Source organism: Bradyrhizobium sp. LTSP849 (assembly GCF_000938255.1).
GTDB lineage: Bacteria > Pseudomonadota > Alphaproteobacteria > Rhizobiales > Xanthobacteraceae > Bradyrhizobium.
The window spans coordinates 394792-450805 of record NZ_JYMR01000004.1 but is presented as its reverse complement, the minus strand read 5'-3'; the positions used below and the strand labels follow the sequence as shown (position 1 = coordinate 450805).

General features: G+C 64.3%; 53 protein-coding genes and 1 other RNA gene (1 of these 54 cut by a window edge). 21 read left to right on the top strand and 33 right to left on the bottom strand.

Features of this window, described 5'->3' with window-relative positions:
• Positions 1-56: 56 nt before the first annotated feature.
• The 3 genes from UB31_RS04475 to UB31_RS04465 form a co-directional block, all read right to left on the bottom strand.
• Complete coding sequence (locus UB31_RS04475; RefSeq protein ID WP_045009959.1) at positions 57-581, bottom strand: HPr kinase/phosphorylase; 525 nt, start codon at positions 579-581, stop codon at positions 57-59.
• On the bottom strand, positions 578-2368 hold the full coding sequence (locus tag UB31_RS04470) for a sensor histidine kinase (protein ID WP_045009958.1): 1791 nt from the start codon (positions 2366-2368) through the stop codon (positions 578-580). The genes UB31_RS04475 and UB31_RS04470 overlap by 4 nt, the downstream gene beginning before the upstream one ends.
• Before the next feature lie 116 nt (positions 2369-2484).
• Positions 2485-3186 (bottom strand): response regulator transcription factor, encoded by a 702-nt coding sequence (locus UB31_RS04465; RefSeq protein ID WP_045001704.1) that lies wholly within the window; start codon positions 3184-3186, stop codon positions 2485-2487.
• Between the two features lie 238 nt (positions 3187-3424).
• On the opposite strand from UB31_RS04465, the gene UB31_RS04460 reads away from it, so the two are divergent.
• From UB31_RS04460 to UB31_RS04450, 3 genes are all read left to right on the top strand, one after another.
• A complete protein-coding gene (locus UB31_RS04460) occupies positions 3425-4162 on the top strand; it encodes a HugZ family pyridoxamine 5'-phosphate oxidase (protein ID WP_045009957.1) in 738 nt (245 codons plus the stop codon).
• Positions 4163-4240: 78 nt separating this feature from the next.
• Positions 4241-6835, top strand: coding sequence for a CHAT domain-containing protein (locus tag UB31_RS04455; RefSeq protein ID WP_045009956.1), 2595 nt, complete (start codon positions 4241-4243; stop codon positions 6833-6835).
• Between the two features lie 284 nt (positions 6836-7119).
• Positions 7120-8736, top strand: a complete 1617-nt coding sequence (locus UB31_RS04450; RefSeq protein ID WP_045009955.1) for a phosphoenolpyruvate carboxykinase — start codon at positions 7120-7122, stop codon at positions 8734-8736.
• 229 nt (positions 8737-8965) lie between these two features.
• On the opposite strand, the gene UB31_RS04445 is transcribed toward UB31_RS04450, so the two are convergent.
• Together UB31_RS04445 and UB31_RS04440 are read right to left on the bottom strand one after the other, a co-directional pair.
• Positions 8966-9781, bottom strand: coding sequence for an acyl-CoA thioesterase (locus tag UB31_RS04445; protein ID WP_045009954.1), 816 nt, complete (start codon positions 9779-9781; stop codon positions 8966-8968).
• A 94-nt stretch (positions 9782-9875) separates the two neighbouring features.
• Positions 9876-12401 (bottom strand): glycogen/starch/alpha-glucan phosphorylase, encoded by a 2526-nt coding sequence (locus UB31_RS04440; protein WP_045009953.1) that lies wholly within the window; start codon positions 12399-12401, stop codon positions 9876-9878.
• Between the two features lie 205 nt (positions 12402-12606).
• Between UB31_RS04440 and UB31_RS04435 the strand changes: the two genes are divergently transcribed.
• Positions 12607-12849, top strand: coding sequence for a hypothetical protein (locus UB31_RS04435; protein ID WP_045009952.1), 243 nt, complete (start codon positions 12607-12609; stop codon positions 12847-12849).
• Positions 12850-12912: 63 nt separating this feature from the next.
• Here UB31_RS04435 and UB31_RS04430 read toward each other — a convergent pair whose 3' ends face one another.
• Positions 12913-13203 carry a GIY-YIG nuclease family protein gene (locus tag UB31_RS04430; RefSeq protein WP_045009951.1) on the bottom strand — a complete coding sequence of 97 codons (291 nt, stop codon included), beginning with the start codon at positions 13201-13203 and terminating at the stop codon, positions 12913-12915.
• A 195-nt stretch (positions 13204-13398) separates the two neighbouring features.
• On the opposite strand from UB31_RS04430, the gene UB31_RS04425 reads away from it, so the two are divergent.
• Positions 13399-13830 (top strand): hypothetical protein, encoded by a 432-nt coding sequence (locus UB31_RS04425; RefSeq protein WP_045009950.1) that lies wholly within the window; start codon positions 13399-13401, stop codon positions 13828-13830.
• 26 nt (positions 13831-13856) lie between these two features.
• Here UB31_RS04425 and UB31_RS04420 read toward each other — a convergent pair whose 3' ends face one another.
• The gene (locus UB31_RS04420; protein WP_045009949.1) at positions 13857-14627 is read right to left on the bottom strand and encodes a DUF2865 domain-containing protein; all 771 of its coding nucleotides are present in this window, start codon (positions 14625-14627) and stop codon (positions 13857-13859) included.
• Between the two features lie 150 nt (positions 14628-14777).
• Complete coding sequence (pyrE, locus tag UB31_RS04415; protein ID WP_045009948.1) at positions 14778-15341, bottom strand: orotate phosphoribosyltransferase; 564 nt, start codon at positions 15339-15341, stop codon at positions 14778-14780.
• A gap of 186 nt (positions 15342-15527) precedes the next feature.
• Here pyrE and UB31_RS04410 point away from each other — a divergent pair, with 186 nt between their 5' ends.
• On the top strand, positions 15528-16154 hold the full coding sequence (locus UB31_RS04410; protein ID WP_045010001.1) for a glutathione S-transferase family protein: 627 nt from the start codon (positions 15528-15530) through the stop codon (positions 16152-16154).
• Positions 16155-16196: 42 nt separating this feature from the next.
• On the opposite strand, the gene UB31_RS04405 is transcribed toward UB31_RS04410, so the two are convergent.
• From UB31_RS04405 to UB31_RS04395, 3 genes are all read right to left on the bottom strand, one after another.
• A complete protein-coding gene (locus tag UB31_RS04405) occupies positions 16197-16832 on the bottom strand; it encodes a LysE family translocator (protein ID WP_045009947.1) in 636 nt (211 codons plus the stop codon).
• Between the two features lie 241 nt (positions 16833-17073).
• Positions 17074-20118, bottom strand: a complete 3045-nt coding sequence (gene polA, locus UB31_RS04400; protein ID WP_045009946.1) for a DNA polymerase I — start codon at positions 20116-20118, stop codon at positions 17074-17076.
• A gap of 100 nt (positions 20119-20218) precedes the next feature.
• The gene (locus UB31_RS04395; protein WP_045009945.1) at positions 20219-21061 is read right to left on the bottom strand and encodes a LysR family transcriptional regulator; all 843 of its coding nucleotides are present in this window, start codon (positions 21059-21061) and stop codon (positions 20219-20221) included.
• 93 nt (positions 21062-21154) lie between these two features.
• Here UB31_RS04395 and UB31_RS04390 point away from each other — a divergent pair, with 93 nt between their 5' ends.
• Positions 21155-22126: a quinone oxidoreductase family protein gene (locus tag UB31_RS04390; protein ID WP_045009944.1), complete on the top strand. Its 972-nt coding sequence runs from the start codon at positions 21155-21157 to the stop codon at positions 22124-22126.
• Between the two features lie 5 nt (positions 22127-22131).
• Here UB31_RS04390 and UB31_RS04385 read toward each other — a convergent pair whose 3' ends face one another.
• Positions 22132-23199, bottom strand: coding sequence for an acyltransferase family protein (locus tag UB31_RS04385; protein ID WP_045009943.1), 1068 nt, complete (start codon positions 23197-23199; stop codon positions 22132-22134).
• A gap of 192 nt (positions 23200-23391) precedes the next feature.
• On the opposite strand from UB31_RS04385, the gene UB31_RS04380 reads away from it, so the two are divergent.
• From UB31_RS04380 to UB31_RS04355, 6 genes are all read left to right on the top strand, one after another.
• Positions 23392-24708, top strand: coding sequence for a UDP-glucose dehydrogenase family protein (locus UB31_RS04380; RefSeq protein WP_045009942.1), 1317 nt, complete (start codon positions 23392-23394; stop codon positions 24706-24708).
• A 141-nt stretch (positions 24709-24849) separates the two neighbouring features.
• Positions 24850-27324, top strand: a complete 2475-nt coding sequence (gene hrpB, locus UB31_RS04375) for an ATP-dependent helicase HrpB (RefSeq protein WP_045009941.1) — start codon at positions 24850-24852, stop codon at positions 27322-27324.
• Positions 27325-27451: 127 nt separating this feature from the next.
• The gene (locus tag UB31_RS04370; protein WP_082078401.1) at positions 27452-27964 is read left to right on the top strand and encodes a TIGR02281 family clan AA aspartic protease; all 513 of its coding nucleotides are present in this window, start codon (positions 27452-27454) and stop codon (positions 27962-27964) included.
• 59 nt (positions 27965-28023) lie between these two features.
• Complete coding sequence (locus UB31_RS04365; RefSeq protein ID WP_045009939.1) at positions 28024-28320, top strand: nucleotidyltransferase family protein; 297 nt, start codon at positions 28024-28026, stop codon at positions 28318-28320.
• Complete coding sequence (locus UB31_RS04360; protein WP_045009938.1) at positions 28310-28657, top strand: HepT-like ribonuclease domain-containing protein; 348 nt, start codon at positions 28310-28312, stop codon at positions 28655-28657. The genes UB31_RS04365 and UB31_RS04360 overlap by 11 nt, the downstream gene beginning before the upstream one ends.
• Before the next feature lie 156 nt (positions 28658-28813).
• Positions 28814-30313, top strand: coding sequence for a phosphomannomutase/phosphoglucomutase (locus UB31_RS04355; RefSeq protein WP_045001676.1), 1500 nt, complete (start codon positions 28814-28816; stop codon positions 30311-30313).
• A 73-nt stretch (positions 30314-30386) separates the two neighbouring features.
• On the opposite strand, the gene UB31_RS04350 is transcribed toward UB31_RS04355, so the two are convergent.
• From UB31_RS04350 to UB31_RS04310, 9 genes are all read right to left on the bottom strand, one after another.
• Positions 30387-30896, bottom strand: a complete 510-nt coding sequence (locus UB31_RS04350; RefSeq protein WP_045001675.1) for an Lrp/AsnC family transcriptional regulator — start codon at positions 30894-30896, stop codon at positions 30387-30389.
• Positions 30897-30963: 67 nt separating this feature from the next.
• Positions 30964-31917, bottom strand: a complete 954-nt coding sequence (locus UB31_RS04345) for a PfkB family carbohydrate kinase (RefSeq protein ID WP_045009937.1) — start codon at positions 31915-31917, stop codon at positions 30964-30966.
• Positions 31918-31923: 6 nt separating this feature from the next.
• Positions 31924-32862 (bottom strand): NAD(+) diphosphatase, encoded by a 939-nt coding sequence (nudC, locus tag UB31_RS04340; protein WP_045001674.1) that lies wholly within the window; start codon positions 32860-32862, stop codon positions 31924-31926.
• Between the two features lie 11 nt (positions 32863-32873).
• Positions 32874-33293 (bottom strand): HIT domain-containing protein, encoded by a 420-nt coding sequence (locus UB31_RS04335; protein ID WP_045010000.1) that lies wholly within the window; start codon positions 33291-33293, stop codon positions 32874-32876.
• Between the two features lie 150 nt (positions 33294-33443).
• Positions 33444-34571: a muconate cycloisomerase family protein gene (locus UB31_RS04330; RefSeq protein ID WP_045009936.1), complete on the bottom strand. Its 1128-nt coding sequence runs from the start codon at positions 34569-34571 to the stop codon at positions 33444-33446.
• Complete coding sequence (locus tag UB31_RS04325) at positions 34568-35323, bottom strand: SDR family NAD(P)-dependent oxidoreductase (RefSeq protein WP_045009935.1); 756 nt, start codon at positions 35321-35323, stop codon at positions 34568-34570. The genes UB31_RS04330 and UB31_RS04325 overlap by 4 nt, the downstream gene beginning before the upstream one ends.
• On the bottom strand, positions 35323-36117 hold the full coding sequence (locus UB31_RS04320) for an amino acid ABC transporter ATP-binding protein (RefSeq protein WP_045009934.1): 795 nt from the start codon (positions 36115-36117) through the stop codon (positions 35323-35325). The genes UB31_RS04325 and UB31_RS04320 overlap by 1 nt, the downstream gene beginning before the upstream one ends.
• The gene (locus tag UB31_RS04315) at positions 36114-36776 is read right to left on the bottom strand and encodes an amino acid ABC transporter permease (protein WP_045009933.1); all 663 of its coding nucleotides are present in this window, start codon (positions 36774-36776) and stop codon (positions 36114-36116) included. The genes UB31_RS04320 and UB31_RS04315 overlap by 4 nt, the downstream gene beginning before the upstream one ends.
• Before the next feature lie 234 nt (positions 36777-37010).
• On the bottom strand, positions 37011-37865 hold the full coding sequence (locus UB31_RS04310) for a transporter substrate-binding domain-containing protein (protein WP_045009932.1): 855 nt from the start codon (positions 37863-37865) through the stop codon (positions 37011-37013).
• A gap of 171 nt (positions 37866-38036) precedes the next feature.
• Here UB31_RS04310 and ffs point away from each other — a divergent pair.
• From ffs to UB31_RS04290, 5 genes are all read left to right on the top strand, one after another.
• Positions 38037-38133: signal recognition particle sRNA small type (ffs, locus tag UB31_RS40045), an RNA gene on the top strand.
• A 94-nt stretch (positions 38134-38227) separates the two neighbouring features.
• Entirely contained in the window at positions 38228-40069 is a 1842-nt protein-coding gene (locus UB31_RS04305; RefSeq protein ID WP_045009931.1) for a DNA polymerase III subunit gamma/tau, read from the top strand.
• A gap of 27 nt (positions 40070-40096) precedes the next feature.
• Complete coding sequence (locus UB31_RS04300) at positions 40097-40417, top strand: YbaB/EbfC family nucleoid-associated protein (RefSeq protein WP_045001816.1); 321 nt, start codon at positions 40097-40099, stop codon at positions 40415-40417.
• 1 nt (position 40418) lies between these two features.
• Entirely contained in the window at positions 40419-41021 is a 603-nt protein-coding gene (gene recR / locus UB31_RS04295; RefSeq protein WP_045009930.1) for a recombination mediator RecR, read from the top strand.
• A gap of 26 nt (positions 41022-41047) precedes the next feature.
• Positions 41048-41485 (top strand): hypothetical protein, encoded by a 438-nt coding sequence (locus UB31_RS04290; RefSeq protein ID WP_045001818.1) that lies wholly within the window; start codon positions 41048-41050, stop codon positions 41483-41485.
• 138 nt (positions 41486-41623) lie between these two features.
• On the opposite strand, the gene UB31_RS04285 is transcribed toward UB31_RS04290, so the two are convergent.
• The 3 genes from UB31_RS04285 to UB31_RS04275 form a co-directional block, all read right to left on the bottom strand.
• Positions 41624-42988, bottom strand: coding sequence for an AmpG family muropeptide MFS transporter (locus UB31_RS04285; protein WP_045009929.1), 1365 nt, complete (start codon positions 42986-42988; stop codon positions 41624-41626).
• A gap of 113 nt (positions 42989-43101) precedes the next feature.
• On the bottom strand, positions 43102-43404 hold the full coding sequence (locus UB31_RS04280; RefSeq protein WP_045001821.1) for a GIY-YIG nuclease family protein: 303 nt from the start codon (positions 43402-43404) through the stop codon (positions 43102-43104).
• 88 nt (positions 43405-43492) lie between these two features.
• Positions 43493-44692, bottom strand: coding sequence for a DNA recombination protein RmuC (locus UB31_RS04275; RefSeq protein ID WP_045009928.1), 1200 nt, complete (start codon positions 44690-44692; stop codon positions 43493-43495).
• Between the two features lie 172 nt (positions 44693-44864).
• Here UB31_RS04275 and def point away from each other — a divergent pair, with 172 nt between their 5' ends.
• From def to truA, 3 genes are read left to right on the top strand one after another with little or no spacing between them, the layout of a single operon-like run.
• A complete protein-coding gene (gene def / locus UB31_RS04270; RefSeq protein WP_045009927.1) occupies positions 44865-45389 on the top strand; it encodes a peptide deformylase in 525 nt (174 codons plus the stop codon).
• Positions 45390-45398: 9 nt separating this feature from the next.
• Positions 45399-46322, top strand: coding sequence for a methionyl-tRNA formyltransferase (fmt, locus tag UB31_RS04265; RefSeq protein ID WP_045009926.1), 924 nt, complete (start codon positions 45399-45401; stop codon positions 46320-46322).
• Positions 46322-47059: a tRNA pseudouridine(38-40) synthase TruA gene (gene truA / locus UB31_RS04260; protein WP_045009925.1), complete on the top strand. Its 738-nt coding sequence runs from the start codon at positions 46322-46324 to the stop codon at positions 47057-47059. The genes fmt and truA overlap by 1 nt, the downstream gene beginning before the upstream one ends.
• Positions 47060-47203: 144 nt before the next feature.
• Here the strand turns inward: truA and dapE are convergent, their stop codons facing one another.
• The 9 genes from dapE to yidC form a co-directional block, all read right to left on the bottom strand.
• A complete protein-coding gene (gene dapE, locus UB31_RS04255; RefSeq protein ID WP_045009924.1) occupies positions 47204-48370 on the bottom strand; it encodes a succinyl-diaminopimelate desuccinylase in 1167 nt (388 codons plus the stop codon).
• Positions 48367-49035, bottom strand: coding sequence for a DUF805 domain-containing protein (locus tag UB31_RS04250; protein ID WP_045009923.1), 669 nt, complete (start codon positions 49033-49035; stop codon positions 48367-48369). The genes dapE and UB31_RS04250 overlap by 4 nt, the downstream gene beginning before the upstream one ends.
• Positions 49036-49280: 245 nt before the next feature.
• Positions 49281-50126, bottom strand: coding sequence for a 2,3,4,5-tetrahydropyridine-2,6-dicarboxylate N-succinyltransferase (gene dapD / locus UB31_RS04245; RefSeq protein ID WP_045001959.1), 846 nt, complete (start codon positions 50124-50126; stop codon positions 49281-49283).
• Positions 50127-50329: 203 nt separating this feature from the next.
• Positions 50330-51022, bottom strand: coding sequence for a pyrimidine 5'-nucleotidase (locus tag UB31_RS04240; RefSeq protein WP_045009922.1), 693 nt, complete (start codon positions 51020-51022; stop codon positions 50330-50332).
• A gap of 202 nt (positions 51023-51224) precedes the next feature.
• Positions 51225-52211, bottom strand: a complete 987-nt coding sequence (locus tag UB31_RS04235) for a DUF1036 domain-containing protein (RefSeq protein ID WP_045009999.1) — start codon at positions 52209-52211, stop codon at positions 51225-51227.
• A gap of 92 nt (positions 52212-52303) precedes the next feature.
• Entirely contained in the window at positions 52304-53191 is an 888-nt protein-coding gene (gene argB / locus UB31_RS04230) for an acetylglutamate kinase (RefSeq protein ID WP_045001955.1), read from the bottom strand.
• 177 nt (positions 53192-53368) lie between these two features.
• Positions 53369-53734, bottom strand: a complete 366-nt coding sequence (locus UB31_RS04225; RefSeq protein WP_045009921.1) for a DUF423 domain-containing protein — start codon at positions 53732-53734, stop codon at positions 53369-53371.
• Positions 53734-54387: a ribosome biogenesis GTP-binding protein YihA/YsxC gene (yihA, locus tag UB31_RS04220; RefSeq protein ID WP_045009920.1), complete on the bottom strand. Its 654-nt coding sequence runs from the start codon at positions 54385-54387 to the stop codon at positions 53734-53736. Before yihA ends, UB31_RS04225 begins: the two co-directional genes overlap by 1 nt.
• Positions 54388-54483: 96 nt before the next feature.
• A protein-coding gene (yidC, locus tag UB31_RS04215; RefSeq protein ID WP_045009919.1) for a membrane protein insertase YidC crosses the window boundary here: on the bottom strand, positions 54484-56014 show its 3' portion. The gene runs 317 nt beyond the window's last position; the window shows 1531 of its 1848 coding nt (coding positions 318-1848); its start codon lies off the right edge, out of view; it ends in the stop codon at positions 54484-54486.

Below are 56014 nucleotides of genomic sequence, written 5' to 3'. Positions count from 1 at the left end.
GGGATGTTGCGTATCTCCCTGAATCTAGACGGATGGATGAGGGGAGCTGCGCCGGTCTATTCGGTCGCGATAGTGGGGTTCATATGGTTACCATTTCCCTTCAAACAATCGCCTGAAGGGTTAACGGAAGATGAACTCTTGGTAGTGGTCAAGGCCGCGACAACCAGTGGGAGGGGCGAATAACCGCGCCCGATCGGGATTCGCGGTATTTCGACACCTAAAATGCATATTTTCAGCGATTCCGCCGCAGGCAGGCGCTCGGCGTCCGCGGCGTCCAGATCGACCACGAGGCCGACGGTCGCACGCTCCACGAAGTCGCAGCGGCGAATTCCCAGGCCCCGGATCTCGATCAGGCCGGCCAATGGCTGGGCGGGACCAACCTCAATTTCATCGCCGACTGTCGCCAGATGGACACGGTCATCGCCGACCAGAACGGCCCTTTCGACCACGCCGGCGCGTCCCGCCATGATTAAATCGAAGGCAAGCCGCGACTTGCCGGAGCCCGAGGGCCCGCGGATCAGCACCGCCAGATTCCCGACCTTGACCGCGGAGGCGTGAATGCTGGGGCCGCCGTCGCTCATAGCGCCGGCAGCCTCACCACGAAGCGCGCGCCGGCAACCGTCGCCGCGCCGTCGGCGTCCGCAGGGCCTGCGCGGTTCTCCGCCCAGATGCGTCCGCCATGGGCGTCGACGATCTGCTTGGAGATCGAGAGCCCGAGCCCGGAGTTCTGGCCAAAACCCTGATGCGGACGGTCGGTGTAGAAGCGCTCGAAGATGCGCTCCAGCGCATCATCGCGGATGCCGGGGCCGTCATCGTCGACCACGATCTCGATCTCACCGCGCACACGCCGGCAGGTGAGACGCACCTTGCTGCCGGGCTCGGAGAAGGATTGCGCGTTGGCGAGCAGATTCGAGACCACTTGCCCGAGCCGTGAATCGTGACCGGTCACGGAAAGCGTGTCGGTCGGACTGCGGCCCTCGAAGCGCGCCTCGACCGCGACGTCGTGGCCGAGTTTTGTTTCATTAGCGACCCCAACCAGCGTGCCCAGGAGGCGCCTGAGATCCACCGGACTGGCATCCTGCCGCTGGAGTTCGGCATCGAGCCGGCTCGCGTCCGAAATGTCCGAGATCAGCCGGTCGAGCCGCTTCACGTCGTGCTCGATCACCTCGAGCAGGCGGGCACGGCTGTTCTCGTTGCGCGCCAGTGGCAGCGTCTCGACCGCGGAGCGCAGCGAGGTCAGCGGGTTCTTCAGCTCATGAGCGACGTCGGCGGCGAACATCTCGATCGCCTCGATCCGCTTGTAGAGCGCATTGGTCATGTCGCGCAGCGCGCCGGAGAGATGGCCGATCTCGTCACGGCGGCGGGTGAAGTCGGGGATCTCGACGCGGCTCTTGATGCGCCGGCGGACGCTCTCGGCGCTGTCGGCGAGCCGGCGCACCGGGCCCGCGATCGTGCTCGCGAGCAGCAGCGACAGCATGATCATGACGGTGGCGGCGACACCGCCGACCTTGAGGATCGCCAGGCGTTCGGCGGTGACCATCTGGTCGATGTCGTCGCCTTGGGTGGACAGCATCAGCGCGCCGTGGATGGCGCGCGAGCGCAGCACGGGGACGGCGACCGAGACGATCACCTCGCCGCGCGCATTGACTCGCACCATCGAGCGCTTCTGGCCCTCGAGTGCATCGGCGACTTCCACATAGCCGTTGCCGTTCTCGCGCCCGAGCTCACGATACAGCGGCAGGTCGCCGCGGTTGATCCAGAGGCGTACCGCCACCGTCCCGCGTTCGACCAGGCCGGGCTTTTCCGACGGCGGCGGCAGCGGCAAGGTCCGCACGTTGTCGAGGTCACGGCTGTCGAGCAACACCGAGCCGTTGGGATCGAAAATCCGCGCGCGGGTCTTGGTTGGTGAGATCAGCGTGCGCAACACCGGCGCCACGCGCTCAGGATTGATCGGAAAATCCAGCGAATCGTCCGGTCCGCCATAGCTCTCGCCCAGTTTCAGGTCGAGCAGCCGCTCAGGGTCGACGGTAATCGCATTGGTCTGAACCGTCGCCGACGCTCCGATAGCGCCCGCGATGATTTCGGCCTGCACCAGGAGGCTCTGTGCCCGCGCGTCGATCAGGCCGGCGCGGAACTGCGACAGATAAAGGATGCTCGCGACCAGCGCGACCAGGCCCGCGAGGTTGAGCGAGACGATGCGGCGGGTCAGGCTCGAGAACGACAGTGCGAAGAAGAACTGCCCGGCGCGCTTGATCCAGTTCAGCGGCCGCCAGCCCTGCGCGATCGGCTTGTCGTCATGATCCGAGGCGCCGTGGGAAGCGCTGTCCTCGGCGTTCGAACTCGACTCAGGCTGCGTTCGGTCCAGCAATGCTCACGCCCGCGTTAGGACAGCTCGTGCGATGGGTCCCCGCATCCTAGAGCCATCCCGGCCCTGATGGAATCAGAACCGGCGTTGCTCTCGTCTTTTGTGAAGGCGCGTGCGCCTCAGGCTTCCTTGAAGCGGTAGCCGACGCCGTAGAGCGTCTCGATCATCTCGAAATCGTTGTCCGTCACCTTGAACTTCTTGCGCAGCCGCTTGATGTGGCTGTCGATGGTGCGGTCGTCGACATAGACCTGATCGTCATAGGCGGCGTCCATCAGCGCGTTGCGGCTCTTGACCACGCCGGGGCGCGTTGCGAGCGCCTGGAGGATCAGGAATTCGGTGACGGTCAGTGTCACCGGCTCGTTCTTCCAGGTGCAGGTATGGCGTTCCGGGTCCATGCGCAGCAGGCCGCGGTCGAGCGCCTTGGCGTCGTTCTCCTTCGGCACGACGGTCGGATCCTTCGGCGCCGAGCGGCGCAGCACCGCCTTGACGCGCTCCACCAGCAGGCGCTGTGAGAACGGTTTGCGGATGAAATCGTCGGCGCCCATCTTGAGGCCGAACAGCTCGTCGATCTCTTCGTCCTTGGAGGTGAGGAAGATTACCGGCAAGTCGGATTTCTGCCGCAGCCGCCGCAGCGTCTCCATGCCGTCCATGCGCGGCATCTTGATGTCGAGGATGGCAAGATCAGGCTGGGTGGTGCGGAAACCGTCCAGCGCAGAAGCGCCGTCGGTGTAGGTCATGATGCGGTAGCCTTCCGCTTCCAGCGCGATCGAGACGGATGTGAGAATGTTGCGGTCGTCGTCGACCAAAGCGATTGTGGGCATGAGCCTGCTTTCTGCTTTCCGTTTGGATCGTGGCTTAAACGGCGAGCAATCCAGTGGTGCGCCGCATAGATGGGTCCCGAACTTGGAGTTCGAACTTTGTCACCGAGCAATGCAAGCTGGGCTGAAGTGTGACCAAGTTCCACGAAACACGGCAGATTCGCCGCATATCGACCCATAACCAGACCCTCGTTTACCCGAAAAAAGGCCCCTCTTGCAACCACCTGAACCGAGAAAGCCAATGCAACCGACCCCCGATTTCGACCCCGGAAGGCTCGCCAAATCGCTATTGCGGCGGTCCCGGCAGGGGGCGCTGGCCACGCTGATGGCCGGCAGCGGCGATCCCTATTGTTCCCTGGTCAATCTGGCGAGCCACCCCGACGGCTCGCCCATCCTGCTGATCTCGCGCCTGGCCCTGCACACCAGGAATATCCTGGCAGATAGCCGGGTCTCCCTGATGCTGGATGAGCGTGCCGCGGGTGATCCGCTGGAGGGCGCCCGGATCATGCTGTCCGGCCGGGCCGAACAGGCGGACGTCGAAAAAGATCTCCTCCAGCGACGGTATCTCAATGCTCATCCGTCGGCGGAAACCTTTGTTTTATTTAAGGATTTTTCGTTCTTTCGGATCATCCCTGCGGGAACCCATCTGGTCGCAGGCTTCGGCCGGATCGTGGATCTCGAGCCGGGGCAATTCCTCACGGACCTTGCGGGAGCCGAGGACCTGCTGGCGGCCGAGGAAGGCGCAGTCGAGCACATGAATGCCGACCACCGCGACGCCATGGGCCTCTATGCGACCAAGCTGCTCGGTGCGGCCGAGGGGGACTGGCGCTGCACCGGCTGCGACCCTGAGGGCCTCGATATGCAGGACGACGACCAGACCGCGCTGCGGCTGGACTTCCCGGAGCGGGTGACGACTGGCACGGCGCTGCGCAAGATGCTGGTCAGGCTTGTCGGCGAAGCGCGTGCCAAGGTGGACTAGCTGCGACAATTTTGAACGCTGGCGCCCATCGCCGCGACCCAAGACCGTGATGGTCTACGGTTGGCGGCGAGAGGTTTCATGACGCGTTGTCGTTTGGCATGGATCGCGGGTTTGGCGCTCGCGATCACCTTATCGTTTGCCACGCTCGGCCTGGCCCAGAAGGCCGATCTTTCCGCACAAAGCGCGCGGATCAATGCGCTCAGAAGCGCCGGCAAATATCCGGAAGCGCTACCGCTGGCGCAGGCCATGGTGGCGTCACTGGAAAAGACCAGCAACAGCCGCGACCTTGCGGCAGCGCTCAACAACCTCGCGCAGATCTATGCCGATCAGGGCCATGACGATCAGGCCGAGCCGATCTACAAGCGCGCCATTGCGCTGATGGAAAAGGGCACCGGCCTCGACAGCGTCGAGATCGCGCCTGTGCTGAACAATCTCGCCGCGCTCGATCAGCGGCAGAGCCGCTTCGCGGAAGCCGAGCCGTTGTTCAAGCGCGCACTCGCCATTCGCGAAAAGGCGCTGTCGCGCGAGCATCCCGATGTCGGCCAGTCCCTCAACAATCTCGCCACGCTCTATGTGAAGCAGGAGCATTTTGCCGACGCTGAGCCGCTGTTCCAGCGCGCGCTCGCGATCTACCAGAAGGTCGGCGGTCCCGAACATCCGGCGGTCGCGACGCTCCTGAACAATATCGGCCAGCTTGATCGCGACCTCAATCGCGACGCCGATGCAGAGGCACCGATCAAGCGCTCGCTCGCGATCCGCGAAAAGGTGCTGGGGCCGGATCATCCCGACGTCGCGCGCTCGCTGAACAATCTCGCCGGGCTCTACGAGCACCAGCAGCGCTATGCCGAGGCCGAGCCGCTCTATCGCCGTGCGCTTGTCATCCGCGAGCGGGCGCTTGGCCCGGATCATCCTGACGTGGCGACTTCGACCAGCAATCTTGCCTATTTCCTCTATGTGGCCGGGCGAAATGCCGAGGCGCTGCCGTTTGCCGAAACGACGCTTGCGACCAATCGCGCGCAATTGCGTGTCGTTTTGCCGATCCTGTTTTCCGCGCGCCAGCAATCCCTGCTGCCGGCCGACAAGGCGGTAGACGAGGCACTCGCGGCGATCCAGCGCGGCACGCAATCCTCCGCCGCATCCGCCGTGAACAAGCTCGCGGTACGGCTCGCGGCCGGCAGCGACCGGCTCGCCGAGCTCGTGCGCAAGGACCAGGATCTCGCGGCAGAGGCCGAGGCGCTCGACAAGGCGATCATCACCGCGGTGTCGAAGCGAGCGGCGCAACGCGACGTCGCGGCCGAGCAGCGCAGCCGCGCGCGCATCGCCGCAATCACAAGCGAGTGCGCCGGGTTGCAGAAGACGCTCGCCGTTGAGTTCCCCGACTACGCCTCGCTCTCCAATCCGTTGCCGCTGACGGTGAAGGACATCCAGCCGCTGCTCTCTGCTGATGAAGCGATGACGATCTATTCCGTCGTCGACAAGCGGAGTTATGTCATCGCGATCACGCGCGACGGCGTCGACTGGAAGGAGATTCCGCTTGGCGCAGATGCGCTGGCGCAGAAGGTCACCGCGTTCCGCAAGGGCCTCGATGTCGGCAAGGCGCGCGACGCCTCGGGCAAATCAGGCCTGTTCGACCTCGCGCTCGCCAACGAGCTCTATGTCGCACTGCTCGGCCCGGTCGAAGCGCTGACAAAGCAGAAGCGCAGCCTGCTCGTGGTGCCGTCGGGCGCCTTGACCGCTTTACCGTTTCATCTGCTCGTTACGGAGACGCCGCAGGCTGCGATCCCGGACAAGCTCGAAGGCTATCGCAGCGCCGCCTGGCTGTTGCGCCGCCAGGCCGTGTCGGTGCTGCCGTCGGTGGTCAGCCTGAAATCGCTTCGCGCCTTCGCGCGTGGGGATCAGGGCATCAAGCCGATGACGGGCTTTGGCGATCCCGTGTTCAATCCCGCCGAGGCCGGACCTGCCGACCGGCGCGCAGCAGGCGGGAAAGTCGCCGCGCGCAGCATCGCGACATCAGCCTATACCGATTTCTGGCGCGGCGCCGGCGTCGATCGCGCCCGGCTTGCGCAGGCGCTGCCGCAATTGCCCGACACCGCGGACGAGCTGAACGCGGTGGCCAAGGATGTCGGCGCGGCCGAGGCGGACATCCATCTTGGCCGCGATGCCAGCGAGACGACGCTCAAGCATGCAGCGCTTGCTCAATACAGCATCATCTACTTTGCCACCCACGGCCTCGTCGCCGGCGATATCAAGGGCGTGGGCGAGCCGTCGCTTGCGCTGTCCATTCCCGACCAGCCCTCCGAGCTTGACGACGGTCTGCTGACCGCGAGCGAAGTTGCCCAGCTCAAGCTCAACGCGGATTGGGTGGTGCTGTCAGCCTGCAACACGATCGCCGGCGACAAGCCTGGCGCCGAGGCCCTGTCTGGATTGGCGCGCGCGTTTTTCTATGCCGGCGCCCGCGCGCTGCTGGTCTCGCACTGGGCCGTAGATTCCGAAGCTGCCACCCGCTTGACCACATCGACCTTCGATCTGCTCAAAAACGAACCAAAAATCGGCCGAGCCGAAGCGCTGAGGCGCGCCATGTTAACCTATCTCGATGACACCTCGTCACCGCGCAATGCTTATCCGGCGATGTGGGGACCTTTCGCACTCATTGGCGAAGGTGCGGTACGATAGACTAACCTCTGGAATTGTGCGTCGCAACAACAACGGAGAACTCCGAATTGAGCGTTTGGTTGCGCGACCATCCATAATTTTTTGATGCGCCTGCTCAGAGCAGACATGCGCGACTTTTGGCGCAGTCCTTGAATAAACCAAATCCCAAGGGATCAGCTTGGCAACGTCAGCGTTCACCGATATTAGGTCGTCCAACCGAGGCCGGACGGCCTGTTATTAACGGTGGCCGCGATGGCACCAAAGCTTGGTCGCGCAGAGTGTCGCGGGTTCTAGGAGGATTTTTCGTGCAAGAGACGGGCGTGCGCAACGGTGCCTTCGGCGCCGACAAATTCGGCTTAAGGAATCTCAAGCAGGTTCACTGGAACCTTGGCGCGCCGCAACTCTATCAATACTCGCTCGCCGCGGGCGAGGCGGTGCTGTCCGCCGACGGCGCACTCTGCGCCGACACCGGTGAGTTCACCGGCCGCAGCCCCAAGGACAAGTTCACGGTGCGTGACGCCACCACCGACAAGAAGATGTGGTGGGCCGGCAACCAGTCGATCACCGCGGAGCAGTTCGAGACGCTCTACCAGGACTTCCTCAAGCACGCCGAAGGCAAGTCGCTGTTCGCGCAGGACCTCTATGGCGGCGCCGATCCGGCCTACCGGATCAAGACCCGCGTCTTCACCGAGCTCGCCTGGCACTCGCTGTTCATTCGCACGCTCTTGATCCGCCCCGAGGCGGTTGAGCTGCCGAGCTTCACGCCGGAGCTCACCATCATCGACATGCCGAGCTTTCGCGCCGATCCGAAGCGCCATGGCTGCAAGTCTGAGAACGTCGTCGCGATCGACTTCGCCCGCAAGATCGTCCTGATCGCCGGGTCTTACTATGCCGGTGAGATGAAGAAGTCGGTCTTCACCACGCTGAACTATTATCTGCCCGAACGCGGCGTGATGCCGATGCACTGCTCGGCCAATGTCGGCGCCAAGGGCGATGCCGCGATCTTCTTCGGCCTGTCCGGCACCGGCAAGACCACGCTGTCGGCCGATCCCAACCGCACGCTGATCGGTGACGACGAGCACGGCTGGGGCCCGAACGGCATCTTCAATTTCGAGGGCGGCTGCTACGCCAAGTGCATCAAGCTCTCGCAGGAAGCCGAGCCCGAGATCTACGCCGCCTCGACGCGCTTCGGCGCGGTGCTCGAGAACTGCGTGCTCGACGAAGACACCCGCGTGGTGGATTTCGACGACGGCTCCAAGACCGAGAACACCCGTTCGGCCTATCCGCTCGACTTCATCCCGAACGCCTCGCGCACCGGCCGCGCGCCGCAGCCGAAGAACGTGGTGATGCTCGCTGCCGACGCCTTCGGCGTGCTGCCGCCGATCGCAAAGCTCTCGCCGGCGCAGGCGATGTATCACTTCCTCTCCGGCTACACCGCCAAGGTCGCCGGCACCGAGCGTGGTCTCGGCAACGAGCCGCAGCCGGAATTCTCCACCTGCTTCGGCTCGCCGTTCCTGCCGCTCGACCCCAGCGTCTACGGCAACATGCTGCGTGACCTGATCGCGGAGCACAATGTCGATTGCTGGCTGGTCAACACCGGCTGGACCGGCGGCAAGTACGGCACGGGCTCGCGCATGCCGATCAAGGTGACGCGCGCGCTGCTCACCGCGGCGCTCGACGGTAGCTTGCGCAACGTCGAATTCCGCACCGACAAGTACTTTGGCTTCGCGGTCCCGACCGCCCTGCCGGGCGTGCCGAGCGAGATCCTCAACCCGGTCAACACCTGGAAGGACAAGGACGAGTTCGACAAGACCGCGCGTGCGCTGGTCGGCATGTTCCAGAAGAACTTTGCCAAGTTCGAAGCCCAGGTCGACGCCGAGGTGCGCGCGGCTGCGCCGGACGTGAAGCTCGCGGCGGAGTAATCTCTTTCAGTGTGAATACAAAAGGGCGGCCGAAAGGCCGCCTTTTTTTGTGACCACTAGGGCGAACCACACAGTGTCGTCCCGGCGAAGGCCGGGACCCATACCGCATGATCTATCGAGGGAGTGCAGCGCAAGTACCGGCGAAGAAACGATAACTACGAATCTTCGCCAAACTACTTCCTGTGGTTATGGGTCCCGGCCTTCGCCGGGAAGACGTTGGGGTGAGCCCTCACGCCTTGAAATACGCGATCTGCGTGCTGGTCGCGAGCAGCCTTCCATTCGGCGACCACAGCTCGGCGTTCTGGTCGGCGTAGCTCTTGTGCATGATCTTCGAATCGGCCGTCGCGAGCACGCGGGTGATGTCCTCGGCCGCGAGCTCTTCGCTATCGGTGTGAAAATACGTCGTCAGCGACACCGTGCCGAACGGCACCAGCTCGCGTCGCGCGTGGAAGATGCGGCCGAAGAAGGCGTCCGACATCGACATCAGCGACAGCATGTCGAGCTTGCGCGGCGTGCGGTCGCCGATCCAGATCTTCGAATAGGTGCTGGCGAGCTCGGCCTGCGGCGAGCCGATCCGCATCTCGCCCTCGACGAAACGGAATTCATACTGGTTGGCCCAGGACGCCGAGATCTTCGGGAATGGCAGCGTTGCCTCGAACGCGGTGGCGTCCGGATATGTCGCCACCCTGTGCTCCCAGGACGGCCGGCGCTCGGCGAACACGGCGGTGGCGAGCGTCGCGACCTCGCCGCCGCCCTGCGACAGTTCGACGCTCCAGTGCTGGCTGGAACGGTTGGCCTTCACCAGCCGTATGTCGAGATCGAAGGGTCCTTTGGCGATCGGCGCGCAGTAATTGACGGTGAGGGCGAGTGGTTCGCCGGCGCGTTGCGGATGCTCGATCAGCGCGCGCAAAATGGTCGCGGCGGTAGCGCCGCCGAACGGACCGACAAAGGCCCAGTAGTCGTCGCTGGTGTGCCCCTGCCAACTGCTGTCACCGGCGGTGATGCGGGTGGCGTCGTCGAACGGGTGCGGGAGTTTCGCGTGCATTGTTTGATCCGGCTTTCAATGACGGACGTCATATCACGTCCGACGCCGGCTTGTGCAATTACCTCAGAGGTAGCCGATTTCACGCAGCGGAAAATCAACTGGCCGCGTCGCGCAAATCCTCTGCCTCCTGGAACGGCGGCGTCACCGGATTGACCGGCACGTTCCAGATCTCCTCGGCGTATTCGCGGATGGTACGATCCGAGGAGAACCACGCCATGCGCGCGACGTTGAGGATCGATGCGCGCGTCCAGGCCGGCGCCACCTGCCAGCGCGCGTCGACGCCGCGCTGTGCCTCGTAATAGGAATCGAAATCGGCGCTGACCATGTAATGGTCGAGATAGCGCAAGGCGTGTGCGATGGATTCGAACCGACCGGGCTCACCGGGCGAGAACTCGCCGGCGCCGATCGCATTGATGGCACGCTGTAGCTTTGGCGATTTGCGGATCACGTCGGAGGCATCCAGCCCCTGCTTGCGGCGGATCATCACGTCGCCGGCCTCCATGCCGAAGATCGCGATGTTTTCCAGGCCGACATGGTCGCGGATCTCGATGTTGGCGCCGTCGAGCGTACCGATCGTGAGGGCGCCGTTCAGCGATAGCTTCATGTTGCCGGTGCCGGACGCTTCCATGCCGGCGGTCGAGATCTGCTCGGACAGGTCGGCCGCGGGAATGATCACTTCCGCAAGGCTGACATTGTAGTCGGGCAGGAAGACGACCTTGAGCTTGCCGCCGATTGCGGGGTCGTTGTTGACGACTTCCGCAACGTCGTTGATCAGCTTGATGATCAGCTTGGCGTAGCGATAGCTCGCCGCCGCCTTGCCGGCGAAGATCTTGACCCGCGGCACCCAGTTTGCGTTGGGATCGTCCTTCATCGACTGGTACAGCGCGACCGTCTCGATGACGTTGAGCAGCTGCCGCTTGTATTCGTGGATCCGCTTGATCTGCACGTCGAACAGCGCGTTCGGATCGACCTTGATGCCGATCCGCTCGCCAATCAGGCGCGCCAGCGCCGTCTTGTTGTGAAGCTTGACCGCACGGAATTTCTGTTGGAACGCGACGTCGCTGGCGCGCGCTTCCATCAGGCTGAGCTGGGTCGGATCGTCCAGCACGGCGTCGCCGCAAGCCTCGCGCAACAGGTCTGTCAGCCTCGGGTTCGCCAGCATCAGCCAGCGGCGGAAGGTGATGCCGTTGGTCTTGTTGGTGATGCGGCCGGGATAGAGATGGTTGAGATCGTGGAACACGGTCTCGCGCATCAGGTCCGAATGCATCGCCGAGACGCCGTTGATGCGGTGCGAGCCGACGAAGGCGAGCTGGCCCATGCGGACGCGCCGGCCGCTCCTCTCGTCGATCAGCGAGACCGAGGCGCGGAAATCGATGTCGCCGGGCGCGCGCGCTTCGGCCAGCGCCAGATGCTGCACGTTGATGCGGTAGATGATCTCGAGATGCCGCGGCAGCAGGCGCTCGAACAGCTCGACCGGCCAGGTCTCCAGCGCCTCGGGCAACAGCGTGTGGTTGGTGTACGACAGCGTTGCGACCGTGATCTTCCAGGCCTCGTCCCAGCGGAAATTGTGCAGGTCGATCAGAATCCGCATCAGCTCGGTGACGGCAAGGCTCGGATGAGTGTCGTTGAGCTGCACCGCGACCTTGGACGACAGGCTGCGGAGCTGACCGTCGGACGAGAGATGCCGCTTGATGAGATCCTGGAGCGAGGCCGAGACGAAGAAATATTCCTGGCGCAGGCGCAGCTCGCGACCCGCCGGGCTCTCGTCGTTCGGATAGAGGAATTTGCAGATCGCTTCCGCGCGCGACTGCTCGGAGCTGGCGCTGACATAATCGCCCTTGTTGAAGGCGTCGAGCTTCAATGGATCGGGCGAGCGCGCCGACCACAGTCGTAGCGCATTGACGTGCTGGCCGCGCCAGCCGACGATCGGCGTGTCATAGGCGAGCGCCTGCACGGTCTCGCCCGGATGCCAGATCGCGCGGTCGCGGCCCTTGTCGTCGACATGCTCGACGCCGCCGCCGAAATTGATGTCGTAGATCACTTCCGGCCGCTGCAATTCCCAGGGGTTGCCGAAGCCGAGCCACTCGTCCGGATATTCCTGCTGCCAGCCCTGATTGATGATCTGGCGGAACAGGCCGTAATCGTAGCGGATGCCGTAGCCGATCGCGGGGATCGACAATGTCGCCATGCTCTCCATGAAACACGCGGCAAGCCGTCCGAGGCCGCCATTGCCGAGTGCGGCATCCGGCTCGCATTTGCGCAGCTCGGGCAGGGAGACGCCGAGATCGCCGAGCGCGACCTCGAAGATCTTCAAAAGTCCCATATTGTTCAGCGCGTCGGTGAAGAGGCGGCCGATCAGGAATTCGAGCGAGAGATAATAGACGCGCTTGCGCCCCGCGTCGTAGCTGCGCTTCTCCGCGCTGAGCCAGCGATGCACGATGCGGTCGCGCAGCGTGAGCGCCGCAGCCTGATACCAGTCGTGCTTGGTCGCCATGCCCGCGTCCTTGCCGATGGCAAGGCGCAGCTTCGCCAGGATCGCACCCTTGATCTCAGACAGCGCGAGTTCGTCGATGGGCTGACCGGGGGCGGGGAAATTTGGCTGGAACGATTGATCTTGCAAGGCCGTCACTTCCTGGTCGCGAGAACACCACTAACCCTACGCAACTTGCTTCCGGACCGAAACCTCGCTGGCGCGGCCGTGAACTGCGCTGGCGTAAAATTATGCAAGGAACGGGCCGGTTTGGGAACCCGGGCGAGCACGGAGAAGCGTGGATTTGGTGCTAGATTGGGCGCCAATTCAGCCATCAGTATGGAGGAGACGCCCCATGAGACCTCTGATGCGACTGCTGATCGAAATCGCCACTGCGGCGCTTGTTGTCATCTGCATCGCCACCTCGAGCGCCGCCTTTGCCGCCGGCAAGGGCCGCAGCGCCGACGGCCTCAGCTGCGCGGTCTCGCTCCCGCAAAGCGCCACACCAGCGGCACGCTGCGCCGCCATCAAGCACCAATGCGGCGGAAAGTTTTATGCGAGCGCGTGCGGGGATAAGTTGATGTCGGCTGCGAATTGAGCACGACTGGTGCAACGAAGACGGCGTCGTCCTGGCGAAAGCCAGGACCCATTACCCCGACTGTCAGATGAGGCCCGATTGGTCATTCCAATCCGGATTTTCCTGCTCGATCAGCTTGATCTTCCAATCGCGTTTCCAGAACTTGAGCTGCTTCTCGCGCGTGATCGCTTCTTGCGGAGTGGCGAAGACCTCAACATGCACGAGGCGGAAAATCTTGTACTTCTGCACGAACTTCGAGCCTCGCCCCGAACGATGCAACTCTAGCCGCATGCGGATGTCGTTGGTCACGCCGATGTAGATCGTCCCGTGATGACGGCTTGCAAGGATGTAGACGTAATAGCTGCTCGCGTTCATGGCTGTGGCTCAAGCTCGCAAAAGCAACGCTGACCGGGGTAATGGGTCCTGGCTTTCGCCAGGACGACGATTTCAAACAATCGCGCTCGTTATCGGAACAAATTAAGAACACTTTAGCAAGTCTTTGATATATCATTGTGATTCGGCGCGTTGCCGACACAATATCTAGGGTCTGTCCGACGTTGCGAGGACTACATGTCCACCATTGCCTTCGATCAATTTGCTCTCACCCGGATCGCGGATTTCGCGCGCTCGCTGTCGCGGCTGCATCTGGCGGCGCGGCGCTATGCCGTCGATGACGATCAGTTCGACCGCGAGTTCAACGCGGTGTGCCAGTCGATCTGGGGCTACACCATCGACGACGTCAGCGACGATCTGTTCGCGGCTGAGGATCATTTGTTTCTCGACACGCTGGATGAAGCGCATGCGCGCATCTTCGCGGCCGAGCAGGGCTACGACCTCGTCGGCGAGGCGGGCATGCTGACCGACTGGTGGGGCTTTTGCTGGATGATCTTGGCCGAGAAGCGCGGTCTGCTCACGGCAGACAACCGCGCCGCCGCACGTGCGGCGATCGAGGAGAAATATCTGGCGGCGCCGAATGTGATCGGAGTGATTATCGGACGGTGATGCTCTCGCTCCTCACCATGAGAAGCTCAATCCAACCCCGCCCGCTTCGCCGACTTCGCCGGCGCCTTCGGCACCGTCACATCAGGCAGCGTCCCGCGCACGATCTCCGCGGCCGGAGCGTCGGCCGCCACTGTCTCCGCCCGCACTGGCGCCACCTTCATCTCGCCGAGCCGGGCGCGGACCTGTGCGGTGAGGCCGGGATAGGAGGCGACCGGGGTGAACTCCGCGGTCTGGTCGTTGCCGAGGCGGACGCCGGTATAGGCGACCAGGCCGTCGGTGGTGGCGATGACGTCGCCAGCCTTCAGCGAAGGGTCCAGTGCGAGGTCGACCGGGGCAAGGCCAACCGGCTCGCGGCCGTTGCAGGTGCAGTCCGCGCGTAGCGCCTTGCGGTAGGCGAATGCGTTCTCGCTGTCGGCATAGCGTTCGCCGGTCTGCGCAAAGGCGCCGTCGATGCTGGAGCCGAAAAAGACCTTTGTGGCGGTGGCAGGACAGAAAGCCTGACACATCTGCGCCGGCGAAGCGACGCCGCGCATCAGCGGAAAATATTTTCCGTCGCAGCTGCGCACGCAGAACGCGGGACCCGAGCTGCCAGCGGCCGCCGAGCGCGTCGGCGGGACATATTGCGGGGTCGCGGGATTCTGCTGGCCGGTAAAGGGATCAGCGTATGAGTTCGCCTGTGGCACCTCGCGCTGCGGCCGCTGCTGTGCGCCACCGAAAAGGAAGTCGAACAGGCCCCCAGCCGAAACCGGGGCGGGAGCCGCAAGCAGCGGGCTTGCGAAAATGGCGGCCACAAGCATCGCGCGACGCCGCCGGCGCGCATGGGACACAATCGTACGCAACGCTTACTCCACCCGACGCTACTGAACCGGCCGGGACCCGCGAGGTCTCAGCACATGATTCACCATAACGGGGGATGGTAAATGAGCGGTTGAGGGGAGCTTGGCGCTTTACGCCTTCAAGAACTCTGATGCCTTGTAGAGCGAGCGGAAGGGCAGGCCGGCCGCACCGAATGTATCGGTGGCGCCTTCCTCGCGGTCGACCATGGTGAGCACCAGCACCACCTCGGCGCCGGTTTCGCGCACGGCTTCCACCGCTTTCATCGCCGAGCCGCCGGTGGTGGTGACGTCCTCGACGATCACGACGCGCTTGCCTTGAAGCGTTTCGCCCCTGGGCAGGCCCTCGATCGCGAGCTTTGCGCCGTGCTCCTTCGGCTTCTTGCGCACGAAGAACGCTGCGATCGGATGGCCCTTGATCCAGGAGATCTGCGCCAGCGCGCCCGCAAGCGGCACTGCGCCCATCTCGAGCCCGCCGATGAAATCGAGCTGATCGTCCTTCAGCGTCTCGTAGGTGAGCTCGGCGAGCAGCGTCGCGCCCTCCGGGTCCAGCATAGTCGGCTTGAGGTTGAAATAGAAATCGCTCTTGCGGCCCGACGCGAGCGTCACCTCGCCGCGGCCAAAGGAGCGCCGGCGGATGATTTCGAACAGGCGGGCGCGGGAGGCTGATTTCGACACGGCGGTCCCTCGGGAGCGTTCTTAGCGGAAGCGGAATTTATCCGCCACGGCGGTGACATTCCAGAGGGGGCGGGTCCCGTCAACAGGGATCGGCCATTCCGGTGCGCCGGTTGTGGGGGTGCAACCTTCTGGAGTAGTTGGATGCCAGATATCTCGGGCAAGAAACTGGGCAAGGAAACAAGGCAAATGACCATCGAACTGCACACCTGGAACACGCCGAACGGCCGCAAAATCTCGGTCGCGCTGGAGGAAATGGGGCTGCCTTACAAGGTGATCCCGGTGAACATCAGCAAAGGCGAGCAGATGGCGCCTGGGTTCCTGAAGCTCTCTCCGAACAACAAGATCCCAGCGATCGTCGACCCCGAGGGGCCCGACGGCAAGCCTGTCAGCGTGTTCGAGTCCGGTGCGATCCTGCTCTATCTCGGCGAAAAGACCGGTAAATTCCTGCCCAAGCCGCTGGCCGGCCGCATTCCGGTCTACGAATGGCTGATGTGGCAGATGGGCGGCTTCGGGCCGATGCCGGGCCAGGTGCATCATTTCATTGCACTCGAGAACGAGCAGGACCGCGCCTACGGCCTCAAGCGCTACATGGCGGAGACGCGCCGGCTCTACGGGGTGCTGGACCGTCGCCTGGACGGCCAAGATTTCGTCGCCGGCGATCTTTCGGTCGCCGATTTCGCCATTCTGGGCTGGGCCTGGCGCCATCCGCGCCACAAGGTGGATCTGGCCGATTTCCCCAACGTCAAGCGCTGGTACGAGGCCCTGATGGCGCGCCCCGCGGTGAAGCGCGGGATGGAGGCGAAGCTGGATTGATCTGTCATCGCCCGCAAAGCCGGGGCATGACAGCTTCCTTAGTCACACCTTCCGCGCCTCGACCGCCATCCTGACCGCGAGCCCGGCCAGCACCGTGCCCATCAGCCAGCGTTGCACCAGCATCCAGCTCGGCCGGCTCGCCATGAACAGCGCGATCGATCCGGCCGCGAGCGCGATCACCGCATTCACGCTGACGCTGATCGCGACCTGGATCGCGCCCAGCACGAGCGACTGCGTCAGCACGCTGCCGGCGGTGAGATCGAGAAACTGCGGCAGCAGCGCGAGATAGAGCATCGCGATCTTCGGGTTGAGCAGATTGGTGACGAAGCCCATCGCGAACAATTTTCGCGGGCTGTCGATTGCGAGCTGCTTCACCTCGAACGGCGAACGGCCGCCCGGCTTCATCGCCTGCCAGGCGAGCCAGAGCAAATAGCCGGCGCCGGCGAAGCGCAGCGCGTCATAGGCAAAGGGAATGGCGAGCAAGAGCGCGGTGATGCCGAACGCGGCGCACAGCATGTAGACCACGAAGCCGAGCGCCACGCCGCCAAGCGAGACGATGCCGGCCGCCGGCCCCTGCGTGATCGAGCGCGAGATCAGATAGATCATGTTCGGTCCGGGCGTGAGCACGAGACCGAGGCAGACGAGGGCGAAGCCGAGCAGGGCGGATGTATGGGGCATGGGTGAACCGGTGCGGGGGATCGTACGGTTCTAATATGCACGGCTCGGTGAGGCCATCGCGCAATTGCTCGGAGGACAATTGGATTCGCCGCGTTTTACTCCAACGTCGTCCCGCCGAAGGCCGGGACCCATACCGCGAGGTCTATCGATCGCAAATGGTCGGAGTACCGAACGACGAATCTTCGCCAAACTGCTCCCTGTGGTTATGGGTCCCGGCCTTCGCCGGGACGACACCGTCCGGTCAATGCGCCTCGTCCCAATTCGTTGCCGCGCGCGCGTCCACATGCAGCGGGACCGAGAGCAGCACGGCCGGGAACGGCGCGTCCTGCATGACGTGCTGCACGACGGGAAGCGTCGCTGCGACCTCCGCGTCGGGCACCTCGAAGATCAGTTCGTCATGCACCTGGAGCAGCATCTGCGCCGAGAGTTTTTTTGCGGCGAGCGCATCCTCCACCCGCGTCATGGCGCGGCGGATGATGTCGGCGGCGGTGCCCTGGAGCCGGGCGTTGATCGCGGCGCGTTCGTTGAAGGCGCGCACCGAGGCGTTCGATGCCTTGATGTCAGGATAGTGGCATTTACGACCGAACAGCGTGGTGACGTAGCCGTGGCTCCGGCAGAAATCCCGCGTCTCGTCCATATAGGCGCGGATGCCGGGGAAGCGCTCAAAATACTTTTTGATGTAGGCTGACGCTTCTTCGCGCGCGATGCCGAGCTGGTTGGCGAGGCCAAACGCCGAGATGCCGTAGATGATGCCGAAATTGATCGCTTTCGCACGGCGGCGGATTTCGCTCGGCATGCCCTTGATCGGCACGCCGAACATCTCGGAGGCCGTCATCGCGTGAATGTCGAGGCCGTCTTTGAACGCCTGCTTCAGCACGGGGATGTCGGCGATCTCGGCGAGCAGACGCAGTTCGATCTGCGAATAGTCGGCGGAGACGAGCTTGTGCCCGGGCGTCGCGATGAAGGCGCGACGAATCTTGCGGCCGTCCTCGGTGCGCACCGGAATGTTCTGCAAATTCGGCTCGTTCGAGGAGAGCCGGCCCGTGGTGGTCGCGGCCAGCGCGTAGGTTGTGTGCACGCGATGGGTCTGCGGATTGACGTAGGTCGGCAGCGCGTCGGTATAAGTCGATTTCAGCTTGGAAACCTGGCGCCACTCCAGAATCTTCTTCGGGAGATCGTGGCCTTGCTCGGCGAGATCATCCAGCACCTGCGCGGTGGTCGACCAGGCGCCGGTTTTTGTCTTCGTGCCGCCGCTCAGCCCCATCTTGCCGAACAGGATGTCGCCGATTTGCTTGGGGCTGCCGACATTGACCGGTTCGCCCGCGATCTCCTGGATCTCGGCCTCGACGCGCGCGGCGGTCTGGGCGAAGTCGCCGGAGAGACGCGACAGTACCTGGCGGTCGATCGAGATGCCGCGCCGCTCCATCCGTGCGAGCACCGCGACCAGCGGCCGCTCCAGCGTCTCGTAGACTGCGGTCATGTGCTCGGCAACGAGACGCGGCTTCAGCACGCGCCATATGCGCAACGTCACGTCGGCATCCTCGGCTGACGTTTCGGTCGCTTTGTTGATGGGGACCTGATCGAAACTAAGCTTGTTCTTGCCGCTGCCAAGCACGTCGCTATCAGTCAGGACGGCGTGACCGAACCAGCGCTCCGCCAGCGATTCCATGCCATGTGAGCCGCGGCCCGCATCGAGCACATAGGAGATCAGCTGCGCATCGTCGGTATTGCGTAGCGTGATACCGTGCTGTGCCAGCATGACGGACGTGAATTTGACGTCGAAGCCGATCTTCAGGATACCGGCCGATTCCAGCACCGGCCGCAGCGCCTCGATCGCATCCGCGTGCTTGACCTGATCCGGCGCCAGCCCCGCATCGAACAGGCCGGTGCCGCCGCCGGACTGCTTGTGCGCCAGCGGCACATAACAGGCATCGTTCGGCGCCAGCGCCAGCGCGATGCCGCAGAGATCGGCCTGCATCGGATCGATGGAATTGGCGCGGACCTCGATCGCGACATGACCGGCATCGTGGATGCGCGCGATGAAGGCGTTGAGCTCGGCGAGCGTCTTGATCGCCTGGTATTTGCTGCGGTCCACTGGAAGCTTTCTCAAGGCCTCTTCCCGCACGGCAGCTAACGAGATCGGCGCGCCCTTGAGGCTCGCCGACTTGTCACCCTTGTCGCCGCCCTTGGCAATTGCGGCAGGGCTGGCGAAGAGATCGCCGGACGTCTCGGACAATTTTGTCTTGACCGCGCCGTCGGCGGCCCCGCCGCGTGCCTCGCTGCTGTTGCTCGCATCGGCATCGACATTCGCAGGATCGATCTGCGAATAGTCGGCGACGCGCCGCGTCAGCGTGGAAAATTCCATCGCCTTCAGGAAAGCGACCAGCTTACGTGCGTCGGGCTCGTGCACCGCGAGATCGTCGAGCGGCACCTCCAGCTCGACCTTGTCGTCGAGCAGCACGAGTTTTCGCGAGATCCGCGCCTTCTCCGCGTTCTCGATCAGCGCCTCGCGACGCTTGGGCTGCTTGATCTCTGTGGCGCGGAACAGGAGCTGCTCGAGGTCGCCATATTCGACGATCAGTTGCGCCGCGGTCTTGATGCCGATACCGGGGACGCCCGGTACGTTGTCGGTGGAATCGCCGGCCAGCGCCTGCACCTCAACGACCTTCTCCGGCGGCACGCCGAACTTCTCGATCACCTCGGGAATGCCGATGCGGCGATCCTTCATGGTGTCGTACATCGTGATCTTGTCGTTGACGAGCTGCATCAGATCCTTGTCGGAGGACACGATGGTCGTGTGCGCGCCGCGATCGCTAGCCTGCCGCGCATAGGTCGCGATGAGGTCGTCGGCCTCGAAGCCGCCCTGTTCCAGGCAGGGCAGGTCAAAGGCGCGCACGGCCTCGCGGATCAGCGCGAATTGCGGGATCAGATCGTCGGGCGCCGGCGGCCGGTGCGCCTTGTATTCGGGATAGATCTTGTTGCGGAACGTCACTTCCGACTTGTCGAACACGATCGCCAGATGCGTCGGCCGGTTGTCGGCGGGCATGTCGCGCAGCAGCTTCCACAGCATGTTGCAGAAGCCGAGCACGGCATTGACCTGAAGGCCGTCGGACTTGCGGTTCAGCGGCGGCAGCGCGTGATAGGCGCGGAAGATGTAGCCGGAACCGTCGACCAGGAAGACGTGGTCACCCTTGCCGGCGGCCTTCGCCGCGATCGGTTTGGCAGCAGCTGTCGCAGCGGGTTTGGTGTCGGCTTGGGCGGAGGTCTTCGGGGAGGTTTTGGGCATGACCGCAATGTATGAATTTTTGCGGGGTTTGACAGCCTCGACAGGCCGCAATTTTGGCGACTCGCACAGGCAAATCGCGGTGACGGCAGAGCCTCCGAGATCAGGCCAGGCAGCCTTCGATGAAGCTTGCCACCGCGCGCACGGCCGGCGTGCGGCGCAGGTCGCGATGGAGAACCAGCCAGACCTCGCGCCCGACCGGGCGCCCGCCGATGTCATGGCGCTGCAGCCGCGGATCGGCCTCGCCAAGAAATCTTGGCAAGGCGGCGAGGCCAATTCCGGTCCTGGCCGCTGCTGCCTGGTTCTCAAGGTCGTTGGTGCGAAGCACGATCTCGCGCGTGCCGGCGAAGCGCATCAGCCACCGCTGTTGAGGAACCTCATCCATGCTGGCGTCGTAGGCGACGAAGGCGAAAGCATGCGGTTGTGTCGTCTTCAGATAGTCGGGCGAGCCGTAGAGGGCGAACTCGAAATAGCCGATCTTGCGGGCGATCAGCCCCGGCTCCGTCGGACGAGACAGGCGAAGCGCCAGATCCGCCTCGCGGCGATTGAGCGAGGCTGTGCGCTTCTCGCCGATCAGCTTGATCCGGATGCCAGGATGCTGTTGCCGCAGCCGGATCAGCTTCGGCGCGATCAAGAGGTTGGCCAACGAAGGCGGCGCGCTGATCGTGATCTCGCCGGCGATCTCGGATTTTGAGGCCAGCGCGGCGCGCTCCACCGCAAACGCCGTCTCCGCCATCGGAGCTCCGATCTTGGCGATGCGCTTGCCGTCTTCGGTGAGCTCATAGCTGCGCGGCCTGCGGTCCACGAGCTTGAGTGACATGAATGCTTCCAGGGCGGCGACGCGGCGGGCCACGGTGACGTGGTCGACGTTGAGGATCTTTGCAGCGGCTGACAGGCTGCCTTCACGTGCGAGCGCCAGGAAATGCTGCAGGTCGGTCCAGTCCATGTGCGAATTCTCACAACGAAGTCTCAGTTATGAGCAGTTTCGCAGATATTCGGATCATTCCATAGTCCCCCATCATCGACGGGAGAACTCGACATGGCTGTGATCGTGAGGTTGAAGGCGCCCGGTGGCGTAGAACAACTCGAACTGGCGAGCGCCGATCTGCCGCCGCCAGGCTGCGGCGAAATCCGGCTGCAGCAGACCGCGATCGGCGTCAATTCGATCGACATCTATCAGCGCATCGGTCTCTACGCGCTTCCGCCCGAGCGCATTCCCGGCGTTGAGGCGGTGGGCATCGTCGCGGCGCTGGGTTCTGAGGTCGCCGGTCTCGCGGTCGGGGACCGCGTCGCTTACGCTGGCGCACCGGTCGGTGCCTATGCGTCTGAGCGCAATCTGCCGTCCTGGCGCTGCGTGAAGCTTCCCGCCAGCGTGCCGGATGAGGCGGTCGCCGCGGCGTTCGTCAAGAGCATTACAGCCGACATGCTGCTCAGTCGCGTTTTCCCTGTCGGCCGCGGGACGACGATTCTCGTCCATAGTGCCGCGGGAGGGCTCGGGCAGCTCCTGACGCGCTGGGCCAGTGCACTCGGGGCGGTCGTGATCGGGACCGTCGGTTCGCCGGAGAAAGCCGAGATCGCCCGCGCAGCCGGTGCGCGTCATGTGATTGTCGGGCGGGACGCCGATTTTGCCGCGGCCGTCGCCGATCTCACTACTGGACGCGGCGTCGATGTCGCCTATGACGGCGTCGGGGGGATGACGTTGCAAAAGACGCTAGGCTGCGTGCGGCCATTTGGCGTCGTGGCGAGTATTGGCCAGTCGGCCGGGCCGATCCCGCCCGTCGATGTCCACGATCTCGGGCCGCGGCGCAGCCTGATGTTGGCGCGGCCGAGCGTCATGGCTCACATGAACGATGCCGATGCGTACTGCCGTTCTGCCGAGCGGGTGCTTGCCGCGATGGTCGATGGCGTGCTCCATGTGACCGGCAAAGCCTACAGCCTTCGGGATGCGGCGCTGGCGCAGGCCGACCTGGAAGCCGGACGTACCACGGGAGCCTTGTATCTGCGACCTTGAGCGGCCTACTCCGCCGCCTGCAATACCGGCGCGGCGTTCTTCGGTGCGATCCAGAATGCATCGGGCCGCTCGAACAGGAAGTCGGCATTGAGCCGGAGCGCGGCCTGCCAGATCGCCAGCGAGCCGATCACGCCGACGATGGTCACGATCAGCGACACTGTGCCGATGTCGGGAATGATGCCGGTGTGCAGCAGCAGCGTGCGCGTTGCCGCCATCGGCAGGAAGAAGCCGAGATAGATCACGATAGAATGCGCGCCGCAGAAGCGTAAAAAGTTCAGCCAGCGGATGCGCGCGAGCAGCGTGCCCATCGTGATGATGGCACAGGCGCCGGCGAAGCCGAGCACGAGTGACACGATCTTCCATTCGCTGGCGCCGAGCGCGACCACACTCGCATTGATTAGGGCCCAGGCCGCGAGCGCTGCAAGCGCCCATGCGGAATGGTTGCGCGCGCGATCCGACAGCGCGAACACGTAGGGCGCAAACAAATAGCCCGAATAGAAATAGACGAAGCGCGCGCAGAACTCGTCGATTGCGGTCCAGCCGGTCGCCACATGCGCCGTCTCCAGCGCTGCCGCGACGATCCAGATCGCGAGCGGGGAAATTCGCCGTGTCAGCTTTGTGACAATGAAAAAGATCGGCAGCAGGTAAATGAACCAGAGCGTGCCGAACGGCTCGATGAAGGATTCGAGATACAGCAGCCCTGCGTCGCGCCAGCCGGTCTCGGCCGCGAAAGCAGGCGCCTTGAAGCCGAACTGGATTGTCACCCAGACGACATAAAAATAAGCGAAATGCACCACCTTGCGGTCGAGATAGGTCCGCCAGTCCCGATCGATCACCAGTGGCAGGAACAGCCCCGAAATCAGGAAGAAGTCCGGCATCCGAAACGGCTTTGCGAACGCCACCAGGACATGCATGAAACCGGTCTCGCCGGCGGCGAGCTCGACCCCCAGCACCGAATGCATCATCACGACCATGACGATGCAGATGCCCTTGGCATAGTCGACCCAATCGACACGCGCGGCGGCCGCGGCGTGATGCCCTCTGCTCGCGGCGATTGTGCCGGATGGTGTCATGGTGTCCCTGTTCGAAGCGAGTTCCGCCCGGCTCTGTCCGGGTGTGGGGCAGTGTGGGCCCTTGCGGTTTACGATTTCTTTACCGGTACAATTTGCGTGCCGGTTTTTGCCTGCAGACTGTTCTCTTTCCTCGGGAAAATGCTAAACCGCCCCGAATTGGGGTTTCGTTAACCAACGCAGGCAGGGTTATTCATGCGCATCGCTATGATCGGCACGGGTTATGTGGGACTGGTGTCCGGAGCCTGTTTTGCGGATTTCGGTCACGACGTCACCTGCGTCGACAAGGACGAGAAGAAGATCGCAGCGCTTCATCGCGGCGAGATCCCGATCTACGAGCCCGGGCTCGACGAGCTGGTCGCGACCAACGTCAAGGCCAAGCGGCTCGATTTCACCACCGACCTGTCCAAGCCGGTCGCGGACGCCGACGCCGTGTTCATCGCGGTCGGCACGCCGTCGCGCCGTGGCGATGGCCACGCCGATCTCTCCTATGTCTACGCCGCTGCGCGCGAGATCGCGCAGTCGCTCTCGGGCTTCACCGTCGTGGTGACGAAATCGACCGTCCCGGTCGGCACCGGCGACGAGGTCGAGCGCATCATTCGCGAGGCTAACCCCAAGGCCGACGTCGTCGTCGCCTCCAACCCCGAGTTCCTGCGCGAAGGCGCCGCGATCCGCGACTTCAAGTTCCCCGACCGCGTCGTGGTCGGCACCTCCGACGAGCGTGGCCGCAAGGTGATGGGCGACGTCTACCGCCCGCTGTCGCTCAACCAGGCGCCGCTGATGTTCACGGAACGCCGCACCGCCGAGATGATCAAATACGCTGCGAACGCGTTCCTCGCGACCAAGATCACCTTCATCAACGAGATCGCGGATCTCTCCGAAAAGGTCGGCGCCAACGTGCAGGAGGTCGCGCGCGGCATTGGCCTCGACAACCGCATCGGCACGAAGTTTTTGCACGCCGGCCCAGGCTTCGGCGGCTCCTGCTTCCCGAAAGACACCAAGGCGCTGATCAAGATCGCGCAGGACTATGACGTGAGCTTGCGCATCGTCGAGTCCGTGCTGGCGGTCAACGAGAACCGCAAGCGCGCGATGGCGCGGAAGGTAAGCCAGGCGCTTGGCGGCTCGCTGCGCGGCAAGACCATCGCTGTGCTCGGCCTCACCTTCAAGCCCGATACGGATGATATGCGCGACGCGCCGTCGATCCCGCTCGTCACCGGCCTCCTCGACATGGGCGCGAAGGTCAAGGCCTACGATCCCGTCGGCATGGAGCAGGCCAAGGGCGAGTTGCCCAGCATCATTTATTGCGAAGATGCGTATTCCTGCGCTGAAGGCGCCGATGCGGTCGTCATCGTCACCGAATGGACGCAGTTCCGCGGGCTCGATCTCGACCGGCTGAAGGCGACCATGGCGCAACCCGTCGTCGTCGATCTCCGCAACATCTTCCGCCCGGAAGACATGCGTGCGGCCGGCTTCACCTATGAGAGCATCGGACGGCCTCCGGTTCAGGGCTGATCGCGGCATACGATTGTCATACCCCGCGAAGGCGGGGTATCCAGTAACCCCGATCTTCGTGATGATTGGGACCTGAGTTTACTGGATCACCCGCCCCGGCGCGCAATCGCGCGTAAGGCGGGTGATGACGGAAGCGAGATTTTGCCCCGCAGCTTCGATACGCCCCTCCCGATCGACGCCGTGCTCGACGAGCTGTCGCGCACGCTGGAGGCGCACAATGCCGCCGTGCTGGTGGCGCCGCCCGGCGCCGGCAAGACCACGCGGGTGCCGCTGGCGCTGCTGGATGCGCCCTGGGCCAGGGCTAAGAAAATCATCGTGCTGGAGCCGCGGCGCATTGCTGCCCGGGCGAGCGCCGATCGCATGGCCAAATCGCTTGGCGAGCGCGCCGGCGAAACCGTCGGCTACCGTGTCCGTTTCGGCTCGAAGATATCGCGCGCGACCCGCATCGAGGTGGTGACCGAAGGCATCTTCACCCGTCAGATCCTCGACGATCCCGAACTCTCGGGCATTGCCGCAATCCTGTTCGACGAATTCCATGAACGCTCGCTCGACGCCGATCTCGGTCTCGCGCTTGCGCGCGATGCGCAGGTGGGCCTGCGCGAGGATCTGCGCATCCTCGTGATGTCGGCAACGCTCGACGGTGCCCGTGTCGGAAAGCTCCTGGGCGATGCGCCCGTCGTCGAGAGCGAGGGCCGCGCCTTTCCGGTCGAGACGCGCTATCTCGGCCGCAAGGCGGATGCGCAGATTGAACGGCAGATGGCCGATGCGATCGCCTCGGCCCTGCGCGCCGATGCCGGCTCGGTGCTGGCATTTTTGCCGGGCGCCGCCGAAATCCGCCGCACCCAGACTTTCCTCGGCGAGCGTGTGCAGGACGCCAGCATCGAGATCGTGCCGCTGTTCGGTGCGCTCGATGCCGCCGTGCAGGATCGCGCGATCTCGCCTGCGCCCAGGGGTATGCGCAAGGTGGTGTTGGCGACCTCGATCGCGGAGACCTCGCTCACCATCGAAGGCGTCCGCATCGTCGTCGATTCTGGTCTTGCCCGCGTGCCGCGCTATGAGCCGGATATCGGGCTGACGCGGCTCGAGACCGTGCGCGTCTCGCGCGCCGCGGCGGATCAGCGCCGCGGCCGCGCCGGCCGCACCGAGCCGGGCGTCTGCTACCGTCTTTGGGACGAGCCGCAGACGGCGTCGCTTGCGCCCTACACCCAGCCCGAAATCCTCAGCGCTGATCTCTCTTCGCTGGTGCTCGATCTTGCGCAATGGGGCGTCGCTGACCCCGCAGCGCTGTCGTTCCTCGATCCACCGCCCGGGCCGGCCTGGAAGGAAGCCAAGAGCCTGCTCACCGAGCTCAACGCGCTCGATGGTGATGGCCGCATCACCACTGAGGGCAAGAGCCTGCGCGCGCTGGCGCTGCCGCCGCGGCTCGCGCGCATGATCGTGGATTCGCATCGTGCGGGCGCGGGCGAGGCCGCTGCCGAAATCGCCGCCATCCTCACCGAGCGCGGGCTCGGCGGCGACAGCGCCGATCTCGAGTACCGGCGCGACCAGTTTCGCCGCGACCGTTCGCCGCGCGCGTCGAGTGCGCGCGATCTGGCGCGGCGCTGGGCGTCGCAGGTGGCAGCTTCCGAGAAAGCGGGGCAGCAGGAGGATCTCTCGACCGGCCTGATGCTCGCCTATGCCTTCCCGGACCGCGTCGCGCGCAACCGCGGCAATGGCAGTTTTGTGCTCGCCAACGGCCGCGGCGCGGCCGTCGAGCAATCGTCGTCGCTTGCCCGTACGCCCTACATCGCGATCGGCGAGATGACAGGGACAGCGGCGAGCGGGCGCATCCTGCTCGCCGCGCCGATCGCGCAGGACGATATCGAGCTTCATTTCGCCGAGCATATCGAGGCCGTTGACGAGATCTCCTTCGATCGTGGTGCGATGGCGCTGCGCGCGCGACGAAAACGCACGCTGCATGCGATCACATTATCCGAGGCCACACTCGCCGTGTCGCCCTCGGAGGCGACCGCGCGCATCTTCGCGGACGGGCTGATCGCCGCGGGCCTCGACCGGCTGCCCTGGTCGAAGGCCGCAAAACAATGGCGCGACCGCGTGATGTTTTTGCGCAAGGCCGAGGGCGACAGCTGGCCTGATCTGTCAGATGACGGACTGATCGCGCGGCGTGACGACTGGCTGGTGCCGGCGCTCTACGACAAGATCGCGCTGAAGGATATCGCCGCCGGCGATCTCTCCGATGCGCTGATAGCGCTGCTACCCTGGGAGATGCGCGCGCGACTCGAGCGCGAGGCGCCGACGCATTTCGAGGCGCCGACCGGCACGGTGCTCGCGATCGACTATGAAGCCGAGCAGGGACCGACCATCGCGGTGCGGCTCCAGGAATTGTTCGGGCTCAACACCCATCCGTCGATCGCGGCCGGCAAGGTGCCGCTGGTGCTGGAACTGCTGTCGCCGGCGCAGCGCCCAGTGCAGGTGACGCGCGATCTCCCCGGCTTCTGGCGCGGCAGCTACGCCGCGGTGCGCTCGGACCTGCGCGGCCGCTACCCGCGCCACCCCTGGCCGGATGATCCGGCGAGCGCGCTGCCGACCCGACGGGTGAAACCGCGCGGCACCTGAGAGATCACGACCCCGCATTAACCGTCCGCTCATCCTTTTCGTCAAAATGACACCGGCCTGGTCGCGGCGTAGCTCGCAGGCGGGCGCGTTGCGTGGTGAAATCGTGCTTTCCGTTCCGAGTGGTGTCATGCGTAACATAATGATCTTCGCGGCCATCCTGATCGGGCTGGGCACCTTCATGGCGCAGATGGCGGACAGGATCAGCTCCGCCTCCGCGACGTCAGCGCCGCGCACGACCATTGCGGCCGCGTCAACGGCGCAGGCCGGCAGCCGCAGCTTCAGCATTCCCCGCGATGGCCGCGGTCATTTCCAGGCCGAGGGCCGCATCGACGGCCAGCGCATCGGCTTCATGGTCGACACCGGCGCTTCCGTGGTTGCGCTGAACGAGACCTCGGCCGCCCGCTTTGGCCTGCGTCCCTCGCGCAGCGAGTACAACGCCACCGTCACCACCGCCAACGGCACCATCAAGGCCGCGCGCGCCCGCATCGCCATGCTGGACGTCGGCGGCCTCGTCGTGCGTGACGTCGATGCCATGGTGCTGCCGGACGAGGCGCTGTCGGAAAACCTGCTCGGCCTCTCCTTCCTGTCCCGCCTCAAGCGTTTCGAATACGCCAACGGCCAGATGGTGCTGGAGCAGTAAGGGCCTTCGGGGCTGGATGGGGCCTCCCGCTGGAGCAGGCGGCGTGTTATATTTGTTCCATGAACAGCCCCGACGCGATAGCGATCCTGCGACAGTCCGAGCCTGCTCTGCGTGAGCGGGGCGTCTTGCATGCCGCGTTGTTTGGTTCGGTGGCCCGAGGTGATAACCACTCCGGCAGTGACGTCGATATCATGGTAGAGATCGATCCGGACGCGCGGATCACTGTCTTCGAATACGTCGAGCTCAAGGAATATATCGCCAATCTTTTCGATAAGCCGGTTGACGTCGTCAACCGCGACAGCCTGAAGTCATACGTCGCATCCGTTGCGACAGCCCAGGCCGTCTATGCCTTCTGACCGCACAGACGGGACGCTTCGGGATATTTTGCACCACATCGATCTGGCGGTTGAGTTTGCCCGAGGGTTTGACCGCGAAGCTTTCACGGCAGATTTGAGATCGGTGTATGCGGTCACGCGATGCCTGGAGATTATCTCGGAAGCATCGCGGCGGCTTCCCGAGAACTTGAAGGCAAGGCACCCAGCGATAGCATGGAAGCAGATGGCGGCGGCAGGGAACGTCTATCGGCACAACTATGAAGATGTCGCTGCCCATTTGGTGTGGGAGACCGTTCAACAGGCCCTGCCGCCTCTACGGACGGCAGTCGAAGAGGAGATTGCACGCCTGCAGGGTTAGCCGGTCTTGGCTAGATATGCTGGTCTCTGTCTAGGCGAGGTTCCCGTTGCCAAACTGCCGCAATTATCCGCCATAAGCCCTCATTCCCGCCTTCCGCTGTGGCCCGGCATTCGCTAAGGCTGCATCAATTCCCGCCATTTTCACGAGACCGTCTCAATGTTTCCCAAGCCAAAGTCAGTGTTGCTGCCCAACACCTATGCCTTCGAATCCGAGCCGATGGTGAAGGCCACGGGTTTCCGCGAATACGACGCGCGCTGGCTGTTCCAAAAGGAAATCAACCTGATGGGGATACAGGCGCTCGGCATGGGGCTGGGGGCGCTGATCGCCGAACTCGGCGTCAGCCAGGAGATCGTCACTGGTCATGATTTCCGCGGCTATTCGGCCTCGATCAAATATGCGCTGATCTCCGGCCTGATGGCGGCGGGCTGCAAGGTGCACGACATCGGCCTGGCGGTAACGCCGATGGCCTATTTCGCGCAGTTCGACCTCGACGTGCCCTGCTGCGCCATGGTCACGGCCTCGCACAACGACAATGGCTGGACCGGCGTGAAGATGGGCGCCAACCGCCCGCTGACGTTTGGCCCGGACGAGATGACGCGGCTGAAGGAAATCGTGCTCAATGCCGATTTCAAGAACAAGGCCGGCGGCTCCTACCAATTCCACGAGAACTATCCGGCGCGCTACATCGCCGATCTCACCAATCGTCCGAAGCTCAAGCGCAAGCTGAAAGTCGTTGCGGCCTGTGGCAACGGTACCGCCGGCGCATTCGCGCCGCAGGTGCTGGAAGCGATCGGCTGCGAGGTGATCCCGCTCGACACCGAGCTCGACCACACCTTCCCGAAATACAATCCGAATCCGGAAGATATGGAAATGCTGCACGCGATCCGCGACGCGGTGCTCCAGCACAAGGCCGATGTCGGCCTTGGCTTCGACGGTGACGGCGATCGCTGCGGCGTCGTCGACAACACCGGCGAGGAGATTTTTGCCGATAAGGTCGGCGTGATGCTGGCGCGCGACATGTCGGCGATCCACAAGGACGCGCAGTTCATCGTCGACGTGAAGTCGACCGGCCTCTTCATCACCGATCCGGTGCTCCAGAAGCAGGGCGCAAAGACCACCTATTGGAAGACCGGCCATTCCTACATGAAGCGCCGCACTCACGAGACCGGCGCGCTCGCCGGCTTCGAGAAATCCGGCCATTTCTTCTTCAACAAGCCGTATGGACGCGGCTATGACGACGGCCTGGTCTCGGCGCTCGCGATCTGCGACATGCTCGATCGCGCGCCCGGCAAGTCGATGGCGGACTTGAAGAACGCGCTGCCAAAGACCTGGTCGTCGCCGACCATGTCGCCGCATTGCGCCGACGAGGTCAAATACGGCGTCATCGACCAGGTCGTGAAGCACTTTGAAGGCTTGCAGGCGAAGGGCGCCAAGATCGGCGGCCAGGCGATCCGCGATCTCGTCACCGTCAACGGCGTGCGCGTCACGGTCGAAGACGGCAGCTGGGGGCTGGTGCGCGCCTCCTCCAACAAACCCGAGCTCGTGGTCGTGGTCGAGAGCCCGGTCTCCGAGCAGCGCATGCACGACATGTTCGAGATGGTGAACAGCGTGTTGCGCACGCATCCCGAAGTCGGCGAGTACAATCAGAAGATCTGAGCAGCGGGGCGCGCGCTCGCCGAATCGCCCGGTCATCGAGCCGGGCGATGACAGCTTTTTCGTGTGGTGAGTCTTAAGCCGCCACCACCGCCGGAATCGGGAGCGCCGTGACCGACTTGATCTTCTCCATCGCGAAGCGCGAGGTGACGTTCTTCAGCGGCACGGCGCTGATCAGCTTCTTGTAGAAGATGTCATAGGCCTGCATGTCCGCGACTACGACGCGCAGCATGTAGTCGACGTCGCCGGCCATGCGATAGAACTCCATCACTTCGGGCATGGCACTGACGGCCTCGGCGAATTTCTTCAGCCATGCGTCCGAATGATCGGAGCTCTCGACCGACACGAACACGGAGATGCCGAGCCCGATCTTGTTCTGGTCGACCAGTGCCACCCGCTTGGTGATCACGCCGTCAGCTTCCAGGCGCTGGATGCGCTTCCAGCAGGGGGTCGAGGACAGTCCGACCCGGTCTCCGATCTCGGCAACCGACAGGGAAGCATCGTCCTGAAGCACCATCAGGATCTTGCGATCGATGGCGTCGAGGCGGCGGCTGGTCTCGGGGAGTTGGACAGCGAGGTCAGTCATCTGAAGAACTTTGTTCCATTATGAGGGCTGGTTTCCCTCTTATAGAGAAAAATCTTCTATCGCAAGCCTATAATCTCGGCGGTGAGCTCGGAGCTAACCTTGGGTGACTGCGTAAAAGCTCTTCAACTTCAATGCGTTGTGGGGCGGCCAGGCCGCCTCCATGCCGGGTGCATTTCAGCGCTGCGGCGGCCGCGGCGAATCGCAGCGCCTCCCGCGCGTCGCCGCCCTCAGTGAGGCGGAGCGTGAAGGCGCCATGGAAGACGTCGCCGGCGCCGAGCGTGTCTACGGCATCGACCGGAAAGGCCGGCGTCTCCTCAAGCGCGCCCGCCTCGTTCAGCCAGATCGTGCCATTCGGACCGCGGGTGGCGGCCAGGAAGGCCGGCGTCAGCCCCGCCAGGCGTTTCAATGCCTCGCTATCGTCGGTCACGCCTGCGGTCTGCTGCACCTGTTCGCTGGCGAACAGCAGATGTGAGGCGGCTGTCAGCAGCTCGTCGGTCAGCGCCATCGCGCGGTCGACGCCGACGATGACGGCAATGCCGCGCCGGCGTGCCTTGTCGCAGAGATCGATGCAGAACGAAGCGCAGCGGCTCTCGACGAGGACCGCCTGGCAATCGGCCAGCAATTCGTCGGTGTCCGGCAGCTTCACCGTCCACAGCACGGGATCGCGATAGATCGTGAGGGTTCGTTCGCCGGAGGGCTCGATCATGATCGCAGAGACTGGCGTCATCAGCCCCGGCATGCGCACGATATGCGTGGTCTCGATACCCTCGGTCGCCATGCGGTCGAGGATGAAGCGGCTCGACATTTCGCCGGCATCGCCCATCGGCCCGGCAAACGCGGCACGGCCGCCGAGCCGCGCAATGGCAATCGCGGCATTGAGCGCGTTGCCGCCGCAGATCTCCGCGAGATGGCTGGCGTTGGCCTTGCAGCCGCGCTCGGGCACGGCCTCGACGCGAAAAGTCAGGTCGCGCACGGGAATGCCGATGCAGAGGATGCGCGGCGCGATCCCTGGTGCAGCCATCGGCGGTCAGCTCTTGTCGTGCACCCAGCGGCCGAGCAGGTGATGGGCGATCGCGAAAGGATGCGGACCCGCGAGCCCGTCGGGATGGGTCCGCGTCAACATCAGGGCCGCCTCTTCGCGCGTGAACCAGCGCGCATCCTCGAGCTCGGAGTGATCGACGACGACGTCCTCGTTCAGCGCTCGCGCGCTGCAGCCGATCATCAGCGACGACGGATAGGGCCAGGGCTGAGTCATGTAATACTGCACGTCGGTGCAGCTGATGCCGGACTCTTCGAGGATCTCGCGGCGTACCGCATCCTCGATGGTTTCGGCGGCCTCGACGAAGCCGGCGAGGCAGGAATACATGCCCGGCGGAAACTGCTTCTGGCGGCCGAGCAGGCATTTTTCGCCGGACGCCACCAGCATGATCACGACCGGATCGGTGCGGGGGAAATGCTCGGCCTTGCAGCTTGGGCATTCGCGCTTCCAGCCGCCTTCCTTCATCGCGCTGCGCGTGCCGCAATTGGCGCAATAGCCGTGGCGCTGGTGCCAGCTCACCATCGACTTCGCCATTGCGATCGCCGAGAGCTCTTGCGGTGGAATCGCGCCCTGCATCGCCATGCCGCGCAGCTCGGTGACGGTGTAGTCCTCGCGCCCGATCAGCTTTTCCGCTGCGGCTTGGGGCAGGCCCATGCCGAACACAGCCGCACCATCGCGCAGCCCTAGGAAAATCGTGCCGGGATTGGCGCCGCACTTCAGCGCCTCGTCGAACGAGAGCAGCGCGCGTGCTTTTTCGCCCTCGCGCTTCACCAGCAGCGAGTCGCGGTAGACGACATAGGCGCGCGATGACGGCTTCTGCTCCATCGCGAACAGCTTTTCATCATCGCGGCGCAGGTGCGCGGCGCGATCGAGGACGTCGGTGACGAAGGCCGGTTGCCCCAGCGGAAACGAGTCGAATGCTGACATTTCTTGTTCTTTCAACCCAACCAGATTTTTCGGCGAAGCGCGCTGATGAAATTCTGCACCTCGGTGGCGTCGTGCGCCAAGGGCTTCATCACGCCCCACACCGGCCGCGGCCAGGCGGCGTCACTGGTCCGGCGCGCGATGATGTGGACGTGAAGCTGCGGCACCAAATTGCCGAGCGCGGCGATATTGAGCTTGTCGCATTGGGTGATCTCCTTCAGCGCGCGCGACACGCGGGAGATCTCCGTCATCAGCTGCGCCTGCTGGACCTCATCGAGATCGATGATCTCGACCGCGTCGGTGCGGCGGGGCACCAGCAGCAGCCAGGGATAATGCGCGTCCTTGATAACCAGCACCTTCGACAGCGGCAAATCGCCGATGTCGATGGTGTCCTCTTTCAGGCGGGAGTGCAGCGACCAGGCGGGATCGGACATGAAGGTTTCCGGATGGCCCGATGGGGCGGGCTTGTTTGGTCGGACCATACGATACCGATTCCGATAGGGGAAGGATCGGGGCCGGAGGGGCCGCATGCTCCGTTGTCGTCCCGGCCTTCGCCGGGACGACGGCGAATTCGTGGCGGCCGTCTACGCCTCCGCCAGCACCCGCGCATTGGCGCGGATCGAGGCTTCGCTGACGCGAATCCCGAGGCCGGGGCCGTCGGGCACCACGACATGGCCGCCGCGGTTGGCGACGCGCTCTTCGAGCACGTCCTCGGTCAGCACATGATGCGGCATGTAGAATTCGCAGCCGAGCGAGATGCCCGGCGTCGCCGCGATCAGCTGCGTGCCGGCGGCGAGCCCAATGCCGCCCTCCCACAGCGTGCCGCCATAGCCGGGCAGGCCGGCGATGTCGGCGATCGCCATGATCGCCTGGGCCTCGAACAGGCCGCCGGCCTTCATCAGCTTGATCGAGACGGCGTCGGCTGCCTCGCGGCGCACCACCTCCATCATGTCGCGGCGGTCAAAACAGCTTTCGTCGGCAAGCACGGGCGTTTCCAGCGCCGCCGTGAGCTGCGCCATCACGTCGAGAAATTTGCGCGGCACCGGCTGCTCGATGAAGGTCGGCGCAAACTGTTCGATATCGCGCAGGATCTTGATGGCGCCGAACGGCGCCAGCGCCTGGTTGTAGTCGACGCGCAGGTCGACCTTGTCGCCGAACTCGTTCCGGATCGCTTCGAGATGATCGATATCCTCGCGATGCGGCTTCACACCGGTCTTGACCTTGTAGATGACGTTGCCGTCCGGAACCATTTTTCGCATGCGTTCGAGATCGGCGGGAAAGTCCGGATCGGCGATCGAGAACGACAGGGGAATCGTGTCGCGCACGCGGCCGCCAAGGAGATCCGCGACCGAAAGCCCCGACGATTTGCCGACGATGTCGAGCAGTGCCATCTCGATCGCGACCTTGGCTTCGGCGTGACCGACCAGCGCGCGGTCGAGCTCAGCCATCAGCGCGCGAATGCGGCGCACGGGTTTGCCGAGCACGATCGGCCGCAGATAGATGTCGAGGGCGGAGAAGGCCGATTCCGGCGTCCCCGTGAACACCTCCCATGGCGCCGCCTCGCCCCAGCCGACCACGCCGTCGCTTGATGTGAGCTCGAGCAGCACACGCTTGACCGTGCCCTTGACGTTGCCGACGCCCTGGAGGCGCGCCATCTTGATCGGGCTCTCGATTAGGAACAGCCTGATGCGTGCGACGGTTGCTTCGGTCATGTCAGGCCTCCATTGACGTGCCAGACCTGGCCGGTGACGTAGGACGCCCTCGGCGATGCCAGGAAGGCGATGATTTCGGCCACTTCGTCCGGCCGCCCGCGACGGCGCATCGGAATCAGCGCCTCGGTCGTGGCGATCTGCTCGGGCGAGAGCCGGCTCTCGCTCGGCTTGTCCTTGACGATGAGGCCCGGCGAAACTGCATTCACAGTGATGCCGTCCTTGGCAAGTTCAACTGCGGTGAGCCGAACCAGCGCTTCGAGCGCGGCGCGGCTGGCGGCCGTTGCCGCGAACGGCGCGAACTCGGGCCGGATCGCGTGCGCGACGAAGGACGACACCGCGACAATCCGCGCATCGTGGCCGGTACGCAACAGCGGCAGCGCGGCGTCGACCAGCCGCGTGAAGGCCAGCGCCGATTCATCCATTGCTTGGCGGAATTGATCCGCCGGCGTGCCGATGGCGCTGCCGCGTCGGGCATGGCCGCCGACCAGGATCAATCCATCGAGGCGACCGAAGGCGCTCTGTGTCGCGGCGATGGCATCGGTGATCGCCGCTTCCTCGGCAAGATCGCCGAGGCACTTTGCGACAACAGCGCCTTGCGCTTCGGCCTCCACTGCTGTGGCATCAAGGCCGGCTGCGTTCGAGCGCGTATGCAGCAGCAGTGCGGTGCCGGGCGCTGCGAGCAGTTTTGCGGTGGCGCGACCGATGCCGCTGGCGGCGCCGGTGACAAGATAAACACGATCGATATTGGGCATCACGATACTGTCGTAGCCGGCGGCAGTGCGCCGGTGCGGTGGAAATGGCTGAGGAAGGCGCGAGTCGCGGCTGCCTGCGGATTGTCGATCACCTGCCGCGCCGGGCCTTCCTCGACGACGACACCGTCGCGCATGAAGATCAAGCGGTCGGCGACTTCGCGGGCAAAGGCGATTTCGTGAGTTACGATCACCATCGTCATGCCCTCGGACGCCAGCCGCTGGATGACGGCGAGCACTTCGCCGACGAGCTCGGGATCGAGCGCCGAAGTCGCCTCGTCGAACAGCATGACGTCCGGCTCCATCGCGAGCGCGCGCGCGATCGCAACGCGCTGCTTCTGGCCGCCGGAGAGCGTTGCCGGATATTGGTCGGCCTTTTCCGCGAGGCCCACTTTAGCAAGCTGGGCGCGAGCGAGCTTCTCGGCGTCCGCCTTGGCCATGCGACGCACCGTGACCGGCCCCTCCATCACGTTCTGGAGCGTCGTCATGTGCGGGAACAGATTGAAGTGCTGGAACACCATTCCGGTGGTGGCGCGGAATTTTGCCAGCGTCTTCACGTCGGGCAGCTTCGACCCGTCGCCGAACGAAAAGCGCGTGTCGCCGACGCGGACGCTGCCGCCGTCGGGTACGACCAGAAGATTGATGCAGCGGAGCAGCGTCGACTTGCCGGAGCCGGACGGGCCGATCAGAGCGACGACGCCGCCCTTGGCGACGTCGAGGCTGATGGTCTTCAAGACTTCGTTGCTGCCAAAGCTCTTGCGCAAGCCCCTGATCTCGATTTTTGACGTCTCGCTCATTCGCCGACCGCCAGTCGCTTTTCGCCGCGCCGGGCGAGGATGGTCAGAGGAATCAGGATCGCGGCGTAGGCGACCGCGACCGCTGTGTAGGTCTCGAGCGGCCGGTAGCTGTCATGGGCGGCGACCTGGCTCTGATAGACCAGGTCAGGCACCGCCAGCACCGAGACCAGCGAGGTGTTCTTGAACTGAATGATCGACTGGTTCATCAGCGCCGGGATCATGCGCTTGATCGCCTGCGGCAGCACGATGCGTCGCATCGCCTGGCCCGGTGTCATGCCGAGCGCAGCACCCGCTTCCGACTGGCCGTTGTCGATCGAGACGATGCCGCCGCGGATGATCTCCGAGTAGAACGAGCCGCCATAGAGCGAGAGCGCCAGCGCCGAGGCCGTGATCGGCGTCATCTCGACGCCGGCGAGGATCGGCAGCGCGTAATAGAACCAGATCAGCTGCACCAGGATCGGCGTGCAGCGGAACGCCTCGATGAAGGTGAGGGCGAGGAGACGCACGGCCCTGAAGCGCGACAGGCTACCGAACGCGCCGAACAGCCCGAACACCAGCCCGAGCACGACGATGACCACGGTAAAGCCGACGGTGACGCCAAGCCCGTTGAGAAAGAGCCAGCGATAGCTCCAGAGGATGCCGAAGTCCCACTGATACATGCGTTCTTTCTTGCTTCACCTCTCCCGCTTGCGGGAGAGGTCGCGTCGCATCGAAGATGCGATGCGGGTGAGGGCTCTCTCCTTACGGGGGTTCTCGATTGTGGAGACACCCTCACCAATAGCCGATGCTATGCATCGGCGTCCTTTTAAAGAACGGCGGCCGACAGCCGCCTGTGCCTCTCCCGCAAGCGGGAGAGGGAGTGGAGCGTAGCGAGCCAGCCCTGACTTCATCACTTACAGCGAAACACCCGGCGGAATGTCCGCCTCGGTCACGCCCACCAGCTCCATATTCGTGATGATGGCGTTGCGGATGAAGCCGAGGCCTTTGTTGAAGTCGATCCAGGTGTTGACGTAGTCGCGCCAGGTCTTGTCGGTCTCGCGACGGAAGCCGGCGTTGGACGTGGTGGCGAAGATCGGCGTCGGCAGCACGAACTGGCCGAGCGACGGGTTCTTCTTCAGCACGGTCAGCGACAACATGGTGATCAGGCACTGCGCGTCGACGCGGCCGGTCTGGAGCGCGGCGGTGGCGTCATCGGCGCTCTTCAGCCGCGAGATCTGCGCCTTCGGCGTCAGGCGGCTGACGACCTGGTCGTGCGACGAGCCTTGGTCGACGGCGATCTTGACGTCGGGCGAGTTCAGCTCGGCCCAGCTCTTCGGCTTGAAATCCTTCTTGCAGAGGATGCCGAAGGCGTTGTTGAAGACCGGCACCGAGAAATCGACCACCAGCGCGCGCTTCGGGGTCGGGTTGAGGCCGAAGAAGACGTCGATCTTGTTGGCCTGTAGATCGAGCACCGAATTGCCCCAGGTGGTCTCGGTGATGTCGAGCTCGGCCTCCATGTCGTCGGCGAGTGCTTTCGCGATGTCGACGTAAAAGCCCTTCCACTGGCCGCTGGAGAGATCCTTCATGTAATAGGGCGCGCCGCCGCCGACTGCGCCGATCCGCATCTTCTTGGTGCGGCGGATGCGGGCGAAGGTCGATTCGTTCGGATCGGCCGCCTGGGCCACGGCCGGGGAGGCGAGCGCGCCCGCGGTCGCCACGCCAATGGCGCCAAGTCCGACAATCGATGCAACATCACGACGTGTAACCATTGGGATCAATCGCTTTTCTGGTTAGGTGGAGTTCCGGCAGCGTTCATACCAAGGCGCCCCCGGCAGTGAAAGCACAGCCTATCGGCTGGGCAGGCCAGGAATTGCCCGGATGCTGGGCAAGCCAGAGCTCCCCGCTTGCTTTCCAGCCCTTTTGGCCCCAAATAGGGACCGGGAGATTGGCGGTGGACGAGCCACTCGCCAACCGGGTCAGGTCCGGAAGGAAGCAGCCCTAACGAGGTCCGGATCGGGTCGCTCGTCAGTCTCCTACTTGTTTTTCCGAGCGAATTGCGCCGGCGGCTCGAGCCGCCAGCGCGCTCCTTTCCGCAAAAGCCGGCGAGAGACATTCCATTGCGGATCGACCGATGACCGACGCTGGCGCCCCTCCGAATTCCGATAGCGCTGGCCAGGCTGGCTTTTCGCTCGGCGCCCAACCGGGCACCCCCTACCGGGTGCTGGCACGCAAATACCGCCCCTCCTCTTTCGACGATCTGATCGGCCAGGAGGCCGTGGTCCGCACCGTCTCCAATGCGTTCGAGACCGGGCGCATTCCGCAGGCTTGGATCCTCACCGGCGTCCGCGGCGTCGGCAAGACCACTACTGCGCGTATCCTTGCCCGTGCGCTCAACTACGAGATGCCGGATGGCTCGGCGAAGGGCCCGACTGTCCACATGCCGACACTGGGCGTGCATTGCCAGGCGATCATGGAAAGCCGGCACATGGACGTGCTGGAGATGGACGCGGCGTCGCATACCGGCGTCGACGATGTCCGCCAGATCAATGACAGCGTGCGCTACGCGCCGGCCAGCGCCCGCTACAAGGTCTACATCATCGACGAAGTCCACATGTTGTCGACGGCGGCGTTCAACGCCTTCCTGAAGACGCTTGAGGAACCGCCGGAGCACGCCAAATTCGTGTTCGCGACCACCGAGATCCGCAAGGTTCCGGTCACGGTGCTGTCGCGCTGCCAGCGCTTTGATCTCCGCCGCGTCGAGGCCGACGTGCTGATGAAGCACCTCGCCAACATCGCCGCCAAGGAAAACGTCGAGATCGAGCCGGAGGCGCTCGGCATCATCGCGCGTGCTGCGGAAGGTTCCGTGCGCGACTCGCTGTCGCTGCTCGACCAGGCGATCGCGCATGCGGCAGGCACGGTGAAGGCCGATGCTATCAGGCAGATGCTGGGCCTTGCCGACCGCACCCGCGTCATCGACCTCTTCGATTCGCTGGCGCGCGGTGACATCGCCGCTGCCTTCAAGGAGTTCCGCGACCAGTACGATGTCGGCGCCGATCCGATCGTGGTGCTCTCGGACCTCGCCGAATTCGTCAACTTCGTCACCCGCGTGAAAATCGTGCCGGCGACCGCCGACAATGTCGCCTATGGCGAGACCGAGCGCGTCCGCGCGCGGGATTTCGCCTCGAAAATCTCGATGCGGGTGCTGTCGCGGATGTGGCAGATGCTGCTCAAGGGCATCACCGAGGTGCAGGCCGCGACGCGCCCGGCGGCTGCCGCCGAAATGGTGCTGGTGCGCATCGCCTATGTCGCCGATCTGCCGACCCCGGACGAAGCGCTCAGGATGCTGGAGCAGAACGGCGGCGGCTCGCCGGTCGTGAGCGGCGGCAGTGCTGCGCGCAGCGCGCCGGCAGCACCTGTTGCGTCTGCGGTGCCGGTTCGCATGCCGACATCATCGCCGTCCTCGTTCGGCGGCGCCGCCCGGCCGCAGATGGCTGCGCCCGCGCCGGACCCGCAAGCTGCCACGCCGGCTCTGCGGGTCACGAGCTTCACCCAGCTCGTCGCGCTCGCCGGCCAGAAGCGCGACCTGATGACCAAGGCCGCGCTCGAAAGCGACATGCGCCTCGTCCGTTTCGAGGAGGGCCGGCTCGAGATCGCGCTCGAGCCGAATGCCTCCAAGACCATGATTACCGAGCTCGCGCGCAAGTTCGAGCTCTGGACCGGCCGGCGCTGGACTGTGATCGTCTCCAACGAGCAGGGCCAGCCGACGCTGCGCTCGGTCAACCAGGCCGCCAAGCAGGAACACGCGCGTACCGCCGAGGCCGATCCACGCGTGCAAGAGGTGCTGTCGCGTTTTCCGGGTGCGAAAGTCGTCGAGGTCCGCAGGCTTGCCCCGGAGACGCCGGACTCCAATATTAACGCTGACTATGGCTCTGACGATCCGCCCGACGGTTCCGACGCCGACGACGATCTCTAAAGCCCATCTTTCCAAGGACACGCACCCATGGCTGATTTTCTCGGCATGATGAAGCAGGCGGCGCAGCTGCAATCCAAGATGCAGGAGATGCAGGAGCAGCTCGGCAATGTCGAGGTCGAGGGCATCTCCGGCGGCGGCCTCGTCGCGGTGCGCATGACCGCGAAGATGGACGTCAAGGGCGTCAAGATCGACCCCTCGCTGATGAAGGCCGAAGAACGCGAGGTGCTGGAAGACCTTCTGGTCACCGCATTTGGCGACGCGCGCCGCAAGGCTGAGACTGCCATGCAGGAGAAGATGCAGTCGCTCACCGGCGGGCTCGGCCTGCCGCCGGGGCTGTTCGGCCAATAATATGGGCGCGGTTGCGGGTCCTGAAATCGAGCGGCTGGTTCAGCTTCTTGCGCGCCTGCCGGGCCTCGGTCCGCGCTCCGCGCGGCGCGCCGCGTTGCATCTGATCAAGAAGCGCGAAGCGCTGATGACGCCGCTGACCTCGGCCTTGCAAGTCGCGCTCGACAAGGTCCAGGTTTGCAAGACCTGCGGCAACATCGACACCCAAAATCCCTGCACGGTCTGCATCGATCCGAAGCGCGATCCCGCCATCATCGTCGTCGTCGCCGATGTCGCCGACCTCTGGGCGCTGGAGCGGGCCAATGCAACTCACGGGCGCTATCACGTGCTAGGGGCGACCCTGTCGCCGCTCGACGGCGTCGGCCCGCAGGATCTCACCATCGACGCGTTGGTCGCGCGCGCGCATGCTGCCGAGGTGCACGAAATCATCCTGGCGTTGAACGCGACGGTCGACGGCCAGACCACGGCGCACTACATCACCGACCTGCTCCAGGACGCCAACGTAAAAGTAACGCGTCTCGCCCATGGTGTGCCGGTCGGTGGCGAGCTTGATTATCTCGATGAAGGTACGCTATCGGCCGCCATGCGGCAGCGGACCCTGTTCTAGCAATCCAGACTTACGGAACCGACGACATGACGAAACGATTCGCCAAACAGCTGGCTTTGGTCGCGATGATGATGACGGTGGTGACCCCGGCCGTCTCCGCGCAGCAGGATGACGAGGCGCCGCCGCCGGCGAAGCCGGGCAAGCCGATCAACACCGGCGAGGTGCTGTCGGGTGAGCTCAACACAATGAAAGTGCGCGACGTCAAGAACGCCGGCAAGCGGATTGCGACCTACCAGATCACCTCCGAGCCGCGCCGCCTGCCCGCGCCGAGCGGGCTGTGCGATCTCGAGACCGGGCCGGAGACTTTCCAGCTCGTCACCTCCAGCGACGCGCAGGCCGCGCAGCTGAAATCGTTCGTCGGCAAGGAGATCTCGGTCAAGGTCGACGAGGTCGCCTGCGCCAGCGATCCCGGCCAGATGAGCGAAGCCGTGATCACGAAGTGGAGCTTGATCAGGAAGCAGTAGGGGGTGCTCTTTCCACGATTCCGGTGTCGTCGCCCGGCTTGACCGGGCGATCCAGTACGCCGCGGCTTCTCGGCTAATCACAACCGTCTCTGGAATACTGGATGCCCCGCCTTCGCGGGGCATGACAGCGAGTGGTGCCTACACCCGCACCGGCCCCAGCGCCTCAAAGTGCCCGCGCTTCTGCAGCCAGGTCAGCAGCACCAGGCTCGGGATCGCCACCAGCACGCAGATCACGAAGAACAGCGGCCAGCCGGTCGCCTTGGCGACGTAGCCCGCACCCGATGAGAGATAGGTGCGCCCGACCGCCGCGAGCGCCGTGAGCAGCGCATATTGCGTCGCCGTGTGCAGCGGGTTCTGGCACAGCGCCGAGAGATAGGCGACGAAGATCACGGTGCCGATAGCGCTGGTGAAATTCTCGCAGGTGATGGCGAAGGCCAGCGCCCATTGGCTGGTGCCGACGAAAGCGAGCCAGGAAAAGGACAGGTTGGCGAGCGCTTGCACGACGCCACCGATCCACAGACTGGTCGAAAGCGAATAGCGCCGCGCGACGAAACCGCCGGCAAAGCCGCCGATCAACGTCGCGGCCAGGCCGACGCCCTTCACGATCGCCGCATAATCGTTGCGGGAAAAGCCGAGGTCGATCACGAACGGCGCCGTCATGGTGCCGGAGAACGCGTCGGTGAATTTGAACAGCACCACGAAGATGAGCGCGGCGATCGCGTCCTTGCGCGACAGGAATTCCGAGAAGGCCCCGATCGCGGCGTGCAGCACCCGCTCGAACGCCGTCTCGGTTTGTGTCGCCGCTTCGGCCCGCAATGATTGCTCGGGCTCGGTCGCGGCGAGCGCGGTGACAGTGCCGATCAGCACCATCGCGGCCATCACCACATAGCCCCACATCCAGGCCGATGTGCGCGGAATGCCCGTGCTCTCAAAACCGGAGACGATGAACAGCGCGCCCGCGGTCGAGACCAGCATGCCGATGCGATAGGCCGCGACGTAGGACGCCATGCCGGCGGCCTGCTCGCTCTCCGGCAGGCTCTCGACGCGAAAGGCGTCGACCACGATGTCCTGGGTCGAGGACGTCGTCGCCACCAGCAGGGCGCCGAGCGCGACGTAGAACGGCGAGCGCGCGGGGTCGGTCAGCGCCAGCAGCAGGATCGCGACGATCAGCAGCAATTGCGAGAACAGCAGCCAGCCGCGCCGGCGGCCAAAGGCGCGGGTGAACAGCGGCACATGCAGCGCATCCACCAGCGGCGCCCACAGGAATTTCAGCGTGTAGGGCGTGCCGACCAGCGCAAACAGCCCGATGGTCCCGAGATCGACGCCGGACTCCCGCATCCACACCAGCAGCGTCGAGCCCGACAGCGCCAGCGGCAGCCCGGACGAGAAGCCGAGGAACAGCACGATCAGCACCCGCGGTTGCAGGTAAACGGCAAGGCTGTCGCGCCAGGAGGAGGGGGCCGTGTCGGGACTGGCAGGGGAGGTCGCGTCGGGTGCGGTCATGGGGCGGTGTTAGCAGATTCTGGGGGCCGCAAGGGAGCTGTCGTTTTTGCCGGCCACAAAGGAGGTGTCGTCGCCCGGCTTGACCGGGCGATCCAGTATTCTAGAGGCTGAAGTTATGGAGGACCTGCGATCTCAGAATAGGGATCGTTCCAATCCGGATTGTCTTTCTCGATCAGCGCGATCTTCCAATCACGCTTCCACTTCTTCAGCCGCTTCTCACGTTTGATCGCATTCTCGGGATCATCGAACTGCTCGAAGTAAACGAGCTTCACGACGCCGTATTCCTTCGTGAAGCTCTCGACCAACTGCAATTTGTGTTTGGCCACACGGCGGATGAGATCATTCGTTACGCCGATGTAGAGCGTACCGCCGATCTTGCTGGCGAGGATGTAGACGTAGTAGCAGCGTGTGCCCATCTGCCGTCTCTGGGATACTGGGTCGCCCGGTCAAGCCGGGCGACGACAGCGGTGTTGAGGCGGCAGCTTATCGGATCGTGGAGGAGAATCACTCCCCCGCCTGGAGCTTCCTTGGAAACAGCTCGGCGGCACCGGTCGCCACCAGATGCGGGCCTTCCGGCGCATCGGTCTTGCTGAAATCGAGCTCCTCGATTCGCCCGGCGCGCTTCTCGATCTTGTCGGCGGAGATCAGCACCTGGCGCACGTCCTCGTTGGCGTCGGCAAAATGCTTCTGGAGTTTCAGCACGCGGTCGCGCAGACGGCCGAGGTCGTCGCCGAGCTTGATCACCTCGGTGCGGATCTGGTCGGCGGCATCGCGCATCCGCGCGTCCTTCATGATCTGCTGCATCACCTGGATCGCAAGCATCAGGAGCGAGGGCGACACCAGCACGACCCGGGCGCGGTAGGCCTTCTGGATCACGTCGTCGAACCCGTCATGGATTTCGGCATAGACCGATTCCGACGGAACGAACATCAGCGCCATCTCCTGGGTCTCGCCGGCGACGAGATATTTTTCGGCGATGTCGCTGACATGCTTCATCACGTCGCCGCGCAAGCGCTGCGTGGCGATCCGCTTCTCCTCGTCGGTGCGGGCGTCATGCAGCGCGGTCATCGCCTCCAGCGGAAATTTCGCATCGATGCAGAGCGGTCGCTGGTCCGGCAGGAACACGACGCAGTCCGGCCGCTTTCCGGTCGAGAGCGTGAACTGGAACTCATAGGCACCTTTCGGCAGTCCGTCTTGGACGATCGCCTCCATTCGGGCCTGGCCGAAGGCGCCGCGCGACTGCTTGTTGGCGAGCACGTCGCGCAAGGTCGTCACCTGGGTGGTGAGATCGGTCAGGTTCTTGTGCGCGCTGTCGATGATGCCGAGCCGCTCGTGCAGCGCGTGCAGGCTCTCCATGGTGTTGCGGGTGGTGTTCTCCATGGACTGGCCGACGCGATGGGTCACCGAATCCAGCCGCTCGTTGACCGCCCGCGCCATATCGGCCTGGCGGCCGGCCAGCGTCTGGGTCATGGCATCGACCCGGCCCGAGGCCTCGCTCTGGGCGTGCAGCATTTGGCTGACGCGCTCCTCGAGCTCGTCGGCCCGGATGGCATTGGCCATCGCGAGTTCCGCGCCGCGCCGTCCCGAGCGCGCGATCACCACCGCAATCACCAGCAGCAGGATGAGGACCAGGACGCCGAAGCCGATCAGCGCATCGATGGTGCGCACCGGCCAGTCGCCAACCAGGAAAATGATCTCGTTCATGCCTGTGCTTCTAGCCGATTCGCATCCCCGCACGAACGAATAGCGAACATTTATGGGTAATGCCCCGTTAATTTTTATGGTTAACGAAACCCTAGGATTTATGGTTAGCGGATCGTTAACGGAGTTCCCGGCCGCATTGACCGCTCGGCGCGCGCGGCTTAAATCGCCCGCCATGGCCCTCAGAGAAATCATCATCCTGCCCGACAAGCAGCTGCGTCTGGTCTCCAAGCCGATCGAGAAGGTCACGCCGGAGATCCGCAAGCTTGCCGACGACATGTTCGAGACCATGTACGACGCGCCCGGCATCGGGCTCGCGGCGATCCAGATCGCGCAGCCCTTGCGGCTGATTACCATGGACCTCGCCAAGCGCGACGAGAACGGCGAAACCACGCCGGAGCCGCGCGTCTTCATCAATCCGGAAGTGATCGCCTCGTCCGAGGAGCTGTCGGTCTACGAGGAAGGCTGTCTTTCGATCCCCGAATATTACGAGGAGGTCGAACGGCCTGCGAAGGTGCGCGTGCGCTTCACCGATCTCGACGGCAAGGTGCACGAGCAGGATGCCGAAGGCCTCTTCGCCACCTGCATCCAGCACGAGATCGACCATCTCAACGGTGTGCTGTTCGTCGACTATCTGTCAAAGCTCAAGCGCGACCGCGTGATCAAGAAGTTCGAGAAGGCCGCCAAGCGCGGGGAGTGAGTTCCGTCGATGCCCCTTCGCCTGATCTTCATGGGTACGCCCGATTTCTCCGTGCCGACGCTGCTCGAGCTCGTCGCGCATGGCCACGAGATCGTGGCCGTCTACACCCGCGCGCCGAAGCCGGGCGGGCGGCGTGGCCTGCAATTGCAGCCGACCCCGGTGGAAGAGGCTGCCCGAAAGCTCGGCGTGCCCGTGCTGACGCCGAAGACGTTGAAGACTGAGGAAGCGCTCGAGGAATTTCGCGCGTTCGATGCCGACGCTGCCGTCGTCGTCGCCTATGGCATGATCCTGCCGCAGGCGATCCTCGATGCGCCAAAGCTCGGCTGCTACAATCTGCACGCCTCGCTGCTGCCGCGCTGGCGCGGGGCTGCACCGATCAACCGCGCCATCATGGCCGGTGACGCCGAGAGCGGCGTGATGGTGATGAAGATGGACGTCGGGCTCGATACCGGCGACGTCGCCATGGCCGAGCGCATCGCGATTCCCGACAACATGACCGCGGTCGATCTGCACGATCGCCTCTCCCGTCTCGGCGCCGATCTGATGGTCCGCGCCATGGCCGCGCTCGGGCGCGGCGGGCTTCAGCTCAAGAAGCAGAGTGAGGATGGCGTCACCTATGCCGCCAAGATCGACAAGGCTGAGGCACGGATCGACTGGACCAAACCCGCGCGCGACGTGCTGCGCCACATCCACGGTCTGTCGCCGTTTCCTGGCGCCTGGGCCGAGCTTGAGAAGGCACGCGTGAAAATCCTGCGCTGTGAGCTGGCCAAGGGTTCGGGCGCGCCGGGCGAGGTGCTCGACGATCAACTCACCATCGCCTGCGGCGAGGGCGCCATCCGCATTCTCGAGCTCCAGCGCGAAGGCAAGGCGCGGATGCAGGCCGTGGACTTCCTGCGCGGCGTGAAGGTCGAGCCGCCGATGCGGCTGGCCTGATGCCCCGCTACAAGCTCACCATCGAATATGACGGCGCGCCGTTCTTCGGCTGGCAGGTGCAGGACACTCTGCCCTCGGTGCAGGGCGCGCTTGAGGCGGCGGTGAAGGCGATGACCGGTGCGGATCTGCGCGTCCATGGCGCCGGCCGCACCGATGCCGGCGTGCATGCGCGCGGCCAGGTCGCCCATGTCGATATCGAGAAGCAGTTTCCGCCGGGCCGTTTTCGCGACGGGCTGAATGCGCATCTGCGCCCGCATCCGATCGCGGTGTTAGAGGCCGAGATCGTGCCCGAGACTTTCGAGGCGCGCTTCTCGGCCGTGAAGCGCCACTACCGCTATCGCATCGTCAACACCCGCGCCAATCTCGCGCTCGATATCGGCCACGCCTGGCGCGTGCCGCGCCGGCTCGATAGCGATGCGATGCATGCGGCGGCACAACGCCTGCTCGGCAAGCACGATTTCACGACGTTCCGCGACACCGAGTGCCAGGCCAAATCGCCAGAGAAGACGCTCGATCAGCTCGACGTGCTGCGCGACGGCCGCGAGGTGACGATCCTCACCTCCGCGCGCTCCTTCCTGCACAGCCAGGTCCGCTCGATGGTGGGATCGCTGATGTGGGTCGGCGAAGGCCGTTGGACCGCCGACGATCTCTCCCAAGCGCTCGAAGCCCGCAACCGCGCCGCCTGCGGCATCGTCGCTCCGCCGGACGGGCTGTATCTGATGAAGGTGGATTATTGAAGTAGAAGGGACGCGCGCTCTCGCCAACCCCACCACTGTCATGCCCGCGAAGGCGGGCATCCAGTACGCCGCGGCCTCTCGGCTTAACCACTGCTGTCTCGGAGTACTGGATCGCCCGCCTTCGCGGGCGATGACAGCTGAGCGCTACGCAAAATACCGCGTCAGTATCCCCCGATACACCTTTGTCAGCTTCTCCAGATCCTTGACCGGCACGCGCTCGTCGACCTGGTGCATGGTCTGGCCGACCAGGCCGAACTCGATCACAGGGCAATAGCTGGAGATAAAGCGCGCATCCGAGGTGCCGCCTGAGGTCGACAGCTCCGGTTTGCGGCCCGTGATCTCCTCGATCGCGGAGACCGCGAGATCGGTGAACGGGCCGGGCTTGGTGACGAACACGTTGGAGTTCGACGGCTCCCAGACGATGCGGGCGCGGATGCGGTTGCCGCAGGCCTTTGTCAGCCGCGTCTCGACCAGCTCGCGCAGGCTCGCTTGCGTGTGGTTGTCGTTGTAGCGGATGTTGAATTTTGCGCGGGCTTGGCCGGGGATGACGTTGTTGGCGGTGTTGCCGACGTCGACCGAGGTGAATTCGAGATTGGAGGCCTGGAACTGCGCGCTGCCGTGGTCGAGCGGCTCGTCGGAGATCGCCACGATCAATCGCGAAATGTCCGGCACCGGATTGGCGGCGCGAAGCGGATAGGCGACATGGCCCTGCACGCCGTCGACGTAAAGCGTGCCGGATTGCGAGCCGCGGCGGCCGACCTTGATGGTGTCGCCGAGTGTCTCGACATTGGAGGGCTCGCCGAGCACGCAATGATCGAATTTTTCGCCGCGCTCCGCGGCCCATTTCAATAGCTTGATGGTGCCGTTGATGGAGACGTCTTCCTCATCGCCGGTGATCAGGAACGAGATCGAGCCCTTGCCATCCGCACGCGCCTTGCCGTCGTTCGCGGCAAGATGTTCGAGCACCGCGGCCACCGAGCAGGCGATGCCGCCCTTCATGTCGACCGCGCCGCGGCCGTGCAGAAAACCGTCCCGGACCTCGCCCGAGAATGCGCCGACGCTCCAGGCGCTCTCGTCGCCGGGCGGCACCACGTCGGTGTGGCCGGCGAAGGTGATGTGCGGGCCGTCAGTGCCGATCCGCGCATAGAGATTGTCGACGTCGGCGATGCCGGGCTCGCTGAAGGTCACGCGGTGGCAGGTAAAACCGGCAGCGTTGAGGGCCGTTTCAAGCACGCCCAGCGCACCGGCATCGGCCGGAGTTACCGAGGGGCAGCGGATCAGATCGCGGGCAATGGACAAGGCATCGTTCATGCGCCTCGCTTAACATGCATGCCGCCGGGTGGGCTAGCACTCGGCGGGACAAATTCGATTTCGCTCTGCTGGTCCCAGCTTTTTGCAGGGGGCGAGGCGGATGCCGGGCTCTCCTCAATCTCAGCCAGCGGATCAGGGCCGAACCGGTTGCTGCCCGAGGTGCCGGGCGCAATGAACAACTCGATAAGCCCCCACAGCCACAGCGCGTGGATGGCCAAGTCGAACGCAACAAACCAGTCGGCGTCAGGCAGAAAACCCCAGAGCAGAACACCCCGGAAATGAAACAGCAGATTGGGGACGAAGAAGAAGGGAATGATCCACCAGCCGCTTCTGTCGCGATCGTGCAGCCGTTTGATCGCGGTCGCGAGGTAGATCCAGAGAAACAGCGAGGTGCCGAGGACCTTGAGGATCAGGGTTGGACGCTCGGCGGATGGCAGCAAACGATAGGCTCGCGGGTCGACCACCTTGAAGAGGTCATCGAGGCCGAAGTCGAAATCGAAGTCGAGCTTGAACTTGAGGGTCGATGAGGCCCCTTCGACGATTCCGATGACCTGACCGATGATCCCCAGCAGCCCCACCAGCAACGCGACGATCAGCAGCGCCTGCCACAGCAGGGCCCGGTTGATGCGGCCGTCGAAGCGGAAGAGATACCAGGTCCAGTCCATGCCAAAGGCTCCGGGCGGTCGAGGCCGCCCGGGAATTGGTCGCGATGGAGGGAGGGTGGGTTCGATCCGCTACTTAACCCGTCATCCTGAGGTGCGAGCCATGGGGCGCAACGCGCGCCATGGCGAGCCTCGAAGGATGGACGGCCGAGATGCGTCAGCCGGGCCGTCGCCCTTCGAGGCTTGCCCTGCGTTGCAGGGCGCGCACCTCAGGGGGACGGTGAGGGATTGGGGCTCGCGGCCCGAACTCAATCCCGCAGCAGCTCGTTGATGCTGGTCTTCGACCGCGTGCGCTCGTCGACGCGCTTGACGATGACGGCGCAGGCGGTGCTCGGGCCGATCTGGCCGTTCTTCATGGGCTTGCCGGGCAGCGCGCCGGGGACGACGACGGAATATTCCGGCACTTCGCCGATGAAGATCTCGCCGGTCTCGCGATCGACGATCTTGGTCGAGGCGCCAAGAAACACGCCCATCGCCAGCACCGCGCCCTTGCGCACGATGACGCCCTCGGCGACCTCGGAGCGTGCGCCGATGAAGCAATCGTCCTCGATGATGACGGGCTCGGCCTGGAGCGGCTCGAGCACGCCGCCGATGCCGGCGCCGCCGGAGATGTGCACGCGCTTGCCGATCTGCGCGCAGGAGCCGACGGTCGCCCAGGTGTCGACCATGGTGCTCTCATCGACATAGGCGCCGAGATTGACGAAGGACGGCATCAGCACGACGTTCTTGGCGATGAAGGCCGAGCGGCGGACGATGGCGCCCGGCACCGCACGAAACCCGGCGTCGCGAAAACGATTCGGGCCCCAGCCTTCGAACTTGGAGGGCACCTTGTCCCACCAGCTCGCCTTGCCGGGACCGCCGCCAATGACGTCCATGTCGTTGAGGCGGAAGGAGAGCAGCACGGCCTTCTTCAGCCATTGATTGACCTTCCACTTGCCGTCGGCCCCGCGCTCGGCGACGCGCGCCTCGCCCTTGTCCAAGGTCTCCAGCACCTGGTCCACGGCCTCGCGCACCTCACCCTTGGTCGAGGTCGAGATGCCGTCGCGCGCGTCGAAAGCGCTGTTGATGGTGGATTCGAGGGCGGACAGGGACATCGGGATTTCCTCAGAGACGGACGGGAATTTGGGGCGGATTGGGAGGCTTTTTCGGGATTTGGCGGGGAGGAGTCAAGGCATACTCCGCCGTCGTCCCGGGGCGCGCGAGCCCTGTAGCCCGGATGGAGCGAAGCGCAATCCGGGAAAGTCTCTCCTGCGGTGCGATGTCCCGGATTTCGCTTCGCTCCATCCGGGCTACGGGCCTAACGTGACAGCCCCGCCAAAAACCCCGCCAGATCGTCCGTGACGTGGTCGACATAGGCCGCATCGCGCCCCTCCAGTTCCCAGTCCTCGCGCACCACTTCCTTGGTGCCGTCAGGCACCACCAGCACCGTGGTCGTGCCGAGCTGGTGCGGAACGGTGAGGTTGCGGGCGAGGTCCTCGAACATGGCGGCGCGTGTCGGATCGACCGAATGGTCTGCGAGGAATTTCTGATAGGTCTGCGGCGCGGGCTTCGGCTCGAACCCGGCGGCGATGATGTCGAACACGCCGTCGAAATGCGAGGCGAGGCCGAGCCGCGCCAGCACGGCGTCGACATGGTCGACCGAGCCGTTGGTGAGGATCAGCTTGCGTCCCGGGAGTTTCGCGATCGCTTCGCCGAGCTGCGGGTTCGGCTCCAGCGGCGAGTGGTCGATCTTGTGGACGTAAGCGAGATAGTCGTCGGCGCGCACGCCATGCAGGGTCATCATGCCGCGCATCGTGGTGCCGAAGCGCAAATAATAATCCTTCTGGATTTTGCGCGCTTCCGCAGGGCTCACGTTCAGCCAGTTGCAAACGAACTCCCCGATCCGCGCATCGACCTGCTGCCACAGATTGACGTGATGCGGGTAGAGCGTGTTGTCGAGGTCGAACATCCAGGTGTCGATATGGGCGAAGGTGCGGCGGGGTGGGCTCATATCAAATCTCTATCTGCTACTCGCAAGCGTGGCCCACTTTCCGCCGTCGTCCCGGCGAAGGCCGGGACCCATACCGCGTGATCTATCAATGAGGCACTCTGGTCGTCGTTCTTCGTCAAACCCAATCCTGGGGTTATGGGTCCCGGCCTTCGCCGGGACGACACGGGTGTTTGTGGCGCTAGAGCTGATCACACCATCACCATCACGGCACCGCAAAGCGCAGCGTCTTGCCGCCGCTCGACATGTCCACGGCGCCAAAACCCGTCGCCGCAAATCCGCGCGCGGGACAATCGCTTTGCTCGTTGGTCTCGAACTTGGTCTCGCGCGTGCAGAGCTGCCTGTCGCCGCCCCAGTTCAACGGCTTGTCCTGCTGCTTGATAACGCGGTTGTCGGTATCGACGGCTTCGGCGAAGCTGAAGATCTGTTTCGGTGTGCCGGTCACGTCGGGATGCAGGCAGGTCTTGGGATCGATGCGATACCAGCCGCGGCTCGTCACCGACTTGCCGTCGTCGGCGGCAACCGCCGCCATTACCTTGTGCGGCGTGTCGTTGCACCAGGTCAGGCCGCTCGGCGATGGCGTCTGCACCGCGTCGACCATGGTCTTGAAGAAGTTCGGCGACGAGACGATGTCGGATGGCAGCCCGCGGCTTTTCAGGAACGCGGCAAGGGCACCTTGCGTCTTCGGCCCGTCGACGCCGTCGATCGGGGCTGCATCATAGCCGGCGATCAGCAGCAGCCGTTGGATGCCGGCGAGCCGCGCCTGTTCGTCGTCATATTCGGAATCCTCGGCGAGATAGGCGGTGAAATTGCCGTCGTCGCTCTGCGTCGGCGTGATCTGGGTGAAGGCAGCCTGGGTCTGGCCGGCGCGGCACTGTCGCGCGGCCGCGATGACGAAATTGTCTTGCGCGACGCAAAGCATGTCGCTGCCGTTCTGGGGGATGGGCGAAGCGCCATAGACGCCGAGCGCACGCGCATTGAGCAGGATGCGGTCGGCCGAGAGCGTGCCCTGCACCACCACGCGGCAGGTGGCGGGATCGATCCTGAACCAGCCCCGCGTCGCAGTCGCCGCCTTGTCGTCGATGCCGATCGCGGCCTCGACGACATAGGACATGCGGTTGCAGATCTTGAGGTCGGCGACGGCCGGTGCGGAGGAGAAGACGAATGACACGACTGCTGCCGGCAGCGTCATCAGGAAACGGGTCACGACCGAGCGACGGCGAGGCCTCGTCCCGCGCTCGTCAAGCGCGGGCGGGGCGCCCTCGGTCCTTGGCCGCTCGCTCATCACTTGTGGATCAGCGTTCCCGTGCCCGTGTTGGTGAAGAGCTCGAGCAGCACCGCGTGCTGCATCTTGCCGTCGATGATGACGACGCCCTCGACGCCCTGTTCGAGTGCGTAGATGCAGGTCTCGACCTTCGGGATCATGCCGCCGGAAATGGTGCCGTCGGCGATCAGCTTTCGCGCGTCCTTGATCGAAAGCTGCGGGATCAGCTTCTTCGACTTGTCGAGCACGCCCGGCACGTCGGTGAGCAGCAGCAGACGTTTTGCCTTCAGCGCGCCGGCAACCGCACCCGCAAAAGTGTCGGCGTTGACATTCAGCGTCTGGCCATCTTTCGAGGTCGCCAGCGGCGCCAGCACCGGGATCAGCTCATAGCCGATGAGCTGGTTCAGCAGCGTGAGGTCGACCTTCTCGGGGTCGCCGACGAAGCCGAGATCGACCGCCTTCTCGATATGCGAGTCCGGATCGATGATGGTGCGCGTCGTCTTCGACGCCTTCACCATGTTGGCGTCCTTGCCTGACAGGCCCACGGCCTTGCCGCCGGCTTCGTTGATGTAGCCGACGATCTGCTTGTTGACGGAGCCGGCGAGCACCATCTCGACGATCTCGATGGTCGCGGCATCGGTGATGCGCAGGCCGGCTGCGAATTCTGAGACGATGCCGAGGCGCTTGAGCATGGTCGCGATCTGCGGCCCGCCGCCATGCACCACCACCGGGTTGATCGCGGTCTGCTCGAGCAGCACGATGTCGCGGGCAAAATTCCTCGCGGTCTCCTCGTCACCCATGGCATGGCCGCCATATTTGATGACGATGGTTTCTTCGTCATACTGCTGCATGTGCGGCAGCGCTTCGGACAGGATGCGGGCCTGGTCGAGCGGGGAGATTTCGGTCATCTGGCAGATCTCGCTGGCGGGACAAACGCGGCCTGCGTTCTATCTGATTGGCGGGCGAGGCGCAAAGTGGGACTGGTATGTAGCTGCGTAGCCCGGATGGAGCGGAAGCGTAATCCGGGGTCGGTGCCAAAAGCGCCAGCGGTCCCGGATTGCGCTTCGCTCCATCCGGGCTACGGATCAGCGCTTGGGCACCACCGCTGCCAGCGTCACCGCCAGCCAGCTCACGATCATCAGCGTTCCGCCGGTCGGCGCGGCGTAGGGAAACAGCGAATGCCCGGCGTATTGCCGCACGGTGAGGTCGCCCGCGAACAGCGTGGCTGCGATCACGAAGCCGAACGCTGCCATGAGGCCAATTCCGCCGTGCAGAAGGCCGTGCGTGAGCAGCGCGACGGTCGCAAGTATGGCAGTTGCATGAAACAGCAGCATGGCGCTGGCGGAGGCGAGCCGGCTCGCATCGCCGCCGTGCGCGGACGCGGCCGCCAGCGCCACGCCGGCGGCGCCCATCAAACCGGCAAGCCCAATCAACAGGCGGAACACGGCCATTACGATGTCCGCTCTTCCAGGAGCTTCGCCATCGCGGCGCGCAGCTCGGACATTCCGGCCCCGGAGCGCGACGAGGTCGTCAGCACATCCGGAAACGCGGCGGGATGCTTGGCGAGCGCAAGGCCGGTCTCGGCGATTCTCTCGGCAAGCTCCGATGCCTTCACCTGGTCGGCCTTGGTCAGCACGATCTGATAGCTGACGGCGGAGCGATCGAGCGTGCCCAGGATTTCATGGTCGACGTCCTTCAGCCCGTGCCGCGCATCGATCAGCAAATAGACCCGCGCGAGCGAGGCGCGGCCGAGCAGGAATTTGTGGATCAGATCGGTCCAGGACGCGACCTGGGTCTTGGGCGCCTTGGCATAGCCGTAGCCGGGCATGTCGACGAGCCGCAAGTCGGCTTTGCCGGGGACCTCGAAGAAGATCAGCTCCTGGGTGCGGCCCGGCGTGTGCGAGGTGCGCGCCAGCGCGTTGCGGCCGGTGAGCGCGTTGATCAGGCTCGACTTGCCGACATTGGAGCGGCCGGCAAAGGCGATCTCCAGCCCCGCCATCGGCGGCAGCGATGCAATCGAGGGCGAGGCCCAGATGAACTGCCAGTCGCGGGTGAACAGTTTTCGCCCGGCCTCGATCAGCTTCGCATCTTTGTCGTCGGTCATGCGAAGGCTTTCAGTTGTTTACCGCGTCATTGCGAGCGACTTGTCCGCCGTAGCTCGAAGAGCGAAGGCGGAAGCGAAGCGCTCGCAATGACGGAGCTACGTCGCTTTCTTCGCGAACGTCGCCTTGAGATTATCGAACAGCTCCACCTTCACACCGTTGCGGCGCATGATGAAGCTCTGCTGGAGCACCGACAGCGTGTTGTTCCAGGCCCAGTAGATCACGAGACCCGCCGGGAAGCCCGCCAGCATGAAGGTGAAGATCAGCGGCATCCAGTTGAAGATCATCTGCTGGGTCGGATCCGGCGGCGTCGGGTTCAGCTTCATCTGGAACCACATCGTGATGCCCATGATGATCGGCCAGATGCCGAGCGCGAGATAGTGGCCGAACAGGGGAAGCGTGGTCGGATCGAACGGGATCAGGCCGAACAGCGTGAACAGATTGGTCGGATCGGGCGCGGAGAGATCCTTGATCCAGCCGAAGAATGGCGCGTGCCGCATCTCGATGGTGACGAACAGCACCTTGTAGAGCGAGAAGAACACCGGGATCTGGATCACCACGGGAAGACAGCCGGCGACCGGATTGATCTTCTCCTTGCGGTAGATCTCCATCATCTCCTGCTGCTGCTTCACCTTGTCGTCAGGGTAGCGCTCTTTCAGCACCGCAAGCTGCGGCTGGATCGACTTCATCTTCGCCATCGAGGCGTAGGACTTGTTCGCCAAGGGGAAGAACAAGAGCTTCACGATCACGGTCACGAGCAGGATCGAGATGCCGAAATTGCCGAAGAAGCGGTAGAAGAAGTCGAGCCCGAGGAACATCGGCTTGGTGATGAAGTAGAACCAGCCCCAGTCGATCAAGAGATCGAAATGGTTGAGGCCGAGCTCCTTGTTGTAGCCGCCGAGGCCTGCGAACGGGAACACGCCGACGACGCCGGCTTCCTTGGCGCCCGCAAACAGCCGCGCGTTCGCGGTTGCGGTGCCGCCGATCGCGACGGTGACGGGATCGAGCAGATAGTCGGTCTGGTAGGTGTGCACATTGCCGTTGAGGTTCGACGAGAAGCGCGCTTGAAGCTCGGCACTGGTGTCGGGCAGCAACGCCGAGGCCCAGTACTTATCGGTCATGCCGAGCCAGCCGTTGGTGGCCTTGAAGCTCACCGACTTCGCTTCGTCGATCTTCTTGTAGGCGTATTCCTGCAAGCCATCGAGATAGCCGATCAGGCCTTCATGCAGGATGTAATAGCCCGAGACCTGCGGCGTGCCGTGGCGCGAGATCAGCGCGAAGGGGAAGAGCTTGACCGGCGCATTGCCGACATTGCTCACCTCGTCCTTGACGGTGAAGAGATAGTGATCGTCGACCGAGATGGTGCGGCGGAAGGTGAGGCCTTCGCCATTGTCATATTTCAGCACCACCGGCGTGGTCGGCGTCAGGCTGCCGCTGCCGTCCTGCTGCCAGACGGTCTGCGCGTCCGGCATCTTCGCCGTCACGCCCGTCGCCGCCACCCAGCCGAACTCGGCGTAATAGGGTTCTGCCGTGCCCGAGGGCGAATAGAGGATGATCGGCGGCGACTTCGGGTCGACCGTCTCACGGAATTGCAGCAGCGCGAGGTCGTCGATGCGGCCGCCCTTCAGC

Excerpts from the sequence above, each read along its gene's own strand:
- UB31_RS04225 (WP_045009921.1), bottom strand. The coding sequence starts at position 53,734 with ATGGCCGTGTTCCGCCTGTTGATTGGGCTTGCCGGTTTGATGGGCGCC.
- UB31_RS04430 (WP_045009951.1), bottom strand. The coding sequence starts at position 13,203 with ATGAACGCGAGCAGCTATTACGTCTACATCCTTGCAAGCCGTCATCAC.
- UB31_RS04395 (WP_045009945.1), bottom strand. The coding sequence starts at position 21,061 with ATGGACTGGACCGACCTGCAGCATTTCCTGGCGCTCGCACGTGAAGGC.
- UB31_RS04285 (WP_045009929.1), bottom strand. The coding sequence starts at position 42,988 with ATGACCGCACCCGACGCGACCTCCCCTGCCAGTCCCGACACGGCCCCC.
- UB31_RS04455 (WP_045009956.1), top strand. The coding sequence starts at position 4,241 with ATGACGCGTTGTCGTTTGGCATGGATCGCGGGTTTGGCGCTCGCGATC.
- def (WP_045009927.1), top strand. The coding sequence starts at position 44,865 with ATGGCCCTCAGAGAAATCATCATCCTGCCCGACAAGCAGCTGCGTCTG.
- nudC (WP_045001674.1), bottom strand. The coding sequence starts at position 32,862 with ATGTCAGCATTCGACTCGTTTCCGCTGGGGCAACCGGCCTTCGTCACC.
- UB31_RS04335 (WP_045010000.1), bottom strand. The coding sequence starts at position 33,293 with ATGTCCGATCCCGCCTGGTCGCTGCACTCCCGCCTGAAAGAGGACACC.
- UB31_RS04345 (WP_045009937.1), bottom strand. The coding sequence starts at position 31,917 with ATGGCTGCACCAGGGATCGCGCCGCGCATCCTCTGCATCGGCATTCCC.
- UB31_RS04320 (WP_045009934.1), bottom strand. The coding sequence starts at position 36,117 with ATGAGCGAGACGTCAAAAATCGAGATCAGGGGCTTGCGCAAGAGCTTT.
- UB31_RS04235 (WP_045009999.1), bottom strand. The coding sequence starts at position 52,211 with ATGACGCTGCCGGCAGCAGTCGTGTCATTCGTCTTCTCCTCCGCACCG.
- UB31_RS04460 (WP_045009957.1), top strand. The coding sequence starts at position 3,425 with ATGCAACCGACCCCCGATTTCGACCCCGGAAGGCTCGCCAAATCGCTA.
- UB31_RS04330 (WP_045009936.1), bottom strand. The coding sequence starts at position 34,571 with ATGACCGAAGCAACCGTCGCACGCATCAGGCTGTTCCTAATCGAGAGC.
- UB31_RS04360 (WP_045009938.1), top strand. The coding sequence starts at position 28,310 with ATGCCTTCTGACCGCACAGACGGGACGCTTCGGGATATTTTGCACCAC.
- polA (WP_045009946.1), bottom strand. The coding sequence starts at position 20,118 with ATGCCCAAAACCTCCCCGAAGACCTCCGCCCAAGCCGACACCAAACCC.
- UB31_RS04300 (WP_045001816.1), top strand. The coding sequence starts at position 40,097 with ATGGCTGATTTTCTCGGCATGATGAAGCAGGCGGCGCAGCTGCAATCC.
- UB31_RS04315 (WP_045009933.1), bottom strand. The coding sequence starts at position 36,776 with ATGTATCAGTGGGACTTCGGCATCCTCTGGAGCTATCGCTGGCTCTTT.
- yihA (WP_045009920.1), bottom strand. The coding sequence starts at position 54,387 with ATGACCGACGACAAAGATGCGAAGCTGATCGAGGCCGGGCGAAAACTG.
- UB31_RS04435 (WP_045009952.1), top strand. The coding sequence starts at position 12,607 with ATGAGACCTCTGATGCGACTGCTGATCGAAATCGCCACTGCGGCGCTT.
- UB31_RS04350 (WP_045001675.1), bottom strand. The coding sequence starts at position 30,896 with ATGACTGACCTCGCTGTCCAACTCCCCGAGACCAGCCGCCGCCTCGAC.
- dapD (WP_045001959.1), bottom strand. The coding sequence starts at position 50,126 with ATGTCCCTGTCCGCCCTCGAATCCACCATCAACAGCGCTTTCGACGCG.
- UB31_RS04250 (WP_045009923.1), bottom strand. The coding sequence starts at position 49,035 with ATGGACTGGACCTGGTATCTCTTCCGCTTCGACGGCCGCATCAACCGG.
- recR (WP_045009930.1), top strand. The coding sequence starts at position 40,419 with ATGGGCGCGGTTGCGGGTCCTGAAATCGAGCGGCTGGTTCAGCTTCTT.
- UB31_RS04410 (WP_045010001.1), top strand. The coding sequence starts at position 15,528 with ATGACCATCGAACTGCACACCTGGAACACGCCGAACGGCCGCAAAATC.
- UB31_RS04445 (WP_045009954.1), bottom strand. The coding sequence starts at position 9,781 with ATGCACGCGAAACTCCCGCACCCGTTCGACGACGCCACCCGCATCACC.
- UB31_RS04390 (WP_045009944.1), top strand. The coding sequence starts at position 21,155 with ATGGCTGTGATCGTGAGGTTGAAGGCGCCCGGTGGCGTAGAACAACTC.
- UB31_RS04310 (WP_045009932.1), bottom strand. The coding sequence starts at position 37,865 with ATGGTTACACGTCGTGATGTTGCATCGATTGTCGGACTTGGCGCCATT.
- UB31_RS04280 (WP_045001821.1), bottom strand. The coding sequence starts at position 43,404 with ATGGGCACACGCTGCTACTACGTCTACATCCTCGCCAGCAAGATCGGC.
- UB31_RS04305 (WP_045009931.1), top strand. The coding sequence starts at position 38,228 with ATGACCGACGCTGGCGCCCCTCCGAATTCCGATAGCGCTGGCCAGGCT.
- UB31_RS04365 (WP_045009939.1), top strand. The coding sequence starts at position 28,024 with ATGAACAGCCCCGACGCGATAGCGATCCTGCGACAGTCCGAGCCTGCT.
- UB31_RS04420 (WP_045009949.1), bottom strand. The coding sequence starts at position 14,627 with ATGCTTGTGGCCGCCATTTTCGCAAGCCCGCTGCTTGCGGCTCCCGCC.
- UB31_RS04475 (WP_045009959.1), bottom strand. The coding sequence starts at position 581 with ATGAGCGACGGCGGCCCCAGCATTCACGCCTCCGCGGTCAAGGTCGGG.
- truA (WP_045009925.1), top strand. The coding sequence starts at position 46,322 with ATGCCCCGCTACAAGCTCACCATCGAATATGACGGCGCGCCGTTCTTC.
- UB31_RS04275 (WP_045009928.1), bottom strand. The coding sequence starts at position 44,692 with ATGAACGAGATCATTTTCCTGGTTGGCGACTGGCCGGTGCGCACCATC.
- fmt (WP_045009926.1), top strand. The coding sequence starts at position 45,399 with ATGCCCCTTCGCCTGATCTTCATGGGTACGCCCGATTTCTCCGTGCCG.
- UB31_RS04240 (WP_045009922.1), bottom strand. The coding sequence starts at position 51,022 with ATGAGCCCACCCCGCCGCACCTTCGCCCATATCGACACCTGGATGTTC.
- dapE (WP_045009924.1), bottom strand. The coding sequence starts at position 48,370 with ATGAACGATGCCTTGTCCATTGCCCGCGATCTGATCCGCTGCCCCTCG.
- UB31_RS04425 (WP_045009950.1), top strand. The coding sequence starts at position 13,399 with ATGTCCACCATTGCCTTCGATCAATTTGCTCTCACCCGGATCGCGGAT.
- argB (WP_045001955.1), bottom strand. The coding sequence starts at position 53,191 with ATGACCGAAATCTCCCCGCTCGACCAGGCCCGCATCCTGTCCGAAGCG.
- UB31_RS04290 (WP_045001818.1), top strand. The coding sequence starts at position 41,048 with ATGACGAAACGATTCGCCAAACAGCTGGCTTTGGTCGCGATGATGATG.
- UB31_RS04405 (WP_045009947.1), bottom strand. The coding sequence starts at position 16,832 with ATGCCCCATACATCCGCCCTGCTCGGCTTCGCCCTCGTCTGCCTCGGT.
- UB31_RS04325 (WP_045009935.1), bottom strand. The coding sequence starts at position 35,323 with ATGCCCAATATCGATCGTGTTTATCTTGTCACCGGCGCCGCCAGCGGC.
- UB31_RS04465 (WP_045001704.1), bottom strand. The coding sequence starts at position 3,186 with ATGCCCACAATCGCTTTGGTCGACGACGACCGCAACATTCTCACATCC.
- UB31_RS04370 (WP_082078401.1), top strand. The coding sequence starts at position 27,452 with ATGCGTAACATAATGATCTTCGCGGCCATCCTGATCGGGCTGGGCACC.
- UB31_RS04355 (WP_045001676.1), top strand. The coding sequence starts at position 28,814 with ATGTTTCCCAAGCCAAAGTCAGTGTTGCTGCCCAACACCTATGCCTTC.
- UB31_RS04385 (WP_045009943.1), bottom strand. The coding sequence starts at position 23,199 with ATGACACCATCCGGCACAATCGCCGCGAGCAGAGGGCATCACGCCGCG.
- UB31_RS04380 (WP_045009942.1), top strand. The coding sequence starts at position 23,392 with ATGCGCATCGCTATGATCGGCACGGGTTATGTGGGACTGGTGTCCGGA.